Origin of the sequence: Marinobacter persicus (genome assembly GCF_002934325.1) — a bacterium.
Classification (GTDB): Bacteria; Pseudomonadota; Gammaproteobacteria; order Pseudomonadales; family Oleiphilaceae; genus Marinobacter; species Marinobacter persicus_A.
Map to the genome: position 1 here is coordinate 1 of NZ_PTIV01000027.1, position 50,766 is coordinate 50,766.

At 56.7% G+C, this 50,766-nt stretch carries 45 protein-coding genes, 1 tRNA gene and 1 pseudogene; 23 read left to right on the top strand and 24 right to left on the bottom strand.

Going from position 1 to position 50,766, the window contains the following annotated elements; translation table 11 throughout:
* The 4 genes and pseudogenes from BY454_RS13030 to BY454_RS13045 all read left to right on the top strand — a co-directional run.
* Positions 1-641: pseudogene (locus BY454_RS13030) on the top strand (hypothetical protein); the annotation flags it as partial.
* 939 nt (positions 642-1,580) lie between these two features.
* The gene (locus tag BY454_RS13035) at positions 1,581-2,186 is read left to right on the top strand and encodes a hypothetical protein (RefSeq protein ID WP_104417021.1); all 606 of its coding nucleotides are present in this window, start codon (positions 1,581-1,583) and stop codon (positions 2,184-2,186) included.
* A 7-nt stretch (positions 2,187-2,193) separates the two neighbouring features.
* Positions 2,194-4,566 (top strand): site-specific integrase, encoded by a 2,373-nt coding sequence (locus BY454_RS13040; protein ID WP_104417020.1) that lies wholly within the window; start codon positions 2,194-2,196, stop codon positions 4,564-4,566.
* Positions 4,566-7,922 carry a site-specific integrase gene (locus BY454_RS13045; RefSeq protein WP_104417019.1) on the top strand — a complete coding sequence of 1,119 codons (3,357 nt, stop codon included), beginning with the start codon at positions 4,566-4,568 and terminating at the stop codon, positions 7,920-7,922. Before BY454_RS13040 ends, BY454_RS13045 begins: the two co-directional genes overlap by 1 nt.
* A 3-nt stretch (positions 7,923-7,925) precedes the next feature.
* On the opposite strand, the gene BY454_RS13050 is transcribed toward BY454_RS13045, so the two are convergent.
* The 4 genes from BY454_RS13050 to BY454_RS13065 are packed head-to-tail and all read right to left on the bottom strand — an operon-like array spanning position 7,926 to position 9,929.
* Positions 7,926-8,201, bottom strand: coding sequence for a hypothetical protein (locus tag BY454_RS13050; RefSeq protein WP_104417018.1), 276 nt, complete (start codon positions 8,199-8,201; stop codon positions 7,926-7,928).
* Positions 8,194-8,502, bottom strand: a complete 309-nt coding sequence (locus tag BY454_RS13055) for a hypothetical protein (protein WP_104417017.1) — start codon at positions 8,500-8,502, stop codon at positions 8,194-8,196. Before BY454_RS13055 ends, BY454_RS13050 begins: the two co-directional genes overlap by 8 nt.
* The gene (locus tag BY454_RS13060) at positions 8,492-9,700 is read right to left on the bottom strand and encodes an Arm DNA-binding domain-containing protein (RefSeq protein WP_104417016.1); all 1,209 of its coding nucleotides are present in this window, start codon (positions 9,698-9,700) and stop codon (positions 8,492-8,494) included. Before BY454_RS13060 ends, BY454_RS13055 begins: the two co-directional genes overlap by 11 nt.
* Positions 9,693-9,929 carry a hypothetical protein gene (locus BY454_RS13065; protein ID WP_104417015.1) on the bottom strand — a complete coding sequence of 79 codons (237 nt, stop codon included), beginning with the start codon at positions 9,927-9,929 and terminating at the stop codon, positions 9,693-9,695. The genes BY454_RS13060 and BY454_RS13065 overlap by 8 nt, the downstream gene beginning before the upstream one ends.
* A 155-nt stretch (positions 9,930-10,084) precedes the next feature.
* Here BY454_RS13065 and BY454_RS13070 point away from each other — a divergent pair, with 155 nt between their 5' ends.
* Positions 10,085-10,321, top strand: coding sequence for a helix-turn-helix domain-containing protein (locus BY454_RS13070; RefSeq protein WP_104417014.1), 237 nt, complete (start codon positions 10,085-10,087; stop codon positions 10,319-10,321).
* A 467-nt stretch (positions 10,322-10,788) separates the two neighbouring features.
* On the opposite strand, the gene BY454_RS16790 is transcribed toward BY454_RS13070, so the two are convergent.
* Positions 10,789-11,385, bottom strand: coding sequence for a hypothetical protein (locus BY454_RS16790; RefSeq protein ID WP_146082716.1), 597 nt, complete (start codon positions 11,383-11,385; stop codon positions 10,789-10,791).
* A 337-nt stretch (positions 11,386-11,722) separates the two neighbouring features.
* Between BY454_RS16790 and BY454_RS13075 the strand changes: the two genes are divergently transcribed.
* Positions 11,723-12,301 (top strand): recombinase family protein, encoded by a 579-nt coding sequence (locus BY454_RS13075; RefSeq protein ID WP_104417013.1) that lies wholly within the window; start codon positions 11,723-11,725, stop codon positions 12,299-12,301.
* Between the two features lie 514 nt (positions 12,302-12,815).
* On the opposite strand, the gene BY454_RS13080 is transcribed toward BY454_RS13075, so the two are convergent.
* From BY454_RS13080 to BY454_RS13115, 7 genes are all read right to left on the bottom strand, one after another.
* Entirely contained in the window at positions 12,816-13,622 is an 807-nt protein-coding gene (locus BY454_RS13080; RefSeq protein WP_104417012.1) for a M48 family metallopeptidase, read from the bottom strand.
* On the bottom strand, positions 13,619-16,900 hold the full coding sequence (locus BY454_RS13085; RefSeq protein ID WP_104417011.1) for a type I restriction endonuclease subunit R: 3,282 nt from the start codon (positions 16,898-16,900) through the stop codon (positions 13,619-13,621). Before BY454_RS13085 ends, BY454_RS13080 begins: the two co-directional genes overlap by 4 nt.
* Positions 16,897-17,997: a restriction endonuclease subunit S gene (locus BY454_RS13090; RefSeq protein ID WP_104417010.1), complete on the bottom strand. Its 1,101-nt coding sequence runs from the start codon at positions 17,995-17,997 to the stop codon at positions 16,897-16,899. Before BY454_RS13090 ends, BY454_RS13085 begins: the two co-directional genes overlap by 4 nt.
* Positions 17,987-19,501, bottom strand: a complete 1,515-nt coding sequence (locus BY454_RS13095) for a type I restriction-modification system subunit M (RefSeq protein WP_104417009.1) — start codon at positions 19,499-19,501, stop codon at positions 17,987-17,989. Before BY454_RS13095 ends, BY454_RS13090 begins: the two co-directional genes overlap by 11 nt.
* Positions 19,494-20,126 carry a restriction endonuclease subunit S gene (locus tag BY454_RS13100; RefSeq protein WP_104417008.1) on the bottom strand — a complete coding sequence of 211 codons (633 nt, stop codon included), beginning with the start codon at positions 20,124-20,126 and terminating at the stop codon, positions 19,494-19,496. Before BY454_RS13100 ends, BY454_RS13095 begins: the two co-directional genes overlap by 8 nt.
* A gap of 1,018 nt (positions 20,127-21,144) precedes the next feature.
* Positions 21,145-21,221: transfer RNA gene (locus tag BY454_RS13110), tRNA-Arg, on the bottom strand.
* A 198-nt stretch (positions 21,222-21,419) separates the two neighbouring features.
* Entirely contained in the window at positions 21,420-21,959 is a 540-nt protein-coding gene (locus tag BY454_RS13115; RefSeq protein ID WP_104417006.1) for a YaeQ family protein, read from the bottom strand.
* Between the two features lie 69 nt (positions 21,960-22,028).
* Here BY454_RS13115 and BY454_RS13120 point away from each other — a divergent pair, with 69 nt between their 5' ends.
* The 4 genes from BY454_RS13120 to bfr all read left to right on the top strand — a co-directional run bounded on the left by BY454_RS13120 (position 22,029) and on the right by bfr (position 24,058).
* Positions 22,029-22,394: a CidA/LrgA family protein gene (locus tag BY454_RS13120; RefSeq protein ID WP_104417005.1), complete on the top strand. Its 366-nt coding sequence runs from the start codon at positions 22,029-22,031 to the stop codon at positions 22,392-22,394.
* Positions 22,387-23,115, top strand: coding sequence for an LrgB family protein (locus tag BY454_RS13125; RefSeq protein WP_104417004.1), 729 nt, complete (start codon positions 22,387-22,389; stop codon positions 23,113-23,115). Before BY454_RS13120 ends, BY454_RS13125 begins: the two co-directional genes overlap by 8 nt.
* 90 nt (positions 23,116-23,205) lie before the next feature.
* Entirely contained in the window at positions 23,206-23,412 is a 207-nt protein-coding gene (locus BY454_RS13130; protein WP_104417003.1) for a bacterioferritin-associated ferredoxin, read from the top strand.
* 172 nt (positions 23,413-23,584) lie between these two features.
* The gene (gene bfr, locus BY454_RS13135) at positions 23,585-24,058 is read left to right on the top strand and encodes a bacterioferritin (RefSeq protein WP_104417002.1); all 474 of its coding nucleotides are present in this window, start codon (positions 23,585-23,587) and stop codon (positions 24,056-24,058) included.
* Positions 24,059-24,144: 86 nt separating this feature from the next.
* Here the strand turns inward: bfr and BY454_RS13140 are convergent, their stop codons facing one another.
* Positions 24,145-25,119, bottom strand: a complete 975-nt coding sequence (locus tag BY454_RS13140) for a phospholipase A (protein ID WP_104417025.1) — start codon at positions 25,117-25,119, stop codon at positions 24,145-24,147.
* Positions 25,120-25,186: 67 nt separating this feature from the next.
* Positions 25,187-25,492, bottom strand: a complete 306-nt coding sequence (locus BY454_RS13145; RefSeq protein ID WP_104417001.1) for a hypothetical protein — start codon at positions 25,490-25,492, stop codon at positions 25,187-25,189.
* A gap of 197 nt (positions 25,493-25,689) precedes the next feature.
* Between BY454_RS13145 and BY454_RS13150 the strand changes: the two genes are divergently transcribed.
* Positions 25,690-26,106, top strand: a complete 417-nt coding sequence (locus BY454_RS13150; RefSeq protein WP_104417000.1) for a c-type cytochrome — start codon at positions 25,690-25,692, stop codon at positions 26,104-26,106.
* 58 nt (positions 26,107-26,164) lie between these two features.
* Here the strand turns inward: BY454_RS13150 and rep are convergent, their stop codons facing one another.
* Positions 26,165-28,183, bottom strand: a complete 2,019-nt coding sequence (gene rep, locus BY454_RS13155; RefSeq protein ID WP_104416999.1) for a DNA helicase Rep — start codon at positions 28,181-28,183, stop codon at positions 26,165-26,167.
* A 143-nt stretch (positions 28,184-28,326) separates the two neighbouring features.
* Here rep and BY454_RS13160 point away from each other — a divergent pair, with 143 nt between their 5' ends.
* From BY454_RS13160 to gshA, 3 genes are all read left to right on the top strand, one after another.
* Positions 28,327-30,060 carry a putative bifunctional diguanylate cyclase/phosphodiesterase gene (locus BY454_RS13160; RefSeq protein WP_104416998.1) on the top strand — a complete coding sequence of 578 codons (1,734 nt, stop codon included), beginning with the start codon at positions 28,327-28,329 and terminating at the stop codon, positions 30,058-30,060.
* A 53-nt stretch (positions 30,061-30,113) separates the two neighbouring features.
* Positions 30,114-32,447: a Tex family protein gene (locus BY454_RS13165; RefSeq protein ID WP_104416997.1), complete on the top strand. Its 2,334-nt coding sequence runs from the start codon at positions 30,114-30,116 to the stop codon at positions 32,445-32,447.
* Between the two features lie 68 nt (positions 32,448-32,515).
* Positions 32,516-34,072: a glutamate--cysteine ligase gene (gene gshA, locus BY454_RS13170; protein WP_104416996.1), complete on the top strand. Its 1,557-nt coding sequence runs from the start codon at positions 32,516-32,518 to the stop codon at positions 34,070-34,072.
* A gap of 32 nt (positions 34,073-34,104) precedes the next feature.
* Here the strand turns inward: gshA and BY454_RS13175 are convergent, their stop codons facing one another.
* On the bottom strand, positions 34,105-34,554 hold the full coding sequence (locus BY454_RS13175; protein ID WP_258075657.1) for a flagellar basal body-associated FliL family protein: 450 nt from the start codon (positions 34,552-34,554) through the stop codon (positions 34,105-34,107).
* 75 nt (positions 34,555-34,629) lie between these two features.
* Here BY454_RS13175 and BY454_RS13180 point away from each other — a divergent pair, with 75 nt between their 5' ends.
* Both BY454_RS13180 and rsd read left to right on the top strand, forming a co-directional pair.
* Positions 34,630-35,136 carry a disulfide bond formation protein B gene (locus BY454_RS13180; RefSeq protein ID WP_104416994.1) on the top strand — a complete coding sequence of 169 codons (507 nt, stop codon included), beginning with the start codon at positions 34,630-34,632 and terminating at the stop codon, positions 35,134-35,136.
* Between the two features lie 112 nt (positions 35,137-35,248).
* Positions 35,249-35,728, top strand: coding sequence for a sigma D regulator (gene rsd / locus BY454_RS13185; protein ID WP_104416993.1), 480 nt, complete (start codon positions 35,249-35,251; stop codon positions 35,726-35,728).
* Positions 35,729-35,802: 74 nt separating this feature from the next.
* On the opposite strand, the gene BY454_RS13190 is transcribed toward rsd, so the two are convergent.
* The 3 genes from BY454_RS13190 to BY454_RS13200 are packed head-to-tail and all read right to left on the bottom strand — an operon-like array spanning position 35,803 to position 37,444.
* Entirely contained in the window at positions 35,803-36,516 is a 714-nt protein-coding gene (locus BY454_RS13190) for an FKBP-type peptidyl-prolyl cis-trans isomerase (protein ID WP_104416992.1), read from the bottom strand.
* A 20-nt stretch (positions 36,517-36,536) separates the two neighbouring features.
* Positions 36,537-36,920, bottom strand: coding sequence for a DUF4124 domain-containing protein (locus BY454_RS13195; protein ID WP_104416991.1), 384 nt, complete (start codon positions 36,918-36,920; stop codon positions 36,537-36,539).
* Positions 36,917-37,444: a TIGR02444 family protein gene (locus tag BY454_RS13200; protein WP_104416990.1), complete on the bottom strand. Its 528-nt coding sequence runs from the start codon at positions 37,442-37,444 to the stop codon at positions 36,917-36,919. Before BY454_RS13200 ends, BY454_RS13195 begins: the two co-directional genes overlap by 4 nt.
* Before the next feature lie 44 nt (positions 37,445-37,488).
* On the opposite strand from BY454_RS13200, the gene BY454_RS13205 reads away from it, so the two are divergent.
* A complete protein-coding gene (locus tag BY454_RS13205; RefSeq protein WP_104416989.1) occupies positions 37,489-39,435 on the top strand; it encodes an ATP-binding cassette domain-containing protein in 1,947 nt (648 codons plus the stop codon).
* An 18-nt stretch (positions 39,436-39,453) separates the two neighbouring features.
* Here the strand turns inward: BY454_RS13205 and ppx are convergent, their stop codons facing one another.
* Complete coding sequence (ppx, locus tag BY454_RS13210; protein WP_104416988.1) at positions 39,454-40,980, bottom strand: exopolyphosphatase; 1,527 nt, start codon at positions 40,978-40,980, stop codon at positions 39,454-39,456.
* 275 nt (positions 40,981-41,255) lie between these two features.
* Between ppx and trxA the strand changes: the two genes are divergently transcribed.
* The 4 genes from trxA (at position 41,256) to BY454_RS13230 (ending at position 45,466) form a co-directional block, all read left to right on the top strand.
* On the top strand, positions 41,256-41,582 hold the full coding sequence (gene trxA, locus BY454_RS13215; RefSeq protein ID WP_091702921.1) for a thioredoxin TrxA: 327 nt from the start codon (positions 41,256-41,258) through the stop codon (positions 41,580-41,582).
* A 307-nt stretch (positions 41,583-41,889) separates the two neighbouring features.
* Positions 41,890-43,152, top strand: coding sequence for a transcription termination factor Rho (gene rho, locus BY454_RS13220; protein WP_104416987.1), 1,263 nt, complete (start codon positions 41,890-41,892; stop codon positions 43,150-43,152).
* A 6-nt stretch (positions 43,153-43,158) separates the two neighbouring features.
* Positions 43,159-44,646 (top strand): 4-hydroxy-3-polyprenylbenzoate decarboxylase, encoded by a 1,488-nt coding sequence (ubiD, locus tag BY454_RS13225; RefSeq protein WP_104416986.1) that lies wholly within the window; start codon positions 43,159-43,161, stop codon positions 44,644-44,646.
* An 85-nt stretch (positions 44,647-44,731) separates the two neighbouring features.
* Positions 44,732-45,466, top strand: coding sequence for an FAD-binding oxidoreductase (locus BY454_RS13230; protein ID WP_104416985.1), 735 nt, complete (start codon positions 44,732-44,734; stop codon positions 45,464-45,466).
* A 96-nt stretch (positions 45,467-45,562) separates the two neighbouring features.
* On the opposite strand, the gene BY454_RS13235 is transcribed toward BY454_RS13230, so the two are convergent.
* Genes BY454_RS13235 through hemC form a run of 4 tightly spaced genes read right to left on the bottom strand, consistent with a single transcriptional unit; the run spans position 45,563 to position 49,661 of the window.
* Complete coding sequence (locus tag BY454_RS13235) at positions 45,563-46,804, bottom strand: heme biosynthesis HemY N-terminal domain-containing protein (protein WP_104416984.1); 1,242 nt, start codon at positions 46,802-46,804, stop codon at positions 45,563-45,565.
* Entirely contained in the window at positions 46,801-47,916 is a 1,116-nt protein-coding gene (locus BY454_RS13240; RefSeq protein WP_104416983.1) for a uroporphyrinogen-III C-methyltransferase, read from the bottom strand. Before BY454_RS13240 ends, BY454_RS13235 begins: the two co-directional genes overlap by 4 nt.
* Positions 47,903-48,739, bottom strand: a complete 837-nt coding sequence (locus tag BY454_RS13245) for a uroporphyrinogen-III synthase (protein WP_104416982.1) — start codon at positions 48,737-48,739, stop codon at positions 47,903-47,905. Before BY454_RS13245 ends, BY454_RS13240 begins: the two co-directional genes overlap by 14 nt.
* Positions 48,720-49,661, bottom strand: coding sequence for a hydroxymethylbilane synthase (hemC, locus tag BY454_RS13250; protein ID WP_104416981.1), 942 nt, complete (start codon positions 49,659-49,661; stop codon positions 48,720-48,722). The genes BY454_RS13245 and hemC overlap by 20 nt, the downstream gene beginning before the upstream one ends.
* A 189-nt stretch (positions 49,662-49,850) precedes the next feature.
* On the opposite strand from hemC, the gene BY454_RS13255 reads away from it, so the two are divergent.
* Together BY454_RS13255 and BY454_RS13260 are read left to right on the top strand one after the other, a co-directional pair.
* Positions 49,851-50,147: a hypothetical protein gene (locus BY454_RS13255; RefSeq protein ID WP_104416980.1), complete on the top strand. Its 297-nt coding sequence runs from the start codon at positions 49,851-49,853 to the stop codon at positions 50,145-50,147.
* A partial coding sequence (locus BY454_RS13260) for a hypothetical protein (RefSeq protein WP_146082717.1) occupies positions 50,147-50,766 on the top strand: 620 nt, incomplete at its 3' end. The genes BY454_RS13255 and BY454_RS13260, both read left to right, overlap by 1 nt.

A 50,766-nucleotide genomic window follows, 5' to 3' on the forward strand; every position in this document is an offset into this window, starting at 1 on the left:
CCCGCGTCGCTACGCTCCGATGGGTGGCAGCCTTGCTCCGGTCCGGGTGGCAGGCTTCACGTGGAATGGGTGGCAACCTTCAGCGGTTTACGCAGTGGTCATTGGACGATATTCATTACCGAATTGAGCGACAGAAAGAAGCGATCCGAGCCCTGCTCACTATTGCGCCATCTAACCGCCGGACCGGGATCCTTCATAGCCTGAGGATGGATGCCGTCAATCGATTGCAATCGGATCCGGATCTCACTGCTGAAGACCCGGACGATCGCGAACGCTCAATCGAGAATTTTTACGAGAAATGCGATCTGTTCAGTGTGACGGAAGCAGGCCTTCGACTAAAAGCACGACGCAAAAACTGGTTGTTGGTTTGGTGGTCGTGCACATTCGTCCTGAGCGCACAAGTCTTTCTCTCTCCGTTTCCTGTGTTTAACTGGATGAATCATGGTTCCTGGCAAGCCGTCGTCTTACCATTGATTTCCGCGACCTATTTAACGGTCTGGATTGGAATAGTTTGGGACAACCGGCAGGGCAAAAAGCTCAAGCGCGAAGACATTGATCTGATGAAATCTCATCGTCCGGAACTGCCACACATCATTGTGCACGCGGTGGATGAGTTGCTTGAGGAACATTATCAGTCTTGATGACGTCATTGGTTCTCGATGTCTGCGCCAAAAATATCCTCACAGCAGGTGCATTTCCGGACGCTTGGCTAGTTTGGCACGCCAAACCTCTGTTCATGGCAACGTGACTGCCGTCCAAATTTGGACGGATTCAATCACAGAGTACGGTAGTTGTGGACAATCCAGGCCTTCCTCACCTCAGGCCATAGATTTTGAATAGAAGGAGAGGCGCTGCGTTACAAGCCCGGTCAGCTGACCTTCCCCCGCTTACATACTGGTCCCAGCTACCCAGCGTTGACTAATAGATAGCCAAACCTTGCACGCCTCCCAAAGGCTTCACCTCTCTGCTTCCAGTGCAGACGCTTTTTCGTAGGTTTGGCTTCCCTCCTTCTAGTGAATAAGAAGGCATCACTGTTTCATCAGATATTCGATGGCTTTTACAGATTTTTGCCGCAACTCGCTGATCTCAGAACGTGTCATTCGGTATGGCTTCTGCGTAGGTGCCTCCTTGGGCATTTTTACGCGGGCTGATTTGGTGGCTGTGGGCTTCCTGGAGTCTTGCATCAGAATCCCCCTCTATGAGTTGAGTCCTGCATTATTTCATTGGTAATCGATGATTTCCTCCGGTTTATACATGCTGCCTGGTTCACCGACCGTTTGAGCTACAGCTTATGGACGAGCTTGGGGGAGGCGTCTAGACCCGAAATGTTGGCTAAGTAAGTTGGGCTGTTTTCACTAAACGGGAGGGGGCTAAATTTGCGAATAGGCGCAAAGCCTATCGAAAATCGGGTAAAATTTGCGAATTTCGTCGATTTCCACACATCGGGTTTTTCCTGTGGTATTGCTATGTGTCGTTGGGGAGGGCAAAGGTCCGCGCTGTCATCAAGGAATGCTTATGGCTACAGCTATTCCTAAGAGGAATATTTGAGTTGGTGCAGCCGGATTTTGGCGTCCAATCCCATGAGAAAATGGAATGGTGATTTCAGCTACGAGGTAAAAATCATGGATGCGGTGGAAGACCTCCTGGAGAGGCCAAAGCTTAAATTTGTGCGGATTGATCAGATTGACCCAGTAACGATCGACGAGGGGGCTTTGCTCGAAATTTTAACGGCCCCGGTTCCCGCACTGAAACGTGGCGAAGGGTTAACGAAGCTTGCCGTCGAACTGGCTACCTGGCTCAACCCACCTTTGCTTTACCCGCAGAAGGGCGCGAGGCGATACGGGGTGCAGGGAAATTTTCGCTCAGTCGAACTATGCCAAGGCCTTCCGGGTGATATGAAAATTCCTGCGTTGGTCACCAGCCAGCCTACCGGAGGCTTGTCGGTGGCCGATCTTTCAAATTTGACGATTTGTACGAATATCGTCACTCAAGGGCTTGATCTCTCACATTCTCCTCAATCACTTGTACAGCTAATTAAGTTATCGAACCCTGACCTACTGATGGCTCTGTCGCCTTGCTTTCGAAGCCGGACTGCAATGGAGGAGTGGCTGGGCGTTAACCGAAGGCTACAGCTTACGGATCCTAAGTTCGCATCGTCTCCTCTTGGCCAGCAAAGTTTTCTGTGAGGTAGTTATGCCGTCAATTTTTCAGGATTTTGTGGATCTTCCTGTAGCTGAACAGTTCGAACGCCTCGTTATTCCGAGAGAGGACTGGAAAGGTATCAATTATGTGCAACGAGCGCTCGAACGGATTTTGCCCGCGTTTGTTGAACAGGGTTATGAGTTTGTTGCTGCTGAGAATCTGGCCTCCATTTGCCGTGACGGACGAATGGGGGAGTATCTCGAGAAAAAATCTGCCTCGGATGCTGGTGGTTTTCAAACGGTGTACCCGCAGCATGGTGGCCTTTACGCATTGGGTAAAGATGAGTTGTTTGAGCCCCAGAGAATTGCTTTGGCCGTTTTTGTTATGGCCTGCGTTGAGCAGTGGCGACATTCCCTTAAAGATAAAAACGACCCGGCGGCGAGTAAGGATTTTAATAAACGACACGTGGTGGTTTGGCGAGCGATTCGTAAAATCTCGGGGCCAGCGCTGCATTATTTGCCGTCACTGGATCAGCCGGTGGATCGAATTCATGATGATGTAGAAGAGGCTATGCAGGGTTTAGATGAGCGCAAATTGGCAGATCACGGAGCACAGAAGAATTATTTAGGCTACTTGAGGTTGTTCCTCGAATCTTATCTAGGTTGGCGGAAATATGAGCCTCGTTCACAATCTAAGCAGATCGAGAAGGACTCTGCGGAGCAGTGGCTACTAGAGAAAAAAATCCCGGTGGAGAAACGTGACCCGGATTCCGAGATCATCTCAGGGGCCTCGGAAATCAGGCAAATTGAGTTTCGCCGCTCCGTAGAGGCTCTGAGATCGTCGGATCATTTCAAGGACGGAATTGCACCGGAGGAGCTTTCGGATAGTCCCTCGTTTCATCAAGCTGTTACGCCCATCCACACTAAGCGGGGCGGATCTCTCACGCAATCAGTTCGAACCCAGGTCAGTAGGCAGATGCACCGTCGTCGACTGGCCCAGCTACTACCCGAGCGATGGGAGGTGCTGAACGATGATGAGCTGCGCAAGCTCGGAATCCTATTACTCGACGACGGTCGCCATTTTGAGCCCACGACCATCCTGGCTCTGTCATTGATGTTGTTGACAGGCCGGGAGCTGGATGAGGTGCTGAAAGCTAGAGTCGGTAACAATCAGTGCCAGCTGCCGGAAAGGCCGCCATCAAGCGGCGTCTATGTGCTGGCCGAATCCGGCGAATGGCACACAGGTATCAAAAAACCAGACGATCGGCGATTGCGAAAGGGTAAATATAAACCAGCGCTTGAGTTGCATTATCAAAGCATTACCTTGCCGTTTCCACCGGTCATATGGGAGCGGATCAAGGCGCTGGTGAGAAAGCGGGCGAGTTCAGCAAAAAAACAATGCGCCTCGCTTTTTCGGAAAGCGGAAACCGCATCCGTTAGGTCGGAAGTGAAGGCGATTATCGCCGAGATTAATAGCAGAAGGAGAGCACGGCTGACGCAGTTCCGCATTGCGTATCAGCTGACAGAGGAGCTGCATCAGAAAGGTGGTGATTTAATTGAGGCATGCCTGGTTACAAACCGTGAACCGCCATCTGGTCCTTCAGCCGCCATTTATTATCATCATACGTGCCGCCAGAGATTGGTTGAGCGGTATGTTGAAGTTACATCTCGATGGCAGACCTTGTGGTGCCCAAATGAGCCCGTGAAAAACCAGCAGATTACCCTGCCGATTGATGGAAATGTCGGTTCAGACCTGGTGATTCAGGAGAGCCTGGTAAGGCAATCCTTCAAGGGTCTCAGGGAACAAGCCAAATTGGATTATGCCCGACAAGGTCAGGCCGGCGGTTTGAGATCACTGCATAACGCCATAATGAATTACCTGGTGATGATGATTTATTGGATGACCGGTTATCGGGCTGTTCAGGATCCGATCGCCAGGGCCAGTGATTTCAACCTCAAACGCAGAATCCTGTTTATTACAGATAAGACCGGAGAAGGAGCCAGTCATGCACGGATGGTGCCGCTTTGTCAGGTATTAGCGGATCAGCTGTCGATTTATAAGAAACACGCAGCTAACGTGCGTGCCCGCCTAAGCGTGTTAGATCGCGAAAGACAACCGACATTCCTGTTCTACCTCGATGAGGACCTCAATGAGGTGCAGGTTCGTCCGAAAACCATCAGCAACTATTTGTGGGCGTATAGCCTGCCGCTGAACTTCAGCCGCCATTGGCTACGCGGCAGCCTCAGGGAACAAGGAGTGCCCGGGGCTTATGTGAATGCATTTATGGGGCACTGGGGTATTGGTCAAGAGCCCTGGGGTAAACACTCCAGTATCGATCCGTTAGATTATTGCGATGTTGTGGGCAGCGCAATGGACAAGCTGAGCCAGAGGCTGGGGCTTGAGACGATCACGGAGGTGTATTAATGGAACCAAATGCCGCCGTGATTTGGAGTGGTTGGCTGGCGCCCATTCACAAACTACAGGCTAGCCTGGAGCGCTCAGAACAGAAAAAACCGTCTGGAGATCAACGTCGAGCGCTGGATAGAAAGTGGGAAAAACTGGAACAGATAAGAGCGGCGCTCGCTCGACTGGAACAGTGGGATGAAGAACTCTATCGCGGTGTATCACTCTGTGAGCGCTCACACGATGATATCAATGAGCTGGTTACAGTAGTCTGTGCGAACAGTGACGGTTATGTTTACCGCAACGTACACCGCTATTTAATCCAGGGTTTAGAACGGGGCATCAAAGCGCTGGATTGGAAACTGCCTCTGCCAGCACCGTTGTCCGTCAATAGAACGGAGCCGTCCAACCTGACACCGGAGGTCGGTCAACGACTGATCCAGTTTGATCGGCTAGAGGAGGCCTTCTGGGAAAGCCTGAGTGCCCCACGACCTCAGCTAGATCGGCTGGCTATGGAGTTCGATGCCGGACAACTGCTCTATTCATTCGTTGCTCATTCTGGCGTGCTTAATCAAAACCTGATTGAGCGACTTCCTGCGGCCATTCAGGCCGGGGTCAGGATAGAAGAAAATATCGTTTGGCTGGATCTGGATGATGGACGGTTAGGAGAGTCGTCCACTGTTGAAGGGGCACAGAAGCCATTGCTCAAGCGCCGTATTTTCCCGGCACCGGTAACTCAGCTTTTGCTAAGACGATGGCATGAACATTGGAAAAAACAGTGGCCGACGGTCGATAGGGACAGGCCGGACCGATATCCGCATTTCAAGTACCTTCTGAAACCTTATGTTGCGCAGTTGGCGCTTAGGGCTGATCTACCTCCGGCGGTAGCGCAAGATGTTGTCGGTATCGCTCAGGCCGCAGCGGCGTGCGAGCTGCCGATCTCGTTAGTTAATTATTGCCGCAACACCTTGCTCGGTGTGCCGGTCTCTCCCGAAAACTGGTGCCGGGTACTAACAGGGAAGCGGCAGTTGCCGGAGGCTGAACAAGAATCGACAGATGAAGATGTGCTGGGCCAAACACAGTGCATGAATGTTCAGCCAAAAACCGAGTTTTCGGATCAACAGACGTTATTGGAGAGCCTGAGGGCGGGCATCCGAACAACCAAGCGAAAGGCCTGCGTGGGTTGGATAGCGCAATTTATTGAGCAGGAGGATGTTTCTCCCATTCTGAAACTTATGGGGCATTGGGCCCAATACATGATCATCAGTGGTGGGAAGAAGAAAGATAGCCTCTTATTGATGTCCATTTCTGATTATCTCCTTTCAATTAAACCATTGCTTGACCATGCGGAGGTCTTTGTCGACCCATTTGGGCTGGATGCTGATACATGGCAATCGGTCTATGACAATATCGTAAATCAGTCCTACGGTGGTGGGGAGCGATCGTATCGGCTTGGGATGTTCCATGAGTTCCTCGAAACGGTTTACAACGTTCCTCCGGTTGATATCGATGGATCCGGCCGCATCAGCAAGGTTGACGCCAGAATACTCACTCCAGAGGAATACCGGCGTGCTCGCTTGCTTCTACAAAAAAAGGCACAGACAGACCGCTGGGCGCCTTTACAAGAAGTTTTGCTCATCATGGGATATCGCTGTGGTTTGAGGCGTAATGAAGCCTTGAGTCGGCTGTTTGCCGATTTTCCTGGTATCGACGATCCCGTTATCGACGATGTTCGTTTATTGGTTCGACCCAATAAAAACGGCCAGATAAAAAGTGATGCAGGGACACGCTCACTACGATTGCGTCATCTGCTGACAAGCCATGAGCTTGAGTGTTTGGCCCGCTTTTATGCCGAGCGTCGAGAGGTGATTCCCGGACACCCGGAGATGTGGTCCATTTTTTCTGAGCATGGTGCTGGGTCAGGCCCGGTCCAATCTTATTTGGTATTTAAACCCTTGACCCGGTTGTTGCAGGAGATCACTGGCGATCCGGCGTTCAGGTTCCACAATCTGCGGCACAGTTTCGTTAGTTGGACGTTGTTGCGGTTATTGGAAAGCCGCCCAGGAGAACATATGCCGCCACGGTGTTGGACAGGTGCGCTTCACCACGAAGAGCTTCTTGCGACGGACAGACCGTTTTGGAAAACCCTCGGATATCACACGCAAAGTCAGGCGTTATGGGCACTGGCGGCATGGGCTGGACATGCGTCGCCAACAATAACCCTGCAGAAATACGCCCATCTGGTGGATTGGCTGGTTAGATCGCACCTGTGGAATCGAAGAAATCCCGAACTAACGGTACAGGAGCAAGCGGATCTGTTGGGGAAATCCGTTGCAGCTGTAGAGAAACATCGATATCGCAAGAAAGTGGGAGAAAATTACCATCGTGCGAGTGATCTTGCCCAGAGCCTGATTGATCGCTGGCCATCAAAAGGCCAGCGGAAAAATCCGCCATTAAATGATGTTACTGAAGTGAGCATTGAAGGTGCCTTGGCGAGGGATGCAAGCGATCGGCATCAGGTTCGGTATCTCGATGCTTACAAATTGATGTTGGCAACAGAAGCAGATGTTCCTGTTGGTGAGGCTAAGATGGTTCCTCGGGGCTTAAAAGCCGCTGCAGACCTGTGCGAGGTGAGGTACCAAGACGCAATAAGGTGGCACTGCAATGCAGTTTACGTCATGAGCCTGCGAACCCATAAAAAACGTGCAAGGCCTGCATCCTCATTGGCAACGCCTGGGCACTTTGGCTCCAGGATGTCGCGAGAAGACGAATTGGTCTTGAGGCCTTTAAATGAAAAGGATATGTCCAAAGGTCCGGTCGAACTCAGGAGCTTCATCAGCCCTCCTAACACCCCTGACACAAGGTCTTACGCGCATCGATTTTTCTACAGATTACTCGATTGGTATGAAGAGAAACCGGAAGAGGCCTTGGATTGCATCTGGAACCTTTTAAGCAACAGCACGAGAAGTGACTCAAAGCCTCATTATCCAAACACGGAGGGGTGGCGTAGGCACTATCGGTTTCTGTGCGAACTGCAGCTTAAATCCAGATGTACGATTGACGTTCGGGTGAACAAGCAGGTTGACGAAAAAGCGACAATTAAACACTGGGCCGAGGTCTACGGCACAGAACCTCGTTATGTGCGGGTTATTAAGCCGACACGTAAAAAGCGGTATGAGAATCTGGTGATCGATTCGGTTTCGGTCCGGCCACCGGGCAGGCTCAATAAAAAACAAAACCTGCTATGGCGGGTGATGCGCTTTGTGGCGATGACCGTTTACGTCATCAAAGCAGATCCCTCAGAAGAGGCTCGACAACTCTATGAAGAGCAGTTTGGCCTGGCAGTGCCCTGTGATGAGCAATGCCAAGCCGAGTGAGATTCAGGCGGGGTCTATGAATTGAATATGGAGGTGTTTCGCACCTTTGCCCGAGCCCATTTTCAGAGCGGCATGAATTTTTTCGCCGGGTTGTGGGGCCCAGTCCGTTGGTACGCGAAGCTCATGAAGAGCGGCAACCGCGTGGCGGCCTTTGCAGTAGAGAACCAGCCGCCAGACCTTCATCCCCCGAAATCGTTTGGGTAGCAGCTCGACGCTCAGAATAGTGAAAACGTCAGCCCAATAGGCCAGACGGATACCGGCCTTGTGAGTGTCAGTCATGCTTCTCCTCCTCGATGCAGTTCAACGTGGATTCCAGCTGACTGACATACCAGCCCATGCTCTCCCGGGACGGATGCATGCGGTGTGTCAGCATTTGCTGACACACCCAGGTTTCCAAAGCCTCGAGGTTGGAGCGCTCGCCGCCCAACCCCAGATGAATGACGAGCTCTCGTCCCGGCGCAATCTGAAATGCTGCATTCAGCGCACCGGCCATATTGCGGATCATCCGGCGCTCACGAGGGATCAGGTTTGTTACCGGGATAAACGTCATCGGCAGAGTAGGATTCAGCTCAGTGCTCATCGGAGGTCTCCTCTGTGGGCGTCTCAAACTGGGTAATGAGCAGCCGCTCAAAAGCGGACCCATCACGGCGAGTCAGGTTCGGGACATAACGGCTGTAAATGCGGAACAGCATTTCGGTCGTCGTATGCCCCATCTGCCGAGCGATCCATTCTGGGTTTTCGCCGGCAGCGAGCCAGAGCGTTGCGGCGGTGTGGCGGGTTTGATACGGACGACGTTTACGCAACCCGAGGTGTGCCAACAATGGGTACCAGACACGCTTAGTGACGTTGTTGTGAGACAGCGGCGTGCCGGACCGGGTGCAGAACACAAAGTCCATGTTGCCCGTCGCCTTCTGTTGCTCCTTCAGGGCGTCGTAGACCAGTTGAGACATTTCAATGGTGCGGAAGGAGCCGTCGTTCTTGGTGTAACCCAGCTCTCCGTTGACCAGGGACTGGCGGATGAGAATTTGCCTGCGTTTGAAATCGACGTATTGCCATTGGAGACCATCGATTTCGCCGGTACGCATGCCGGTAAAGAAACGGACGGTGTAGTAGTTCTTGAAATCCGGCCGAACGGACTCAAGAATCAGCTTCACCTCATCGATGTCGAAGGGCTCAACGTCGGTACGAGGAACCTTCAGGGATTTGATCCCATGATAGGGTGAGCTAAAATCATACCGGTTGGCTGCCTCTCCCAGGATCATGCGCAAAGGCGTCATGATGCGGTTGATACGACTAGAAGAAAGAGGCTTCTCGCTCCGGGTGGTAACTTTGGCGAGTGATGCCCGGAATTCGAGAATCTCTTTCTTGGTGATGCGGCCAACCTCTTTTTCCCCGAATTCGGGGATCAGGTAGTTTTTCAAAGTTCCCTCCACGGTGGTGAGGTGCGACTTTCGCCACTGAATGCTCATTTCTCCGATCCAGGTATGGGCGAAGCTTTTAAATAGGGGCGTGTGTTCATGGTTCTCTAGCGCGCCTGTTTTCTCCTCCTCTTCCTTTTCCTTCTGAAATTTCGCGGCATTAGCGCTGTTTGGAAAATACTGCGGATAGTCAAAGATGCCGAGAGTGATTTCAGCCTCGATGCGGTCCATTAATGCTTGGAGTTTTTTACGATTTTTAGCTGTGTCCTCCAGAGCGGTCTGCTCACGGCAGCGTTTGTTTCGATACTTGAAGTCCAGAAAAAGTTTTCCGGTTTGCTTTCTGACGCGAATGCTACCCATTGATGATTCCTCCATTGGCCATGGGGATTGCAAAAGCTTCTTGCTCAGAATGAAGTCCCATATCCCGTTCAATGGGCTCCCACAGATACAGGATCTTCCGCCCGCCGAATGGGCGGATGTAGTGGATACCTTCAATGAGGACGTTATCTTTCAATCTTTCCCGGATAGTCCGAACATCGTATTTAATGCGTTCAGCTAGCTCTTGGGTGGTTAAGTAGCTCATAGTCATCACATGATCCTCTTTGGCTTCTTGTGTAGCGTGTAGTCATCATTCTAGTCCGGAGTTTGTCGGTGTCAAGCACTTTTAGTCGATTTTGCGCATCAAAAGATGAGACTGGCAGCCGAAGGTGCTAGACTGTACGGATTCGTAGGAGGGGAGTTCGGATGATCCGGTTTCGTTTAAAAGAGTTGTTGGCCGAGAAAGGCTTTCGGGAAGATCGGCGCGTTACTTTGGATGAGGTTTCGAAGGAGACCGGCATTCACAGGACGACTTTGTCAAAGATAGCTAACCAGCGCGGATACAAGACCAATACCGAGATATTGGATAAGCTTTGTGCGTATTTTGACGTTCCTTTGGAGGGGGTTGCAGAGTACTTGGACGAGGAGGAGGTCAAAGGCTGACGGGTTTGAAAATCGCCGGTAGGCTGAGGTTTTTCTTGCTCCCAGGCGATACAGCTTTTTTGTCCAGAGAGGTGTTGCCTTTGAAAAGTGGTGTTAGCTTTGGCATGACAGTTTTTTTATTTCCTGTCACCGCCGCCGCGGCTGTTGAACATAACGCCCGTTATTGGCAATTGCTCACGTCGATAGAATTGCCGGAAGCTGACCCCATAAGTTGTCCAATAAGCTCGCAAAGCGAACATGCATGATGGGCGAGCAACCCTGAAGTTAACTGGCGCCGGAGTGCAGTGAGGGAACCAAAATCGGTACGCTCTTCGTACCAGGTCGACCGTTTTGTTATGGCCAGTTTATCAGTTCCTATTGTTCCGGGCGCACCAATAGCCAGCTCAATAAGAGATATTAATAGAAGCCGCTGTCACTTTGGAATACGATCCACATCGCTGCGGCCAATGGTAGCGAACAAACTTCATTTATAAAGCCGGGGAATCTGCTCGATTCCAAGCATCCATAAAACCTATGGTGTCAAAAGGGATATCACCATTCCCAAAGTCTACAAAAACATAATGTTTATTTGCAAATCTCCTATAAACGTATTTCATTCCTGCATCAGTATTCAGCAAATATACTTCCCAATTCTTTTTTGGATTAGATGAGTCTGGGCCACACCCAACTAATGAATTAATATTCTGACCATCAACCCTAATAACCCTATTGGCCAGATTACCTTCACTTCCACCAGCAACTGAACAGTTTTTTTGTATCTTGAATGCTATCGAAGCGCCACCACTAGAGCTTGGGTTAACTTGAGCCATATGAGTTGGCGGCATATCATCTTTTCCATATCCTTTTGAATGAATCCACGTTATGGAATATTGTCGATTCGTTTCTTTAAACGGAACAGCCTTAACACCTTTGCCACCATTACGCTCAACACTTTTTACTAATTCAATCATCTTTTCTAGACTTTCTACATCCGACTTTTTTCTTTCTTCAATCTCACTGGCTGAGGCCTGAGCAAAAGATAAAGTCAAAAAAAACAAAAAAGCATTTAAATAAATATTATTCACAGCTTGACCCTATAAATCCAAAACAAAATTTTAATTTGGTTAATTATAACGATAAATTCTTTTTTTTAAAATATCAAGCAACCTTTAAATGAAAAGTTAGTTCTCGGTCACGCTCAACTGTTAAGCTTCCCCCGCTAAAAAGAAAATGCTCCGTAGTCCCTGCAGCTTCATGGTTCATTTTCAGAGGCTTGAGTGCAATTATTTTCTTAACCTTTGCTAAGAAGGAAAACGGTCGTTTGTTGCACGCTCACACTCACCCCTCAAAAATACCCGATTTCGGCTTGTTTAGCGTCCAGCAATCACGTACAACAATCTATGAACAGAAAAGGTACCTTTTATGATCATAGGTTATGCGCGGGTCAGCACAAACGACCAAAATCCGGAGCTCCAGGTCGATGCCTTGGAGAAAGCCGGAGCCGAACAGGTCTTCCAAGAAAAATTTACCGGGACATTGAAAGAACGACCCGAGCTGCCGCAATGCTTACGTATGCTGCGGAAGGGAGATGTTCTGGTTGTCTGGAAGCTGGATCGTCTAGCCCGGTCTCTGAAGGACCTGGTTGAGATTGTCCAAGACCTCCATGATCGAGGCGTCGGGTTTAAATCCCTGACTGAATCCATCGACACCACCAGTTCCGGTGGCCGTCTGGTTTTTCATATCTTTGGGGCCCTAGCTGAGTTCGAGCACGACCTAATTCGAGAGCGGACAATGGCTGGACTTCAAGCAGCCAGGGCTAGAGGCCGGAAAGGAGGGAGAAAACCCTCCATGTCGGATTCCGACGTCAGAAAAGCGGCAGCGATGCTGTCTGACCCGAACATCACCAAAAAAGAAGTAGCTGAACATTTTAGTGTTGCGCGAGGCACGTTGAACGCTTCACTTCAGCGTTTGGAGTCTCGCGTAGGATCGAATCGTGAGTAATCTCAAGCATGTAGGGGCGACAGAACAGCGTGCTTGCTTATCGACACAGTTGTTGAAACCACCTCTGCTTAATCACAGGGGAAAGAGAGAACCCATGATAAGAGAATGAAGTCTCTCGACCTGCTGGGGTTCCAGTTGTCAGGAATGATAATGGAGAACTGTCGAGTTTCAGATTCTTTCTTTAACAGATCCAGAACCCTGACCATTCGTTCAATCGCTGGCGCACCAAAAACTCCATTTGTGCAGACGGTTGGTGAATCAGAATTGTATTGAGTGTTTGGCCAAAGAAGCTCTGCAGTGTGCAAGACACCTGCACAGTAGCTATTTCTCATGTTAGAGGAAGATGGGGCAGAGAAACTGCATTGATCATAAGCTTGGTTCAAAGCGTTCTTGATATGATCTTTGTATTCCACTTGCCCATGCGAAACACCAGGAATTGAAAAAATCGTCAGCAACAATAGAGTGAGCCGAATCATGGATAGTTTCTCACAAGGTTGGTTGGCTATATTGTGATCTATGACTTCTGAGTAGGCCGTAACGCTGGATTGTTTTCTGAGGAACCCAGAAGTTCCTCTGCCTGCCCATCCAATTGTTCTTTAATAGACCGCCACTCCGGCATAAACCGATCCAGCAGTCCGTAGAAACGCGGGCTGTGGTTATGCTCCTGCAGATGACACAGCTCGTGCAGTAGCACGTAATCGATGGCCCGGGTCGGGGCTTTGACCAAATGCGGGTTCAGCAGCACCGCGCCCTCGGGTGAACAACTGCCCCACTGAGTCTGCATTTCCATAATGCGCCAGGGCGGCACGGCCTGTGCCCAGGGTAGGGCATCGACCATGAGTTTGAGCCGTCGCTCGAACACATCCCGGGCCTTGTCCCGGTACCACTGGCTTACCGCTTTCTGGGTCCGCTTTGGACTCAGATCCTTGCCCTGCACGCGCAGCTGCCCGCCGATCAGCTTGCAGGTGACCCGGCGCTGGTCGGGATCGTCGATCACCTTCAGCACGTACCGCCGGCCCAGGTACAGCTGGCTTTCGCCGCTTACCCACTGTCGGGGTTGGACATAGCGGGTGCGCTCTTCGATGTCATCCAGGTGTTTGAGTATCCACCGCGCCCGGCGCTGCACCGCCGCCTTGATGGCCGACAGCCCGGCTCCCTCCGGCGCATCCACTTGAACCTGACCGTTCGGGTGGACATGCGCCTTGATGGAAGCCCGCTTGTGGCCGGACAGGTAACACAGGTGGTACCGGAAGGCCCGGTCCCCATACTGGCACCGGTATTCCTTCGGCTTATCGTCCTGTGTCGGATCGACCGCCGTCATCCCTTCGCCACTCCGTTTCTCAGGATCTGCACAATCTCATCCAGCATGGCCTTGGCCTTATCCAGTCCGATGAGACTGAACAGCTTGGGCAGGAGCGTCTTGCGAACGTCCTGCTCGATGCCCACGGGATTCAGGGAGTTTTCGGCCACGGCCCGGTTTACCACTTTGTCGATCTCAAAGGCTTCCTGAATCAGTTCTTCGCCTTTCTCGGCTTCCAGCTCCGTGAAGTCATCTCCCAACACCAGCTTGAACGCACCGTAGTAGGCCTGAGCGTGCTTGTTACCGTCGAACCGGTCAGTGGGCAAATCCGGCACCTCCCGGTCATCCACCATGGCCTCCAGCTCGCTGAACATCTTGAACTGGGCGTGGTAGTCGAACATGGACTCGGCTTTCTCAATCGCATCCTTGAGCAGCTTTGAGAACACCTCTTTGGCATAGGGATCGTCGCCCAGCTGTTGCTCGATGGTTTTCTTTGTCCGGGTTTTGATTTTGTCGGTTTCGTTTTTGGTCTTCTCGTCCGACCACTCCTCCGGTTTGTCATCCACCGGGTCGATCAACACGGGCTCGTCGCCGGGCGCCACATCCACGCCGGTCACATACCGGTCGATCAGATCCCGGATCTGACCTTCGTATTCGGAGTAGTCGACGGTTTCCTGAGCGTCCATCCGAACGGTCTTGCGCAGGTCAGCAAACCACTTCAGGTCTTCCTTGTACCGGCGAATATCCGCCTCGGAAAACGCCTTGTCCTCGAAGAAGCTCTGGGTGGAAAGGGCGGTCTTCAGGCACATGCCAAACTCGGTCAGCGCTTCATAGAAGTCCTCGCGCAGCGCCTGGTGCCGGTCCACTTCCACGCCGTCCTCGTCCGTCTCGTACTTGGGCATGAACACCTGACGGTAGGGCTCTTGATCCAGCCGGTTCTCGATGTGAGAGAAAAAGCCCCAGAGCCGATCGTGCAGGGCAGGGAGCTTCTTGTATTCGGTGTCCACGTTGGAATACAGCCCATCGATGTCCTCGATGGCAAAGCCGCCCTGAGTCTGGTGCTCATAGTCCTGGTAGTCGCGGATCGCGGTGTCCAGTTCCTTGAGGATGCCCCGGTAATCGATCAGGTAGCCAAAGCGCTTTTGTGGGTGCAGGCGGTTCACCCGGGCGATGGCCTGGATCAGGTTGTGTCCCTTCAATTGCTTGTCGATGTAGAGCACCGCGTTCCGGGGCTCATCGAAGCCGGTCAGGAGCTTGTCCACCACAATCAGAATGTCCGGCGGCCCGTCGGTACCGAAGTGCTCGATGATGGTCTTCTCGTAGTCCTCCGGGTCGCCCGTGACGTTCTTTTTCCACCACTCTTGCACCAACGGCAGGCTGGTCTCATCGACTTCGGTGTGGCCCTCCCGGGTGTCCGGGGCGGAAATCACGATGGCACTGGTCACCCGGCCCAGATCATCCAACGCTTTCTTGTATCGGATCGCACTGAGTTTGCTGTCCGTGGCCAGCTGGCCCTTCAGCTCCAGTCCGGCTTTCTTGAAGTTCTCACTGAAATGCACGCTGATGTCGAAGGCGTTGAGCTTGATGCGGTCCTCGGCGGTGTAGATCTGGCCCTGCTTGGCATACTTGCGCTTGAGGTCGGCTTTCTGGTCGTCCGACAAGGACGCCGTGACCTTCTCGAACCAGGTATCCACAGCCTCCTGGTTCACATTCAACAGCGGCTTGCGCTCCTCATAGAGCAGTGGGGTGATCGTCCCGTCTTCCACGGCCCGCTTCATGGTATAGGCGTGGATGATGGCGCCGAACTTCTCGGCGGTCTCACTTTTTTCCTTGTCCAGAAGCGGGGTGCCGGTGAAGGCAATGAATGACGCATTGGGCAGCGCCAGGCGCATGCGCTGGTGGTTCTCGCCGCCCTGGCTCCGGTGGCCTTCATCAACGATGACGATGATGTTCTCGGAGGGGTTGTAGCACTCCGGCTGTTTGGCGGCCGAGGCGAACTTGTTGATGATCGTGAAGATGATCCGGTCGTTGCCTTGGCCAATGCGTTTGGCCAGATCTTTACCCGAGCGGGTCTTGGCGAGCGAATCGCCACTCTTCTTGCCGGCGATGTCGCCGCCAAAGGCTCCGCCGGTCAGGAAGGTCTTGGACAGCTGTTTCTCCAGATCCACCCGGTCGGTGACCACGATAATCCGGCAGTTCTTCAGCGCGTCGCTGAGCAGCAGAGCCCGACACAGATAGACCATGGTGAAGGATTTGCCGGAGCCGGTGGTGTGCCAGAGCACGCCGCCTTTGCGCTCACCCGAAGGTTTAAAGTCCGAGATCCGCTCCAGCAGCGCCTTGATGCCGAAGGCCTGCGGGTACCGAGCCGCGATTTTGCCGATCTTCTGATCGAACAGGATGAACAGCCGGAGAAATTCCAGAAAGCGGTACCGATCGAGCAGGCCCACCAACAGCCGATCCTGCTCGGTGGGCATCACCGGCTTCGACCAGAGCGTTTCAAAGTAGTCGCGGATCTTGCCGGGTTTGTCCTGAAACAGGGCGTCCTTGTCCGACGCAGACAGCGGCTGGTTCTTGATGCTCTGCACGTACTGGTCGTCGAACTCCTCGTCCTGCCACTTCGACCAGAACTTCATCGGCGTATGCGTGGTGCCGTACCGGCCGTCGTTGCGGCTGATCGCAAACAACAGCTGGGCGAAGGCGTACAGGTAGGGGATCTCATCGTTTTTCTGGTTACGGATGTTCTGGCTGATCCCTTCTTCCACCATGTCCTTGTTGGGGTTGCCGGAGGCCGCTTTCTTGGCCTCGATCACCGCCAGGGGAATGCCGTTTACAAAGCCCACCACATCCGGCCGTCGGGTGTGGGTGCCCTGAGCGGACAAGACTTCCATCTCTTCGGTGACATGGAACTCGTTGTTGTCCGGGTTCTCCCAGTCGATCAGATGGATCGTCGGCGTGGCCTTTTTGCCGCCGATGAACTCGGTCACCGTGATGCCAAGCGTCAGGTCGTCGTACACCGACTGGTTGGCCGCCATAAGGCCCTGGGCCATCGAAGGCGTTGTGACCTGCCGGATCACCTGATCCACGGCTTGATCGGACAGCGGATACCACTCGCCCTTGAACTCGAACTTGCGCCGGCGCAACACGCGCTCCAGCACCGGTTTCATCACCACATCCCGCTGGCTGCCCCTAAGGGCCTGACACTCCGTGGCCGGCAAAAACGTCCAGCCAAGGTTGATCAGGGTGGCCAGGGCCGGGATGTGACTGGAATGCTGCTCATTCCCTTGAGGGGTGGTGTTCATGCGGCCTCCGTTTCCACGTTCACCCGACGCTTGCCGGTCAGGAGTTGTTGCATCAGGGCTTTCTTTTCTTGGATGAGTGATTCAAGTCGACGTTGCAGCGCGGATACATCTTTGTCAGCGGTAGAGAGCACTTCTGCGATCGCAAGTTGCTCATCAATACTTGGCAAAAACACTTTGAAGCTTTGGAGAAGCCCCAGCTTTATATAGGGCATAGCGCCATGCTGCTTTTCTCTATCTATATCACGCATCAGCCAATACAGAATGAACTGGTGTAGATAGGAAACTACAATTTCATTAGAAAAATCGGTGAGAATGTACGTTCTCTGATAGGCCTCAAACTTGCCATTGAAATAATGTGTTTTCCCGATTATTCCATTTCCCGCAATAAGCAGGGCTTCACAGTCATATGAGTAATTATCGCTTCTGGTTGGTTCGCTGGCACATGTGAAGAACGGATACGCACCTTCAGGATTTCCTTCATTTACGTCCTTTTTGCCCGTCCTAATGGCGCACAGTGATTTTAGCTTCTCAGCTCCCCACTCCCCCTCAAACCCCGGCAACCGCTTCTTCCCGGTCAGCAACTGCTGCATCAACCCTTTCTTCCGCTGCTGGCTGTTCTCAAGCAGGCGCTCGGTGGCGGTGATGGCCTGATCCCAGGTGGAGAGGATCTGGGCGATCTTTTTTTGTTCTGGGAGGTTACTTGGTGCGATAAGAGGAATTTGTTCCAAATTCTTAACTGATAAGCCGGGCTGCGCTTGGCCCGTCGCGTACCTATTTAGTTTCAAATCTATGAGTTTGTAATACAGCCAGCCAGTGTCAATCTTTTCGGCCGGCGTCGCTACAACAGCATGCTCCGTCGCATGAAATTTCCCATTTACAAAAGTTATATTTCCACACAACTCGCCTTGCCTGCCGATTAGAGAGTAGCTTCCAGCATGCGTATGTGACCGCGTGTAGCCGCGCAACCCATTCCCGCCGTAACAAGGGTGGAACCCAGACATGGGTTCTTTTGATATTTCATTAGCCGGAACAAATTTCCCAGCTTTCATGCTGCAAGCTTCTGATAGGGGAATTCTGACCCAACCTTCAGGCACCATAACCCAACTCCTTCAGATACCGATCCATCTGCTCGTTCAGCTTCGCAATCTCCGCCTCGATCTCCTTCCGCTCCGCTTGCACCGCCATCAGGTCAATCTCTTCCTCTTCCTCGAAGGTGTCCACGTAACGGGGGATGTTGAGGTTGAAGTCGTTCTCCTGAATTTCCTCCAGGCTGGCCACGTAGGAATACTTGTCCCGGGTGTCGCGCTGTTTGTAGGTGTCGACCACCTTGGCGATGTTTTCCTCGGACAACTGGTTCTGGTTCTTGCCGGCCTGGAACTCTCGGCTGGCGTCGATGAACAGCACGTTGTTGTCGGTCTTATCCTTGCGGAACACCAGTACCGCTGCCGGGATGCCGGTGCCGTAGAACAGTTTCTCGGGCAGGCCGATCACGGCATCCAGTAGGTTCTCTTCGATCAGCTTCTGGCGAATCTTGCCTTCAGCTGAGCCTCGAAACAGGACGCCGTGGGGCACAACCACCGCCATGCGGCCGGTCTTCGGCTTCAGCGTCTCGATCATGTGCAGGATGAACGCATAGTCGCCCTTGGACTTAGGCGGCACACCCCGGCGGAAACGTGCATAAGGATCGCCGTCCGCGCCTTCATGGCCCCACTTCTCAAGTGAGAAGGGAGGGTTGGCCACCACTACATCGAAGTGCTTCAGGCCGCCGTTCTCGTCCAGCAGGAGCGGGTTACGGATGGTGTCGCCCCATTCGAGCTTATGGTTGTCGATGCCATGCAGAAACATGTTCATTTTGGCAAGGGCCCAGGTGCTGCCAATGGCTTCCTGACCAAACAGGGCAAACTTCTTGGAGCCGTCTTCCTTGCGAATCTGGTTGGCGCACTTGAGCAACAGGGACGCGGAACCACACGCTGGGTCGCAGATCTCATCGCCGGCCTGGGGATCAACGATCTCGGCCATCAGTTCGGAGACTTCCGGCGGGGTATAGAACTCGCCGGCTTTCTTGCCGGAGGTGGCTGCGAAATTCTTGATCAGGTACTCGTAGGCGTTACCGATCACATCCAGCTTCCCGATCCGACTCGGACGAAGGTTCAGTTCCGGCCGGGCGAAGTCTTCGAGAATGTGGCGCAGGATTTCGTTCTTCTGCTTTTCGTCGCCCAGCTTGTTGGAGTTGAAAGAGATGTCCTGGAACACATCGGCCAGCTTGACGATGTTCGCCTCTTCAATGGCGTGCAGGGCCTTGTCGATCCGCTCGCCGTTGCCCGGCTCATGGCGCTTGTCGTGCAGGTCGTAGAAGCTCGAACCCCGGGGCAACACGAAGCGCTCGTTCTTCATCAACTCTTCGATTAGCTCCGGCGTATCGCCGTATTCGGCCACGTAATTGTTGTAGTGATCCTGCCAAACGTCCGACAGGTACTTCACGAACAACATGGTCAACACGTAGTCCTTGTAGATGTCGGGGGATATAGTGCCCCGGAAGGTGTCACAGGCGTTCCAGACCGCCTTGTTGATCTGTTCCTGCTTTACTGCGTCGTTACTCATAGTGATTCCCTGTTGTCGTATCCGGACGAAGTATGTGGCGGGCAACCGCATCGGTCATGTGTTGCCGGTTCTCGATTAGCTGTTCCAAGAGTGCTTGTTCCCGCTGCGCGGCTCCGACCACCTTCATCATCAGCTTTTGCTGTTCGAGGGACGGCACCACAACGGGCAGGTCACCCAACTGGGTTTTGGTCACGCTCGGAGCCGCAGATCCCTGTGAACACATGGCGAAGTATCGCTGAGCGTCCACATGGTTCAGTTGCCAGGACAGAAACTCAGGCATCAGATTGAAGGCCTCAGGTTTTAGGCGCAGGTGAAAAAAGTTCGGGGTGCAGACGGTGTGATGGGGCAGCGCCCTGACCACCGCCGCGTCATTCCGGGTACCTCGGGCCATGAACAGGATGTCGCCGGGCCGGAGATATTCCGGTCGTCGCCGTCCGGGGAGGATCACCCGATCAAGAGTTTTACCGTCCTTGTCGTCCAAAGCCTCTCCTGCTACCAGATGGCGAAACTGTACCACGAACGCATTGCCGTCCTTGTCCACCGGCAGCTTTCCACGGAACGGATAGCCAGGGTGGATGGTAGCTACGCTGCGAAGTGTCAGTTGCTGCCTTGACTTTTTCTTCATGCAATATTCCCAATGATGCAAAACTGCTTTACTTAATCTCCAAAATAATGCATCATTGCCAAATATGCAAATTTCCCAAGAGGTCGCATGCACGTCGAATCGTGATGTGACGTCTTGCACCGAACGCGCAAGAGAAATCTTGCCACCCGACCAGTCGGGTTGCTGTCGCCGGATCGACTGGAGCTAAACTTCCAACAGGCAGCAAAGTCTGAACTGTCTCAATCCCGGCTCTACAAGAGACTGAGACAACGCAGAGAGGGTTAAGCCGATGGCGAAAACTACAGTTGCGGGTTCAGCACACCTACATCTTAGGATGTGTGCTTTTGGTGGTTTGTTTACGGCGCTGGCCGTGACATTTACACCGTTGACAGCCTTTGGGCTGACAGTGCTCGCATGTCTAGTTCTGTCCCAGATGTAGGGTGACCTGGTGCGTATTCAGTGAGGCTGGCGCACCAACTTATTTCTGATGATTTTCCTCATAATCACCGCTGCGCATAATCTGCGGTTATGGTAAACCGGGCCCACCAAGATGCAAACAGGAGCATTCGATCCATGGATGCGAACCACACACCAGCGACACCTCCGGCGTCTGATCGGAACACCATTACCGAACAGCCCCCCTTTTTCGACGATGCGGCACTCTTGGAGATCGCCAAGATTCGAACCGAGAGACGCCAGAAAAGAGCTCGGCCCAGTAAGTTTTGGCAGGGCTTAGCTCAGAGATTCGTGAGTTGCTTTAGAGGATAAGTCTTAAAAGCAGTCATTGTGTGTGCCAAGCGGCTTTTGTGCCGAAAACGGGCAATAGTCAGAATTCCGGTCGATAGTTTTTACGCTCGGAAAGGCTGGGCACAATTAGGGCACATCTAGGGCACAAGCTGAAATCTGACTTCAATTCGGCCGTGTGGCTAAAATTGGCAAAGGTCATACCGGTGAAGTGGAATTTAATCACTGATACTGACTGGATTTCGAGGCGTTGAAATTCTTTGAGGTTGGTAACCTATTGAAAATCCGGGGGAAATGGCCCGCCCGTCAGGATTCGAACCTGAGACCTCCGCCTCCGGAGGGCGGCGCTCTATCCAGCTGAGCTACGGGCGGTTTTCAACAAGTTTGGCATGTTTGACCGTTGCCTTCGGTTCCGGATTTTTATCCTGACCCTTGCCTCCGGAGGGCGACGCTCTATCCAGCTGAGCTACGGGCGGATGAAATTGTGCGCCGGCGGCGTCAATTTCGAGTGCGCAATGTTACGTTGGGCGGCGGCGTCTGTCCAGCCCCCGGGGCAAGTTGATTGGCGGGTTACGGCAATTTCTGAACGGGCATCAGGGAAACCACGGCATCGCCGTCGGTGAAGGTCACTTCGCCATCCTGAATATTGACTTGCAGATCCATGGAGCGTTGGGCCATATTGGCCAGTTCGGCTGTGTCTTCAGCGGGCAGGTCGATGACCTCAAGGTTGCTGAACCGGGCCAGTTTGCTGTGGTGCTTGTCCCACCATACCGGCACCGCCCGGCCGCCGTAGGTGTAGAGGACGACCTTATCGGATCGGTTGCAGGCTTTGCGTACCCGATCTTCGTCGGGCAGGCCCAGTTCAATCCAGAGTTCGATATCGTTGGTAAGCGTCTTCGCCCAGAGCTCCGGTTCGTCATCTGTGCTCAGGCCTTTGGTAAACTCCAGGGTGTCGCTGGCGTTCAGGGCAAAGGCGAGCACGCGGATCATCATGCGCTCGTCTGTTTCCGACGGATGGCGGGCGAGGGTCAGTGAATGGTCTGCATAATACTGCCGGTCCATATCGGCGATATGGAGAGTGGCTTTGAATATGGTGGCTTTCAGGGCCATAGAACGTCCTGTTAACAGTGGCTGTAAAGTAATAAGTGTAATGTATTTGGAAGGTAACGGGGCTTAGCCATGGTCTGGTTGTGGGGTTTTTTCGTTCTGGTGCTGTTTTTTCTGTTGGGCGAGGCTATCCGGGTGGTGGCTGGCCTGCCCATCAGTGGCGGTGTCATTGGCATGGTGCTGGTGACCTTGAAACTGATGATCCGTGGCGACATCACCGATAGCCTGGCGGCTGCCAGCCAGGGCCTGATTTCGGTATTGGTGTTGCTGATCACGCCCGGGGTGGTGGGGGTGTTCTTTATCGCCGATCAGTTTTCCGGGCAGTGGTGGATTGTGGCCGTGGCGCTGGTGCTTGGCACTTTGCTCAGTGTGGCGACCACTCTTTGGTTAATGAGCACCGTGGCAAAGGTGGACGAAAAAGGAGCCGGGCATGACTGAGTCCAATGATTGGCTGACACGCCTGATGGATGCGTGGCTATCCGGCCCCATGTTGTCGATCGGCCTGACCCTCGCCGCTTTTATTGCTGCCCAGTGGCTGTTTGCCAAATTCCGGCGTCCGCTCTGGATGCCGCCGGTGTTGATTGCGGCGGTGATCCTGGCAGTGATTGTCTGGGTCTCCGGTATTGGGCTGTCCGAATACCAGCAGGGCGCTCGCTGGCTCACCGTGTTGCTGGGCCCGGCAACGGTGGCGCTGGGCGTGCCCCTGTACCAGCAGATGCACCACATCCGGGCATTGTGGCGCCCGATTCTGTTTACCTTGCCGGTCGCGGCCACCCTGGCCGCCGGTTACGCCCTGGGCATCGCCTGGCTGATGGGGGCTTCGCCGCTGGTACTGGCGTCCCTGGCGCCCAAGTCGGTCACGGCGCCGATTGCGATTGGCATCGCCAACGAATTGGGCGGCTCGGTTTCCCTGACCCTTGGCGGGCTTCTGATCACCGGGGTACTGGCGTCCCTGTTTGTGGAATGGTTGACCCGGTGGCTGAAGATTACCGATGAGCGCATTATCGGTTTTACCCTGGGGCTGAATGGTCATGCCATTGCCACCGCCCGGGCCTTTGAAATCAGCCCCATGGCGGGTGCCTTTTCATCCCTGGGGATGGGGCTCACCGGGGTTTTCACGGCGCTGTTCCTGCCGCTGGCGTTCATGTTGGTGTCCTGACATCAAAAAAATGCACGCCAGGGGTTGCAAAGCGGCCTGCAAATGACAATACTTATCACTAACGTTAATCGGCGTCAGTGAGAAAGCATAATGTACGTTTGCCTCTGCCAGGGTGTGACCGACCGGGAAATTCGTGAAGCCGCAGAAAGTGGTGTCAGTTCCATGCGCCAACTGGGCAAGGAGTTGGGCGTGGGGCGCCAGTGTGGTCGCTGTGCCTGCACCGCCCGCGACATCCTGAAAGAGGCGCGCACACCAGACTATCTGGCACTGGCAAACATGCTGGCCCAGCCGGCCTGAGATTCCCGGCAGCTTGCCCGGTTGCCGCATCGCCGCTCACGCGCTTCCTTGCGCTGATGGGACCCTGTACTCTCCCTCCGGAGAGGAATTCCTTTCCCGGTGGTCATTTTTTATCGTCGCAAAACCGTCTATCCTTGGGTATTAAACCCTCGTTCTGAAAAGGAAACCGGTTATGAAAGGCGACAAGAAAGTTATCCAGTATCTCAACAAAGCACTCGCCAACGAGCTAACGGCGATTAACCAGTATTTCCTGCACGCCCGCATGCTCAAGGACTGGGGCATCACCAAGCTGGCGGACAAGGAATACGAAGAGTCCATCGATGAGATGAAGCACGCCGACCAGTTGATCGAGCGGATTCTGTTCCTCGAGGGCCTGCCCAACCTGCAGGACTTGAACAAGCTGCTGATCGGCGAAAACGTTGAGGAAATGCTCCAGTGTGATCTGAAGCTGGAAATTGCCGGCCGTGAGGATTACGTCGAGGCTATCGAATACTGCGAAAGCATCAAGGATTACGCCACCCGCGAACTGCTGCGCAGCATTCTGGCGAGCGAGGAAGAACACATCGATTTCCTCGAGACCCAGTTGGAGATGATTTCCCAGATGGGTATACAGAATTACATCCAGTTGCAGTCAGGTGCTGAGTAATTCGCCTAATTCGTTAAAGCGCCTGATGTTTTTCTGCGGTAGGGACTGGCTGGGCGGAGATCCGCCCAGCCGTCTGACACCAAAACTCAAAGCCAGTCATTCACCATAACCCCGATCCCCACCCGCTCTATGCGGTGGTTGTAGTCAATCAGGCTCTCCCCGTAACCGTTGTAGTACTGCACAAAGCCCTTCACCGTATCCCCCAGTGGGAAGCTGTAGCCAAGCTCCACCGAGGTGCGATTGTCTTCCGAGCGCAGGTTATTCAATAACTTCAGTGACAGCGTCTGGTCCTCGGACAGCCTGTACACCGCGTGGTAACTGGCATAGCCCAGGTAGCTTTCAATATCCGGATTGTCATCGTTCTCGGTGCTTTCCGGTAATCGGTACCAGGGTTTAATCATGAACAGCCAGCGGTCATAGCTGTATGCAATGCTGCCCTTGATGCGGTTCCAGCTCCGGGACCAGGGCTCGGATTGGCCATTGGACTGGTGGTTGAAACCCAGCGTGACACCGCTGAGCGTGCCGGGGCCAACTTTCCATCCCAGCCGGTGTCGGAAAAATATTTCGGGTTCGTAGTTGGTTTCCCGGAAAGGAGCGGATTCATTCCGGTTGTAGACCTGCCAGAACGATTTCTGGGTGTAGCCGAACCAGAGTGTGGTGCGGTCATCGAGCAAACCGGTTAGCAGCGGAATCTTGAAGCTCAGCTGGTATTTGGCTTCCTCGTTCTCCAGGGCGTAGTCGTACTCGATCGCGCCCAGTTGCGGGCTTTCGGGAGTGCGGTTGGGATCACGGACCCAGCTTACCGGCAGGATGTAGTTGGGCCGGTGGGTGACAAAGGCGTTGGTGAACGAAAAGATCGCGCGCTCTGCCGACAGGTTGTTCTCGATCAGTTGGTCCGTATTGACGGGCTCAGACTCCGAGGTCGGGGCGCGTTCGACCTTGGGTTCTGGCGGCGTGAGGGCGTCGTAGCAATCCAGGCGGCGGGTATCGTCCTTGATTAGCGCGCAGTTTGCCAGGGCTTCCCGGTTGGGCGTTTCGGCGCTGGCGATTGGCGTGACCATGGCCAGAAGGAGCCCGCTGACCAGGCAGAGGATAGGCGTTTGTCGGGTGAATGGCACAGGTATCTCCTTAACCGGCATCCAGGCTTAGCCAGGTGTTGATGATTCCGTAGGTCCACACCCCCAGCAGGGTAAGGGTGAGAAGGGCGAAAACAATGCGATGTCGGGTCTGGCGCTCTGGCGCGGCGGCGGCTACCCAGCGCAGGTACATCAAGCCGATAAAGCTGAGGAACACCCCGAGGCTGGCAATGGCGGGAACCAGGAGCCAGGCCGAGTTCAGGGGGTCACCCGCTTCCTGGCGGTTGCCAAACCAGGCCATTGAGCCAAGCAGCAGGGCCAGGCTCGAAAACTCGATGATCAACAAAGGCTTGCGCATAAGGTTTTCTCACGGTGCGGCGTTAAAATGCCATGGTAACCGGAAAGGGCATTGGTACGCTCGCAAGCTACGAAACTGTCATTAATCTGGTTGAAATCAATTTCTCTTTTTGGGCTTTGGTTTTTTTGCGCGGTTTCAGCCGGTATAATGCGGCGTCCCAAAGATTATAACGCTCAGATGCGAGGTGCATTGTGAAGATGAAGAGAGTCCTGGCTGTTGTTCTGCTTGGTTTTGGCCTGGCTGCTGGCGGCACAGCGCTGGCAAGTGTTGAAGACGAAATCCGTAAGCGTATCGAGCCCGTAGGCGAAGTCTGCCTTGAGGGCGAAGATTGTGGCTCTGCCGCTCCGGCGCCTGCAGCAGCCAGCTCTGGCCCTCGTTCTGGCCAGGCGGTTTATGACGCTGCCTGTTCAGCTTGCCACGCAAGTGGCGTGGCTGGCGCTCCGGTTGTTGGCAACGCCGATGCCTGGGGGCCTCGTATCGACAAGGGCATGGACACGCTGAAGAACCACGCACTGAATGGTTTTAACGCCATGCCGGCCCGTGGCGCCTGTTCCGACTGTTCCGATGAAGAAATCTTTAACGCCATCGAGTACATGGTTGAGCAAGCCCAGTAAGCTTCCCGCTCGTGGTAAAAGCCCCGCCTTTGAGCGGGGCTTTTTGTTTCAGGGCAAGCTAAACGCCCAGATCCCCCAGCAGGGCGCTGAGAGTGGCCTTTCCCTTCTTCTGGTTGGCCTCCTGGTCCAGGTCGCCCAGCCCTTCCCACTTCAGGTCTTCTTCCGGTAATTCATCCAGGAACCGGCTGGGGATGGTTTCCAGCTTTTCCCCATACTGTTTGCGCGAGGCGGCGTAGGTCAGCGACAGGGTCTCTTTCGCCCGGGTGATGCCTACGTACATTAGTCGCCGCTCTTCCTCGATGTTGCCCTCTTCGATGCTGCTGCGATGGGGCAGGATCTCTTCTTCCAGGCCCATGATGAACACGTGGGGGAATTCGAGGCCCTTGGAGGCGTGCAGGGTCAGTAGTTGGACCTTGTCGCTGTCGTCCTCTTCCTCCTTCTGCTCCATCATGTCCCGCAGGATCAGGCGAGTGATGGCGTCCTCAATGCCCATTTCATCCGCCGTGCCCTTGTCTTTGTCCAGCATGCGCTGGATGGACTCCACCAGGTACCAGATGTTTTCCATCCGCCGCTCGGCCTGTTTTGGCGTGCCGGAATGCTGATGCAGCCACTCCTCGTATTCGATGTCGGTAAACATCTGCTTGATCACGGGAATGGGGTCCTGGGAGAACAGCCGTTCGCAGGTGGCGTCCACCCAGTGGGCGAAGCGGCGCAGCTTGTCCAGGCCCTTCTCGGTAACGTGGGTTTCCGCGCCCAGATCGCCCAGGGCTTTGAACAGGCTGACATCCCGGGATCGGGCGTAGTGGCTCAGTTGCTCCAGGGTGCGCGGGCCTATTTCCCGGCGGGGTACGTTGACCACCCGCAGGAACGCGGCGTTGTCGTCCGGGTTCACCATCAGGCGCAGGTATGACATGGCATCCTTGATCTCGTTCTTGGAGAAGAACGACTGGCCGCCGGAAATCCGGTAGGGAATCTGGTAGGCCTGCAGCTTCATTTCCAGCAGGCGGGCCTGGTGGTTACCCCGGTAGAGCACGGCGAAGTCCCGGAAATCGAGGCCGTTCTTCAGTTTCTGGTCAATGATCTCGGTGGCAATCCGGTCAGCCTCGGCGTCCTCGTTGCGGCAGCGGATGATGCGGATTTCCTCGCCGATGGTGTGGTCGCTCCACAGTGCCTTTTCGAACACGTGGGGGTTGTTGGCAATCACCGTGTTGGCGCTGCGCAGGATGCGGCTGGTGGAACGGTAGTTCTGCTCCAGCTTGACGATCTTCAGGCTGGGGAAGTCTTCTTTCAGTTGGGCCAGGTTTTCCGGCCGGGCGCCGCGCCAGGCGTAGATAGACTGGTCGTCGTCGCCCACCACGGTGAACGCGGCCCGCTCGGCCACCAGCAGTTTCACCAGCTCGTATTGGCAGATGTTGGTGTCCTGGTACTCATCCACCAGCATGTAGCGAATCTTCCGGCGCCACTTGGCCAGGATGTCCGGGCAGTCCCGGAATAATTGGACCGGCAGCAGGATCAGGTCGTCGAAATCCACCGCGTTGTAGGCTTTCAGGTATTCGCTGTAATGCTTGTAGATGATGGCGATGCGCTGTTCCCGCTCGTCCGCCGCCTTGCTGTAGGCTTCGGCGGGGCCGCGCATGGCGTTTTTCCAGGAAGAAATGGTCATCTGCACGTCATTCAGCTCGTCGCCGGCATCGGCACTGGCTTCCCGCAGCATCAGGTCCTGCAGCAGCGCCTTGGCGTCTTCAGCGTCGAAGATGGAAAAGCCGGGGTGGTAGCCCAGGTGCGCATGCTCCTCGCGGATCATGTTCAGGCCCAGGTTGTGAAAGGTGGAGACGATCAGTCCCCGGGTCTTGCCCTTATCGACGATCTTGCCCACCCGTTCCTTCATTTCCCGGGCGGCCTTGTTGGTAAAGGTGACGGCGGCAATGTGCCGGCCGGGTATGCCCTTCTGTTCGATCAGGTAGGCAATTTTCCGGGTAATCACACTGGTTTTGCCACTGCCGGCGCCGGCCAATACCAACAGGGGGCCATCGGCGTAACGAACCGCTTCGTGTTGTCTCGGGTTGAGCTTGTTCACACTAATTTGACCAAACCGGGTATCGGGGAAGGAAAGTTTCGAACATCTATTCTACACCAGGGTGGTGTGCTGTACCTTGTTACGGTATCGACTATGCTTGATAACCAAATGCTGCCGTTGACCGATATCACGGATATTGTCTGATGCCCCAGTCTCTGGACGCTGGAACTGACCAAGTGCGCCTTTTGGTGCTGACCCCTGAGTATGCCGATTTTCTCTGGCTGGTGGCCATGTTGTCGGACGATCCGGACATCAGCCCGGATGCGGTCTGGTGCCCAGACATTGTGGATTGCGATGACCTGGTGCGCAATGCCAGTTTCGATGTGGTGGTCTGGGATTGCGCCTTCCAGGACAGCTCGGAAGGCGCCTTCCTGCGATACCTGAGTGCGGTCAGCGACGACAGGCCGATTCTTGCGCTAGGCTCTGACAGCTGTGGGGACAAGGCCAGTACGATCATAGGCTACGGTGCCGCCGATTACCTAAGCCGGCAAACCCTGGACCGCTGGAGTTTCTGCCGGGCCATCAAGCACCTGTGGTACCGGGAGCAGTTGGCCGACTCTGCCCATAGCCAGTTGGGCCGGGAAGTGGCCAGTGGCTTTATCAACCGGGACCTGTTCTTTGACCGTCTGCGCCAGGCGATCCTCCGGGCCGAGCGCGCGGAAACCCGCCTGGCCGTGTTGCACCTCAATATTGACGATTTCCGTAGCATCAACGAATCCTTTGGTTACCAGCAGGGCGACCAGCTGATGCTGGCTCTGGCCGATCGTCTGCGCGAACGACTCCGCCGGGCCGACTCGTTGATGCGCATTGCCGGTGACGAGCTGGCCATCATCATTGAAAAGCTCGAAGACTCGCTGGATATCACCCGCATTCTTCGCAAATTGGTGGCGGCCCTCGACGAGCCCTTTACCCTGGGCGGTCAGAAAGTGCTGGTCAGCATCAGTATTGGGGTGGCGACCTACCCCGAGGCGGGGGAAAACACGGAGAACATTCTGCGCCGGGCCAATAGGGCCATGTTTGCGGCCAAGCAGGACCCGGGCACCAGCTACCGTTTCTATGATCGTCAGTTGCACGTGACTGCCGGCCACCAGTTGCGTGTGGAAGCGGATTTGCGCAATGCCCTGCGAGGTGGCGAGCTGGAACTGTACTACCAGCCCAGGATTGACCTGGCCACCGAAGAGGTGCGGGGCGTGGAATGCCTGCTGCGTTGGAATCACCCCGAGCGGGGCCTGGTGATGCCGGACAGTTTCATCCCGGCCGCCGAGCGCAGCGGCCTGATTGTGCCCATTGGCTACTGGGTCATCGAGGAAGCCTGTAAACGTTTGCAGGAATGCCAGGAGCTGGGCCTGCCGGCGTTGGTCTTTGCCGTGAACCTGTCCTTCCGACAGTTCCACGACCGCAAGATGACCGAAACCATCTTCCGCATCATCTTCAACAGCAACATCGACACCAGTCTGCTCGAGCTGGAGCTGACCGAAAGCGCCATGATGCATGACCCGGACTACGCCCAGCGTTGCCTGCGGGAATTGAATCAGTTGGGCGTCAGCTTTGCCCTGGACGATTTCGGTACCGGCTTTTCATCCCTCAGCAACCTGCAACACCTGCCCATTTCCCTGGTCAAAATCGACAAATCCTTTGTCCAGGACCTGGGTGAATCGGCCGATGCCGAGCACATCATTCGGGCCATCATCAGCCTGGCCCACAGCCTGCGCATCAGCGTGGTGGCCGAAGGGGTGGAAACCGAAGGCCAGCTGGAATTCCTGCGCCATCAGCATTGCGATGAAATCCAGGGTTACTATTACGCCCGCCCCATGCCCTGGCAGGATCTGGTGCAATTCATCGACCGCCAGAATCAGTTCGCTTGCTTGCAGAACTGAGGCGCTGTACCTTTCTCCGTTAATCTGAATCCAGAGTGACTGACTGAGGTTGCATGAACAGTATTTCCAGCCGTATTGCCGACGAACTGGGTGTGCGCGAACAGCAGGTTAACGCCACCATTGCCCTGCTCGATGAGGGCGCCACCGTTCCTTTTATTGCCCGTTACCGGAAAGAAGTGACCGGCTCGCTGGATGACAGCCAGCTGCGTAACCTGGAAGAACGGGTCCGTTACCTGCGTGAGCTGGAAGACCGGCGCAGCACCATCCTAAACAGCATTGAGGAACAGGGAAAACTGACCGATGAGCTGCGTTCAGCCATCGAAGCGGCGGACACCAAGAACCGCCTGGAAGACCTGTACCTGCCCTACAAACCCAAGCGCCGCACCAAGGCCCAGATTGCCCGGGAAGCAGGCCTGGAGCCACTGGCCGACGCGCTCTTCGATAACCCCACTCTCGACCCGGAAGCCACCGCTGCTGATTACCTGAACAGCGAAGCGGGCATTGAGGATACCAAGGCGGCCCTGGACGGCGCCCGTTACATTCTCATGGAGCGCTTTGCCGAAGACGCGGAGTTGCTGGGCACCCTGCGCGATTTCATCTGGCAGCAGGCCAACCTGAAAGTCTCCGTGGTGGCGGGCAAGGAAACCGAAGGCGCCAAGTTCCGGGATTACTTTGATCACGTCGAACCCCTGAAAAAGGTGCCCTCGCACCGTGCCCTGGCGATCCTCCGCGGGCGTAACGAAGGCATTCTGGCGTATTCGCTGGTGGTGGGCGACGAGGACGAAAACCCGCGCCAGCCGCACCCGGCCGAACAGCGCATCGCCGCACGCTGGAACATTCAGGATCAGGGCCGCGCCGCCGACAAGTGGCTGTCGGATGTGGTGCGCTGGACCTGGCGGGTCAAACTGGCCACCCAGATTGAGACCGATTTGATGGCGCAGGTGCGCGAGGCGGCCGAGGGCGAGGCCATTAACGTGTTCGCTGCCAACCTCAAGGATCTGTTGTTGCTGGCCCCGGCCGGGCCTCGTCCCACCTTGGGCCTGGACCCGGGGCTGCGCACCGGTGTGAAGGTGGCGGTGATTGACGGCACCGGCGGGGTGTCCGATCACGGCGCCATTTACCCCCACGCGCCGAAAAACCAGTGGGACCAGTCCATCGAACAACTGGCAGCCTGGTGCCGGAAGTACAAAATTGAACTGGTGGCCATTGGTAACGGCACCGCCTCCCGGGAAACCGAGAAACTGGTGGCTGACCTGTGCAAGCGCTACCCGGAACTGAAGCTGGCCCGGATCATCGTCAGCGAATCCGGCGCCTCGGTGTATTCCGCCTCCGAGTTTGCTTCCCGCGAGCTGCCGGACCTGGACGTAACCATCCGTGGTGCCGTGTCCATCGCCCGGCGCCTGCAGGACCCGTTGGCGGAACTGGTGAAGATCGAGCCCAAATCCATCGGCGTGGGCCAGTACCAGCACGACGTGTCCCAGGTACAGCTGTCCCGCAGCCTGGACGCCGTGGTGGAAGACTGTGTAAACGGCGTGGGTGTGGACCTGAATACCGCCTCGGTACCGTTGTTGACCCGCGTGTCTGGTCTGAATGCCAGCATCGCCCGTAATATCGTCGACTTTCGCAGTCAGAACGGCATGTTCACCAACCGCAAACAGTTGCTGAAGGTGGCACGCCTGGGTGATCGCACCTTTGAACAGGCGGCCGGCTTCCTGCGTATCGCCAGCGGTGAGAATCCGCTGGACCGTTCCTCTGTGCACCCGGAGGCCTACGGCGTGGTCGAAGCCATCGCCGAGAAAAACGGTCGTGACGTGGCCTCGATTGTGGGGGATGCCTCGTTCCTGCGCAGCCTGAACCCGCAGGACTACGTGACTGAACAGTTCGGGCTGCCCACGGTGAAGGACATCATTGCCGAGCTGGAGAAACCGGGCCGCGATCCGCGTCCCGAATTCCGCTTCGCCCATTTCGAGGACGGGGTGGAGACCCTGAACGACCTGAAGCCGGGCATGATCCTCGAAGGGTCAGTGACCAATGTCACCAATTTCGGTGCCTTTGTCGATATCGGCGTGCATCAGGACGGGCTGGTGCATATCTCGGCGCTGTCCCACACCTTCGTGAAGGACCCCCGGGAAGTGGTCAAGGCCGGTGATATTGTCAAAGTGAAGGTCATGGATGTGGACATTCCCCGCAAGCGCATTGGTCTGTCCATGCGCATGGACGATGAGCCGGGTGCTGAGGCGCAGGCCAAACCGTCCCGTGACCGCAAGCCCTCTGGCGGCCGTCGTGCTCCGGCCCGTTCCCAGGGTGGGCAGGGTCAGAAAGCACCCCAGGGGGCGATGGCCGGTGCACTGGCCGAAGCCATGGCGTCCGCCCGCAAGGGGCGTTAACCTGATTCCAGATTCAACCCGTGCCTGCCGTGAGTGATTCCCGGCAGGCACGCCGACAGGAGTTCAACATGGCACAATCCCGCCACGCTCTGTTTCAGCAGTTGGCCGCAACTGACTGGGACGGTTTTCTCAAAGGGGTTGAAAAAGAAGGCCTGCGGGTAGATGGCAAGGGCTTTATTGCCCAGACCGCCCATCCCAGGGCATTGGGCTCAACGCTGACCCACCCGCGTATTACCACCGACTATTCAGAAGCCCTGCTGGAGCTGATCACACCGGTGTGCACCAGCACCGATGCCATGCTCGAGTCCCTGCGTGATATTCACCGCTTTGTGCAGCAGAACCTGAACAACGAGGTGCTGTGGGCCGCCAGCATGCCCAGCGAAATCGATGGCGATGAAAGCATCCGCATTGCCGAATACGGTAGCTCCAACAGCGGCATGCTTAAGCATGTGTATCGCCAGGGTCTGGCGGTGCGTTATGGCCGGATCATGCAGAGCATCGCCGGTGCCCATTACAACCTGTCGCTGCCGGACAGTTTCTGGCAGAAGTGGCAGGAACTGACGGGCAGCACCGACACGCTGAAGGATTTCAAATCCGACCAGTATTTCTGGCTGATTCGCAATTTCCGCCGCCGCAGCTGGCTGCTGATGCTGCTGTTTGGTGCCTCTCCGGCACTGGACAGCAGCTTTGTGGCAGGCGTAAAGCACAATCTGTCCCGTTTCGATGAGCGCACCTGGTACGGCGAACATGCCACCTCCCTGCGTATGGGAGACCTGGGCTACCACAACAACGCCCAGGCTTCGCTGGATATCTGTTTCAACGAACTGGAATCCTACAGCCGCACCCTGGAGCGGGCGATCCATACCAACTGGCCCGCTTACGAGGCTATCGGCACCCGCCGGGGCGATCAGTTCATCCAATTGAACACCAATGTGCTACAGATCGAGAACGAGTACTACAGCGCGGTGCGTCCCAAGCGCACCACCGAATCCGGCGAGAAGCCGATTCAGGCCCTGGATGAGCGTGGCGTGGAGTATGTCGAAGTCCGCTGCCTGGATCTGGACCCCTTCTCACCGGTGGGCGTGAATCGAGAGCAGATCGATTTCCTGGATCTGTTCCTGCTGGATTGCCTGTTGTCCGATTCACCCCGCATCAGTGATGACGAGTGTGAACGGTTGGATGACAACTACAACGATGTGAATGCCACCGGGCGCTGGCGGGAGTTGACCCTGTGCCGGGCCGGGGAGCGGGTGCCCGTCGGGCAGGCGGCTCACGAGCTGTTCGATCAACTGCAGCCGCTGGCGGAGTTGCTGGACGGCTGGGCAGGCAACGATACCTATCGTTCGGCGCTTGCGGCCCAGCGGGACAAGCTGCAGGGGGCGGACTGGTCGGTGCCGTCAGCGACAGTGTTGGAGGCGATGAGTGCGTCCGGACTGGGCCACCGGGACTGGGTGCAGTCAGTGTCTGAGCAGCACCAGCAAACGCTGATCAATGAGCCATTGTCCGCACAAAAACTGGCGGATTATGAGGCCATGGCCCGTGAATCCCTGGCCCAGCAGGAGGCGATGGAAGCGGCGGATACTCAGTCCTTCGACGAATTCCTGGACGCCTACCTGAAGGCCTGATTGGCAAGCCTTCGGGCTTGCCTCGCTTTCGATCAGCGCTGAACCACAAATTCCGTGAAGAAGACGCCTGCGACTTCTTCACCGGTCTGCTGTTCCTCAAGCACCTGATTGATGCGGCGGGTTGCCTCCTCCACCAGGGCCTGTCGACCTTCCGGCGAGCTGACATAGGCCGGATCCGTCTGCTCACCAAACAGCATCACCAGTTCATGGCGCAGTCGGGGCATGTGAGCTTCCACCGCAGGGCGGGTGGTCGCTTTTGAGGCGCGAATGGTTACTGCGGCTTTGAGGTAGCTGATCTTGTTTCCTGGCTGGCCGATGTGTGTGACGAACGCCGGTTCCATGGCGATGTAGTCAGTGACGCGCTCTTCGGTTTCCTCTTCGCTGTCGGCCGCATCCTCTTCGTCCTGGGCGCTTGCGGGCCACGCAAGCACCGAGCACAAAAGGAAAATCAGGGTCAGAAGGCCGGGTCTGTGAATGGTCATAGGATTGCGGTTCTTCATAGGTTAGGATTGGTTCTTTAATTTGTGTAGCTTACATGATGATTCCGGGGTGGCGTTTTGACAAGCAGATGGATATTCGGGCTCGTTTTTCTGGTTTGCACAGCGTTGCTTGCCACGGCCTTTTACATGGAACACGTCATGGGGCTGGAGCCCTGTCCATTGTGTTGGCTTCAGCGTTTTGGATTCATGGGTGCCGCCCTGGTCAGTCTCGTTGCCTTTCTTCACGGGCCTAAGGACGTCGGTAACCGGGTGTATGGGTTCTTTCTGATTGTTGCCGCCGGCGCGGGCCTGGGTGTCGCGGGGCGTCAGCTCTGGCTGCAAAGCCTGCCGGCCGATCAGGCCCCGGCCTGCGGGCCCTCCGTGGACTACATGCTGGATGTATTGCCCTGGTTCGAGGTGCTGACCACGGCCCTGAAAGGCACGGGCGACTGTGCAGAGGTGGTCTGGCGGTTCCTGGGGCTTTCGATACCCGGCTGGACGGCGATTTTCTTTGTTCTGCTGATCGTCGTTGGTCTGGTCACCATGTTCCGTCGTTACCGGCCGAGGAGCTGGTTGCTGCGCTGAAACAGTTGCGGCTTTGGGCAGGCATGGGGTAAGTTGATGCTTGCTAATAACAACCATATCGCAGTCGAGGGACCGGGTCGCGGTGGTCCGAGATTGAAAGGAGACGGGTGTCATGTTGGAGAATTGCAGGAATGCCAAGGAGCGTTGGGGCGGAGTCAGTGACCTGATTGATCGCTGGCTCAAGGAACGCCAGGAGTTGCTGGTTCACTATTGCGGCCTGTCCGGAGAAGCCGACCGGGAAGACCTGGAGGCGTTGCAGCCAAAGTTTGTACGTCTTTGCGAGGTGTTGGTGGATTATGTCTCAGTCGGCCACTTTGAGATCTATGAGCAGCTGATCCAGGAAGCACGGGAATTTGACGACGGCGGGGTGGAGCTGGCGTCCCGGGTGTATCCGGAAATCGAGAAGACCACCGAAGTGGCGTTGAACTTTAACGATCAGATTGATGACCAGCCACTGACCTCTGCGCTCGTGGAAGAGCGGTTCCGGGCGTTATCGAAATTGGGTGAGGTGTTGGAGAACCGGTTTGAATTGGAAGATGTGTTGATTGATCAGTTACACAACGCCCATGCGAGCAAAGTTGAGTCCGCCTGAAACCCCTAGCTGATAGCTTGCAGACATAAAAAAAAGCCCGGCAATCCGGGCTTTTTTGTGTTCGGGCGGTGGGGTTACTCGTCGCCCGGGTTTACTGCTAGCAGTTCCACGTCGAAGATCAGCGTCTCATTGGGACCAATGGCCTGGTTGCCACCGGCACCGTATGCCAGGTCCGCCGGAATGTAGAGCTTGTAGCGGGCGCCTTCACTCATCAGCTGCAGACCTTCGGTCCATCCCGGAATGACCTGGTTCAGGCCGAAAGTGACTGGCTGGCCACGTTCCCGGGAGCTGTCAAAGACTTCGCCGTTCAGTAGTTTACCGGTGTAATGTACACGGACTTCGTCCTCGGCGGTTGGGCTTTGGCCCTCACCTTCTTCAATAACTTCGTATTGCAGGCCAGACTCGGTGGTTTTTACCCCTTCACGTTTTGCGTTCTTTGCCAGAAAGGCTTCGCCGGCTTCCTGGTTCTTGCGAGCCATTTCATCCAGCTCTTGCTGCTGCTTCTTCTGCATTTCCTGTTGGTAAGCGATCAGCGCTTCACGGATTTCATCGCGGCTCAGACGCTTGGTCTTGTCGTCGCCGGTATGACCGTGCTCGATGCCTTGCAGGAACTGCTCCATCTGCAGGTCGGGCAGGTCGTTGGTCATGCGCTCACCCATAACCAGGCCCATGCCATAGCTGACTTTCTGTGCCGTGGTCTCCAGGGGCGGGTTTTCCGGCTCTTGCTGGGCTGTGGTGCAGCCAGCCACAAGGCCGGTGATCGCGATTGCGAGGAAAGTTTTCTTCATTGCTGCATCCTTTATCGGGTTCATGATTCGTTTTTTACGGGCTGGTCATCCAGTGAGAAGGGCGCGCGATAGGGGGCCTGCCAATCCGTTTCCGGGTTGCCCGGCAGATCCTGTCGCCGGCTGGCGTCGCGGCCCTCGATGGCCAGCGCGTTCCATTGGCCTTCCGCCGGTGGGGTGTCAGCATAGTGCCAGTTGCCCTCGGTGTCCTGCCACTTAAAGACGATTTCCGGGCCGTCGGTGGAAATCGGTGCCGGAATAAGCCGCTCGAAGGCCGGAATCTCCGAGTCTATGCCACCAAATGTGGGGGCAGACACCTGTTCAGGGTCTCCAAGCCCAAAAAAAATCAGGACCAGAAGAAGTCCAAGTGCCGGGAAGGCCAGGCGGATCAGCCATTTCATCATCATGATGAGTGTGCTCCGCTGGCCAGGTGGTCGGCCAGATTGGTGAGGATGGCCCGGACTGGCGGAGTGAGATCCTTCCCGGGGGCGGCTGCCAGCAGGTTATTCTGGAGAAGCTCTTGGTGATCGCCCCCGGTGTCGGTTTCCGGGGCGCTTTGGCTGAGGGTTGTCCAGGCCAGGGCTAACTCCGTTTTCTCTGCTTCCAGCTCCGCTTTGGCCAGCATCTCCCGCAACGGCCCGTGCTGGCTGGAATGCTTGGGAATCGATTTTCTGGCGGAGCGAATACGACCGGTTACACGGCCGCGCCACTCTGTTACCTTAGCAGCCTCAACGCCGGCGAACCGCTGTTTTTTTTGCGCCAGCCAGCCGGCACACAGAATACGGGTGACGCTCCAGCCCCGGGCCTGTAGTTCCAGGCAGGCTTCCACCATCGCCGGATTTTGCCAGCAAGTCAGCGCGTATTGCCACAGCGGGTTATCGGTTGTCAGGGCTTCCGATAAGTCTAGTGGCTCTGGCTCCAGATGGGGCATGGCTGGACGCGTCCCTGGCGGCTTTTCAGTGATAAAAGAAATCTATGTTAACGATAACCGATCTCAGTTTACAACGAGGTGGCGTCTGGTTGCTAGAAGGCGTCAATCTTACCGTCCAGCCCGGGCAGCGGGTTGCTATTGTTGGCGCGAACGGTGCCGGTAAATCCAGCCTGTTCCAGTTATTGCTGGGGCAACTGGCACCGGAGCAGGGCAATGTGTCCCTGCCCGGCGGCTGTCGCATTGCCCATATGGCCCAGGAGTTTACGGCCTCTGGTCGCTCGGCCCGCGATTTTGTGCTGGACGGGGATTTCGAACTGAGGCGTATGGAGCAGGCCCTGGCCGAGGCCGAAGCTCGCGGTGATGATCATGAAGCGGCCCGGATCCATGGCGAGCTGGATGTGCACGAAGCCTGGTCCGCGCCCCGGCGTGCGGAGATGTTGCTGCGTGGGCTTGGCTTTGCTGACAGTGATTGCGATCGTCCGGTCTCGGCCTTTTCCGGTGGCTGGCGGATTCGTCTGAATCTGGCCCAGGCGCTCATGCGCCCCTCGGACCTGTTGTTGCTGGACGAACCCACCAACCACCTGGATCTGGATGCCTGCCTGTGGCTGGAGAACTGGCTGCGCCGCTACCCGGGCACGCTACTGTTCATTTCCCACGACCGGGATTTCATGGACCGCGTTGCCACCCACCTTGTGCACTTTGATAACCGGAAGCTGGAACTCTACACCGGTAACTATTCAGCGTTTGAAACCCAGCGCAGCGAACGGCTGGCCCTGCAGCAGGCCAACTACGAGCGCCAGCAGGCTCGCGTTGCCGAGATCCAGCGCTTTATTGACCGCTTCAAGGCCAAGGCCACCAAGGCCCGCCAGGCTCAGAGCCGGGTCAAGGCGCTGGAGCGGATGGAGAAAATCGCGCCGGCCCACGTCGACTCGCCTTTCAGCTTCGAGTTCCCCGTTGCCGACAAGGTCTCCAACCCGTTGCTGTCGATTCGCCACGGCGTGGCGGGCCATGGCGACATTCCCGTGTTGCACGACATCAACGTAACGCTGTTGCCCGGCACCCGCGTGGGCTTGCTGGGCCCCAACGGCGCCGGTAAATCCACGTTCATGGATGCACTGCGGGGTGCCGGCACCCTTTTGTCCGGCGATCGCACCTGCGGAGAGCACCTGGCGATTGGCTACTTTGCCCAGGATCAGCTCGAAGCGCTGGATCTGGACGCCAGCCCGTTCCTGCACCTGCAGCGCCTGGCTCCGAAAGCGTCAGAGCAGAGCATTCGTAACTTTCTCGGCGGCTTTAACTTTCATGGGGATGAGGCGCTTTCCCCCATCCGCTCGTTCTCCGGGGGGGAGAAGGCCCGGGTGGCGCTGGCCGTGATTACCTGGCAGAAACCGAACCTGTTGCTGCTGGATGAGCCCACCAACCACCTGGATCTGGAAATGCGCCAGGCCCTGACCATGGCGTTGCAGAATTTCGAGGGTGCCATCGTGGTGGTCTCGCACGACCGTCACCTGCTGCGCAACACCGTGGACGATTTCTGGCTGGTTTGTGATGGCACGGTCGATGAGTACGACGGTGACCTGGAAGATTACGAACGTTGGCTGGCCGATCGTCGGAAAGACGAGGAGGCACCGCCCCGGCGGGAGGTGGCGGGGGAATCCCCGGAAGCTTCCACCGACAACGCATCAGCGACCCTGACCGCCGACGAGCGCAAGGCCCGCAAGCGCGAGGAAGCGGAGCTGCGTAAAAAACTGAGCCCCTTCCGTAAGCGCCAGGCCAGTCTGGAAGCGGAGATGGAGAAACTGCAGGCCAAACTGGGTGAGGTGGAGCAGGCCCTGGCCGATCCTGGCATCTATGATGACAGCAACAAAGAGCGCCTTAAAACGCTGCTGGGGCAGCAGGCGGAGCTCAAGCGACAACAGGAAATCGTTGAAGGTGACTGGCTGGAGGTCAGTGAAACCGTGGAGGAAATGGAAGCAGCGCTGCTGGGGTAAAACCAGCAGCGCACCGGATTACCGGGTCCGGACTTCCAGGGTGAAGTCCTGGCGGCTCAGGTATTCCTGCTCGTTCTGCAGGTCGGCCAGGGTCAGCGGACGCTGGCTGAGCCAGTCTTTCGGAAGTTCGACAATCAGCCGGTTTTGGCGGCCATCCAGCGCCATCTCGGGTGGCGGCTCATGGTTGCGAGGGTGTTGCAGCAACACCGCGAGGCGTACCAGCACACACAGGTGGCGCAGGCGGGAGCGGTCTTCGGGTTCAATGTCCTGAAACACGGCGGGTGAGAACTTGCGCCGGTGACCGCGAACCAGTGTCGCCAGGTCTTTCTGGAACTGCTGGCTGAAACCCGGCAGGTCAGAGTAGCGCAACAGATAGCCGCCGTGTTTGTGGTATTGGCTGTGGGAGATGGTCAAGCCGATTTCGTGCAGCCGGCAGGCCCAGCGCAGCAGGTCTTCGTCGTTGGCGGTGCGCAGGTCCCAGTGATCCGCCATCTGGTCCCAGGCGGCAATGGCGGTTTCCTCCACCGCCGCGCCGTGTACCTGGTCCACGTGATAGCGCTCCTGGAGAGCGGCGATGGTGCGCTCGCGCACATCTTCGTGCTGGATACGCCCGACAATGTCATACAAAAGCCCCTCACGCAGGGCGCCATCGGCAAAGGTCATGGTCTTGATATCCAATGATCGAAAGGCGGCCAGCAGGATGGCAAACCCGGCCGGGAAAATACTCTGGCGCTCGGTACGCACACCCAGATCGGCCAGCTTCTCGGCCTTGCCCAGACTGATTAACCGCTTGCGCAGCTCTTCCATGGCCTCGCGGGTGATGGTGCCGTCGGTGATTTTCAGGGTGGCCAGTACGTTGGCAATGGCCTTGATCGACCCTGAGGAACCAACGGAACTCTGCCAGCCAATGGCCCGGTAATGCTGGCGAATGTTAAGCAACTCCTGCTCGGCGTGGGTCACGGCCTTTTCCATTTGCCGCTTGGTGATCTTGCCGTCGGGAAAGTAGCGGTTGCGGAAAGACACGCAACCCATGTGCAAGCTTTCCATTTCCTGCGGCTCAAAGCGCTGGCCGATGATGAACTCGGTGCTGCCGCCGCCAATGTCGATGACCAGTCGCCGGCCTTTGTCATCTGATAAGGTATGCGAGACGCCCAGATAGACCAGGCGGGCTTCCTCCCGGCCGGCAATTACTGCCACCGGATAGCCCAGCACTTCTTCGGCACGGGCGATGAATTCCTGCTTGTTGCGGGCCACTCGCAGCGCATTGGTGCCGACAATCTGTACCGCCTCGGAGGGCATGCCCTGCAACCGCTGGGCGAACCGGCCCAGGCATTCCAGTGCCCGTTGCTGGGCCTCTTCGGTCAGACAGTTGTTCTCGTCCAGCCCCGCGCCCAGCTGGACCTTTTCACCCATCTTCTCGATGGTCCGGATCTCGCCGTGGACCAGGCGGGCAACCACCATGTGGAAACTGTTGGAGCCCATGTCGATGGCCGCCAGAAGGTCGGGGGTGGGAGCAGTGTTCTCGGCATTCGTTGTGGCCGTCACGATGGTTGGCATCCTGTGTGGCGTGAACTTGGCGGTACTATAAGGGAACTTTGCGGGGGCTGTCAGCAAGTGGCTACGGTCATTACTGATGCGGATCAAACAGGAAGTCCGTACAAGTCACTTCACATCCTGATCGGCAATCGCGTAAAGTAGTTGCCTGATGTAAATCGGGCGGTGGTTACTTTGGTGTGCCATCACAATCGCCCGCTACAGTCCACAGCGACTCCGGCATGGCTGAACAACAGGCCCCGGAGCGCCTGAATCAGGAAAAGGTAATGAGCGGAAATATCGTTAATGTCACCGACGCTTCCTTTGAACAGGATGTGCTGAAATCCGACGTCCCGGTACTGGTAGATTATTGGGCCGAGTGGTGTGGTCCGTGCAAAATGATCGCGCCGGTTCTGGAAGAAATCGCCGACGAATACGAAGGCAAGCTCAAGATCTGCAAACTCAACATTGACGAAAACGAGCAGACGCCTCCCAAGTTCAATATCCGTGGTATTCCCACGTTGATGCTGTTCAAGAACGGCAACGTGGACGCCACCAAGGTGGGTGCCCTGTCCAAGTCACAGCTGGCCGCCTTCCTCGACAGCAACCTCTGATTCATCAGGTTGCCCAAAACCGCCCCCAGGCCCGGCCTGCGGGCGGTTTTTTATTGCCGGCATGCTTCACTGCTCATTTTCGTGCCCAAACCTTGACATTCGCCTGCAAGGTGGCTGATCATGCCTCTGCCCGGCGGACGTTTGTTCCCATTCTCTGGCTTCAGCATACTTTCCGGCATCCATCATCACCGGTTGCTCTACTCAGCCAGCATTCAGTTTTAGCGTTTTATCAGTTCAATTCGTTCAGGGGCGCCCCTGTCATTCCACAAGACGTTTATTACTTCCATTCCTGAAAATCCAACAAACTATGAATCTTACTGAACTCAAGCAGAAATCTGTGCCCGAATTGCTCGATATCGCGCAAGAAATGGGCCTCGATAACCTCGCCCGTTCGCGCAAACAGGATGTCATCTTTACCATCCTGAAAAAGCACGCCAAAAGTGGCGAAGACATCTACGGCGATGGTGTACTGGAGATTCTGCAGGATGGCTTCGGCTTCCTTCGTTCCGCCGACGCCTCCTACCTGGCCGGTCCTGATGACATTTACGTCTCCCCCAGCCAGATCCGCCGTTTCAACCTGCGCACCGGCGATACGGTTGCTGGCAAGATTCGCCCGCCCAAAGACGGCGAGCGTTATTTTGCCCTGTTGAAGGTTAATGAAATTAACTTCGACAAACCGGACAACGCCCGCAACAAGATCCTGTTCGAGAACCTGACCCCGCTGTTCCCGGACGAGCGCCTGACCCTGGAAGCCGGTAACGGCAGCACCGAAGACCTGTCTTCCCGGGTCCTGGATCTGGTCGCGCCGATTGGTAAAGGCCAGCGTGGCCTGATCGTGTCCCCGCCCAAGGCCGGTAAAACCCTGCTGATGCAGAGCATCGCCCAGTCGATCACACGGAACAATCCGGAGTGCCACGTGATGGTACTGCTGATCGACGAGCGTCCGGAAGAAGTGACCGAGATGCAGCGCACCGTGCGTGGTGAAGTGGTTGCTTCCACCTTCGACGAGCCGCCGGCCCGTCACGTTCAGGTGGCCGAGATGGTCATCGAGAAGGCCAAGCGTCTGGTTGAGCACAAGAAAGACGTGGTGATCCTGTTGGACTCCATCACCCGTCTGGCCCGTGCCTACAACACCGTGATTCCGTCCTCGGGCAAGGTGCTGACCGGTGGTGTGGACGCCCATGCCCTGGAAAAGCCGAAGCGTTTCTTTGGTGCGGCACGTAACGTGGAAGAAGGCGGCAGCCTGACCATCCTGGCTACCGCGCTGGTGAATACCGGCTCCAAGATGGACGAGGTGATCTACGAGGAGTTCAAGGGCACCGGTAACATGGAAGTGCATCTGGACCGCAAGATCGCCGAGAAGCGTGTGTATCCGGCGATCAACATCCGCAGCTCCGGCACCCGCCGCGAGGACCTGCTGATGTCCGAGGCGGATCTGCAGCGCATGTGGATTCTGCGCAAGCTTCTGCACTCCATGGAAGACGACACCGGGTCTCTGGAGTTCCTGCTGGACAAGCTCAAGGATACCAAGACCAACGAAGAATTCTTCCTGTCCATGAAGCGCCGTTGATCGTTGATGAAATACAGCGACCTGAGAGACTTCATCGCCCAGCTCGAGAAGCTGGGCGAGCTCAAGCGCATCAGCGTTGAAGTCGACCCCCACCTGGAAATGACCGAGATCTGCGACCGCACGCTACGGTCGGGCGGTCCGGCTCTGCTGTTCGAAAATCCCAAAGGCTATGACATGCCGGTACTGGCCAATCTGTTTGGCACCCCCCGGCGGGTGGCCATGGGGATGGGGCAGGAGGATGTCAGCGCCCTGCGGGAAATTGGCAAGCTGCTGGCCTTTTTGAAGGAACCCGATCCCCCCAAGGGCTTCAAGGACGCCATCGAAAAGCTGCCCGTGTTCCGGCAGGTCATGCGCATGAGCCCGAAAGTGCTGCGCTCGGCGCCGTGCCAGCAGGTGGTTATCGAGAAAGACGATGTGGATCTGTACCAGATTCCCGTCCAGCACTGCTGGCCTGGCGATGCCGGCCCGCTGGTGACCTGGCCACTGGTGATTACCCGTGGCCCGGAAAAAGAGCGCCAGAACCTGGGTATTTATCGTCAACAGGTGATTGGTCGTAACCGGCTGATCATGCGTTGGCTCAGCCACCGTGGCGGCGCCCTGGACTACCAGGAATTCCGCAAGGCCAATCCCGACAAGCCCTACCCGGTGGCCGTGGCCCTGGGTGCGGACCCGGCGACCATTCTGGGTGCCGTGACCCCGGTGCCTGATTCGCTGTCCGAATACGCCTTTGCCGGCCTGCTTCGCGGCAGTCGCACCGAGTTGGTGCAGGCGGGGTTGAGCGATTTGCAGGTGCCGGCCAGTGCCGAGATCGTGCTGGAAGGCTTTATCTATCCGGGCGACACCGCCCCGGAAGGCCCGTTTGGCGACCACACTGGCTATTACAACGAGGTGGATGAGTTTCCGGTGTTTACGGTGGAGCGGATCACCCGCCGCCGGGATGCCATCTATCACAGCACCTACACCGGTCGTCCGCCCGATGAGCCGGCCATTCTGGGTGTGGCCCTCAACGAAGTGTTTATTCCGATTCTGCAGAAGCAGTTCCCGGAGATTGTCGATTTTTACCTGCCGCCGGAAGGCTGTTCCTACCGATTGGCCGTAGTGACCATGAAGAAGCAGTATCCCGGTCATGCCAAGCGGGTGATGATGGGCGTGTGGTCGTTCCTGCGCCAGTTCATGTACACCAAGTTTGTGATTGTGGTGGACGATGACGTGAACGCCCGCAGCTGGGAAGATGTCATCTGGGCCATGACCACGCGCATGGACCCGTCCCGGGACACGGTTTTGGTGGACAACACGCCCATCGACTACCTCGACTTCGCCTCCCCGGTGTCCGGCCTGGGCTCGAAAATGGGCCTGGATGCCACCAACAAATGGCCCGGCGAAACCGACCGGGAGTGGGGCACCGCGATCACCATGACCGACGAGGTGAAACAGCGGGTCGATGACATCTGGGACAGCCTGGGTATTGAAATTCCCGTCTCCCGCCCCGAGTGATACAGCATTAAATTTCGATCGGTGAACACCTGGGTGCTTGTGTGCCCTGGTGTTTGCCGGCTTTTAACTGGAGATTCCCGCCGTTATGGCTTCAGGAAACAACCAACCCCGCGAGCATCAGGCCCGGGTCGTCGATGTACGTTCAATCAGCCACGATGTCTATCAGGTGGAACTGGAGCTGCCTGATCGGGAACAGGTGTCTTTTTATGCCGGTCAGTACCTGTCGGTGAACCTGCCGGACGCCGATCCCTGCTACTTCTCCATTGCCAGCAGCCCCTCGGCGGAGCGCATTGAGCTGCAGATCCAGGCATCGCCGAAATGGGTCTCTGCCCAGAAGGTGATTGACGCCCTGACCTCCGGGGAAGATGTCACCGTCAGTCTGCCCAACGGCAAAGCCTGTCTGGCGAGCCTGCCGGAAAAACCGCTGTTACTGGTGGCCGCCGGTACCGGCTTTGCCCAGATGAAGAGCCTGGTGGAGTACCTGCGGGAAAACGGTTTCTCACAGCCGGTTAAACTGTTCTGGGGCGTGCGCCGTCACGAGGACATGTACCTGCGCTCGCTGGCCCAGCAGTGGCATGACGACTGGTCAGCTCTGACCTTTGTGCCGGTGGTCAAGGACGATGAGGACAACGATTGGGAAGGTCACCATGAGCCCCTGGTGCGGGCGGTGCTTGCCTCTGGCATGGACTGGCAGAACGTGGAAGTGCACGCCAGTGGTTCGCCCACGATGGTTTACACCCTGATGGACGCACTGCTGGAGCATGGTTTGCCGGAGCAGGCGTTCTTTTCCGATGTGCTGGAGTACGCGCCTCGCACTTAAATCTTATTCAGGACTAGACAGCCATACGAATAAAAAAAGGCCGGATGCCTGTTTTCAGCATCCGGCCTTTTTGGTGGGCGTTGGGAAAGCCGGGATTCATGCCTTGGGCATGGGCAGTTCCGGCAGGCCGTTATCGGCTTCCAGCCCCTGCATCATCAGCTTCAGGCTCGCTTCCTCGTGGCCCATGCTGGCGTTCAGGCGGCTTAGCTCGGCCAGGGTTTCCCGGCTTCGGCGCAGTTTCAGGCTGGTGTGGAAGTACTCCCGCGCCTTGCCCCAGAGCTCGTTGCGCAGGCTCAGGCGGCCCAGTGCCAGCAGCAGTTCCGGGTTATTCGGCCGGTCCTTGAGCCACTGCTCCGCGACCAGCAATTGCTCGCCGATGTCCTGCCCCTTGATGCGCCCGTACAGGTTCACCAGTTCATCGCTCCAGTTGTCCTGCAGGATCTTGCGGATCAGGGTCTCGGCCTGGGCCTCATCGCCGAGGCGAGCCAGCAGACGTGCGTAATCGCGCACAATGTTGTCGTCGCGGCGCAGGGATTTGGGCAGCTCATCCCAGACCCGGGTCAGCGGAGCCAGGGACGCGTCCGGGTCCTGCTGGCGTTGACGCTCGCAGTCCTCGGCGGCCTGTTCCAGCAGGTTATGCCAGGTCTGGCGTTCCAGGTCGCTGAGCTCGGCTTCGGTGAGTACGCTGCGTTTGCGCAGTTCGGGAATCAGCTTGGCCAGCTCCCGCCAGTCCTCCAGGCGTAGGTAGGCGTTTTTGAGCAGTTTCAGCACAAACGGATGGTGGGGGGATTCCTTGCGCAGGCGCAGCAGCGTGGCCAGTGCCTGCTCCAGGCGATTGCCCGCGAGTTGCAGCTGGGCCTGGGTCAGGCCCACTGCCATGCTGGAGCCTGGGGTGCTCTCAAAGGCCTTGCGCAATAACTCGTCGGCGCCTTGGTGGTCGTCGGTTTCAAAGGCTGCCTGGGCTGCTGCCAGGTAGTTGATCAACGGCGTATCGGCGTTGTCGGCTGAGCGGGTTAGCAGCTTGCGCGCCCGTTTCCACTCGCCTTCGGCCAGTGACAGCAGGCCTTCGGTGGTTCGCCGGCGGGCGCGTCGCTCGTTGCTCCGGGATATCCAGTCCGCGACCATGCCGGTGCTTTGGCGCACGCGCCGGAGGGTGTTGTACAGGAAAACGCTCAGACCCATCAGTACCAACACTAGCCCAAGGCCAACCCAGAAGTTGGTTTCAATCAGGTAGTTGCCCAGGCTGACCCGGATGTAGCCCAAGTCGTAAGCCAGGCCCAGGGAAAGTCCAGTGCCGACGAGCAATGCTATCAGGATGATCAGCAGCAGGCGGATCATGATTGGTCGCCTCCGTTGCTCTCGCCGTTACCGTCATTGCTACCGGTGTTGGCGGTGCGCCCCGCCAGTCGTTCTTTCAACAGTTCCAGAGACTTGCTGATATCCGGCAGTTCCGGGTCCACGTTGCGGTCGGCCAGCTCACTGAGGGTCTGGCTGAGGCCCCGAATGGCCGGAGCAGTGTTGTCGTACCAGTTGTTCACGGTGTTGCGGGCCTTGGTCAGGGCCCGTTCGTACAGGGCCTGATTGCCGCGCAATACGGCCAGCTCCGCTTCTTCCAGCATCAATTGCAGGTTCAGGCGCGCCCAGGCGCTTTGGTCCGGCGAGAGCAGGGGTTTGACTGGTTCATCCATGCGACGGACCACGACCACCTGCTTCAGTGTATCCAGGAACCGGTTCCAGCCCCGGGTGAACATGTTGCCATCCCCTGCCGGATCGGTTTCGCTGTCGGCCAGGCTAAGGGGCGGCGCCCGGTCGTGGATCAGTGCCTGGTCGGTGAGATCGTGAACGGAGCCAATGGCGGCTTCGAGTTTCAGATACAGGCCGGTGCGATCCACCCCTTCGATACCCTTCAGGGCTTGGATTTCCCGGGCCAGTTGCTGGCGCACGGCGTAGACGCCAACATCGTCCGATTCGGCCAGGACCTCATCGGCGGATTGCAATGCCGACAGCGCGCCACGGATGTCTTTTTCAATCAGCAGCCGCTGGTTGGCAATGCGCAGCAGATATTCCGCTTCGGCCAGCAACCAGTCGGTGCGGGTGCGGTTGCCGGCTTCCAGCAGTTCCCGGGCGTTGTGGTCAATCTGGCGCTGCTGGGTGGCGATCAGCTCGCGCTGTTCGGCCAGGCGGTTCTCCAGCGCCTGCAGGCGATTGCTTTGCTGGTTGCCCCGATCCCCGTACAGGTCTTCGAGTTGGGCGGTATCGGCCTGCAGGTCAGCAATTGTCTGCAGGGTGGCCTTGTGGGTTTGCCACTGTTGCCAGTTCCAGGCCGCCAGGGCGATGGCGAGAAGTAATGCCAGTGCGGCTACCAGCCAGACCGGCCAGAGCCGTCGGGTGTCTGTGGCGGTTTGTTGGACGGGGGCGGGCAGATTCTTGGGTTCGTCAGTCACGGGCATCCTTACTTGGTTTTCCGGTGTTACCGGCTTCCGGGGCAAGCCGGGAAGCCACGCTGATGACCAGGTCCGGGTCGGCCAGGCCGCCGGGCACAAACGGGTTCAGGAATCCGGCTTCGCGGGCCTGGTCTGCCACCCGTTGGGCAGGAACCACCAGAAGCGTCTGATACAGGGCTTGCAGGTGGTCCGGGCTGGTTGTCATCAGATTGTTCAGGGTTTCACCGGAAAGCGCAACGATCACTTCCGGCTGGAACCCGTTAAAAATTTCGTCAATCGTTTCTGAAGGATAGTACGGTCGGAAGCGTCGGTACAGTGGCAACACCGTTACCCGGGCTCCGCGCTGCTCCAGGGTTTCCCGAATGACTTCCCGCCCGTGTTCGCCCCGGGCCAACAGTACTTTTTCGTTTGCCAGGTTTTGCAGGGAGGGCAGGGACAACAGCGCTTCACTGGTCCAGCCTTCGGCCGGCCGGCGTGGGCGCAGGCCGTGGCGGGAAAGTTCGGCGGCGGTGCCGGCACCTACGCCGTACCAGTGGATGCCCACGGGTAACTGTGGCCACCAGTGGTCGGCTTCTTCCAGTAGCCGGCGGGCGGCATAGGGGCTGACGGCAATTACATGGGTAAAATTGTCCAGCTCTTGCAGGATGCTGCGCTGGTCCGGGGTTTCCGGCAGCGGTTCCCGGGCCATCAGCGGCAATATCCGCACCGTGGCGCCGGCCTCTTCAAATACCCGGGCCAGGCGTGAGCCTTCCGGTTCAGGGCGGCAGATCAGCACCCGCCGCCCCCGCAGCTCAGCGTGGCTGTTGGTTTCAGGTGGGCGTGTGACCATAGATTTCCGCCAGTACCTTGTCGGCACCCATGTTCAGCAGTTCTTCGCCCAATTCCCGGCCCAGGCGTTCGCCTTCGGCTCGATGTACCCGGCCTTCCACGCGGAAGATCTTCGAGCCATCCACGGCGCCGACCAGGCCGCGCAGCCAGAGCATGTCGTCGTCTTCCAGCAGGGCGTAGGCGGCAATGGGCACCTGGCAGCCACCCTCAAGGCGGCGGTTCAGGGCACGCTCGGCTTTCACGCGATCGGCCGAATCCTTGTGGTTCAGCGGGGCGATCAGTTCCAGTAGTTCGGTGTCGTCGGTGCGGCACTCGATGCCCAGGGCGCCCTGGCCAACTGCCGGCAGCGAGACCTCGGCGGGCACGCAATAGCGGATGCGGTCGTGGAATTCCAGGCGCTTTAGGCCGGAGCTGGCCAGGACAATGGCGTCGTATTCGCCGGCGTCCAGCTTGGCCAGGCGGGTGTTGACGTTGCCGCGCAGGACTTTAACCACCAGGTCCGGGCGGTTGGCGCGCAGCTGGGCTTCCCGGCGCAGGCTGGCGGTGCCGACGACGGAGCCTTCGGGCAATTCGTCAATGCTGTTGTAGTGGTTGCTGACGAAGGCGTCGGTCGGGTCTTCGCGCTCGCAGATGGCCACCAGGCCCAGGCCTTCGGGAAATTCCATGGGCACGTCTTTCATGGAGTGCACGGCCAGGTCGGCCCGGCCATCGAGCATGGCTTCTTCGAGTTCCTTCACGAACAGGCCCTTGCCGCCGATCTTGGCCAGGGGCACGTCAAGAATCTTGTCGCCCTGGGTCTTGATCTTGACCAGCTCCACGGCGACGTTGTCGTGCAGCCGTTCGAGCTCGGATTTGATGAATTCTGCCTGCCACAACGCCAGGGCGCTGCTGCGGGTTGCAATGCGAAGGGTTCGTGTTGACATAGCACTCACTGTCGTTGGGAAAATGTGTTCCAAGGTTACCTTGTGACTGGGAAAAAGTCCCGCTTGGAGGTGGATCTATCTCTATTTTGAAATCTTGAAGTCGGCAATGATGTGGGATAGCCTCCCGATTATTAACAGGCGGCCAAGGCAGGCCGCCGGAGATAACAATCTCACGGATGGAAACTGCTCATGGATGAGTCAGATAAGCTCCCTCGTGCCTTCTCGGCTGTTTTAAATACTTCCCTATTCCAGTCCCAGCGCCTGCTGAGTCTGTCGGTCAGCGCGCCGCTGACGCCTCACCGGCTGGTGGGTGAGCAGCGGGTCACCGAACCGTTCCACTACACTCCCGATTGCTTTTCTCAGCAGGGCGATATTGAGCTTAAGCGTCTGACCGCCAACCGCCTTGAAGCCTTTGTATCCGATGCCAAACGCCAGTTGCTGGCATCCCCTGATCCTCTGGATGACACCGCAGGAGGGGAAGCCTGATGACCATGCAAGCCCATGGAGAGACCACCACCAAACTGCGAGCCAGAGGGCAGGATGTGTTTATTGAACCTGCCGACCAACTCTTTTACATGGTAGGGCATGACACGCTGCTGGCCGTCCCAAAACATCAGATGCTCGCCATGCTCACGGAAATGCGGTTACTTGAGGCCGTGGTCGAGGCGCAACAGAACGCCATCGCGCACCTGAAAACCCTTCAGGATAGTTACATTCAGGTGAAGCAGGCGAACTACTTCAAGCCAGAAGGACGGGGCTTGATTGAACAGTCCGAGCGCCCCGAGGTTCTGGAAAGAAAAATCCGGGTCGCCCAGGGTGAGCTGGACAGTGCCAATGAAAAACTGCGAGGCGTGCTGGCGCCCGTCAGCGGAGCCCAAGACCCCACGAACCCGATCGTGGAGCTCATCCCCATTCAGCGCCGTGGCAGTCACGCCAGTCCCAATGGCTTTCGCATGGCCTACGCCCGGTTAACGTCGATTCCCGCCGAATGTTGCCGATACTCCTCCAAGCTTGAAAGCACGGCTCCGGTGGGCGACGACAACCTGCTCACAGACGGAGCGGTGGATTGGAATAAGCTAAAACAACAAATCACGGATATCGCGAA

Excerpts from the sequence above, each read along its gene's own strand:
- BY454_RS13175 (WP_258075657.1), bottom strand. The coding sequence starts at position 34,554 with ATGACCATTCACAGACCCGGCCTTCTGACCCTGATTTTCCTTTTGTGC.
- ubiD (WP_104416986.1), top strand. The coding sequence starts at position 43,159 with ATGAAATACAGCGACCTGAGAGACTTCATCGCCCAGCTCGAGAAGCTG.
- BY454_RS13040 (WP_104417020.1), top strand. The coding sequence starts at position 2,194 with ATGCCGTCAATTTTTCAGGATTTTGTGGATCTTCCTGTAGCTGAACAG.
- hemC (WP_104416981.1), bottom strand. The coding sequence starts at position 49,661 with ATGTCAACACGAACCCTTCGCATTGCAACCCGCAGCAGCGCCCTGGCG.
- BY454_RS13205 (WP_104416989.1), top strand. The coding sequence starts at position 37,489 with ATGTTAACGATAACCGATCTCAGTTTACAACGAGGTGGCGTCTGGTTG.
- BY454_RS13100 (WP_104417008.1), bottom strand. The coding sequence starts at position 20,126 with ATGAAGAAAAAGTCAAGGCAGCAACTGACACTTCGCAGCGTAGCTACC.
- BY454_RS13075 (WP_104417013.1), top strand. The coding sequence starts at position 11,723 with ATGATCATAGGTTATGCGCGGGTCAGCACAAACGACCAAAATCCGGAG.
- BY454_RS13115 (WP_104417006.1), bottom strand. The coding sequence starts at position 21,959 with ATGGCCCTGAAAGCCACCATATTCAAAGCCACTCTCCATATCGCCGAT.
- BY454_RS13240 (WP_104416983.1), bottom strand. The coding sequence starts at position 47,916 with ATGCCCGTGACTGACGAACCCAAGAATCTGCCCGCCCCCGTCCAACAA.
- rho (WP_104416987.1), top strand. The coding sequence starts at position 41,890 with ATGAATCTTACTGAACTCAAGCAGAAATCTGTGCCCGAATTGCTCGAT.
- BY454_RS13050 (WP_104417018.1), bottom strand. The coding sequence starts at position 8,201 with ATGACTGACACTCACAAGGCCGGTATCCGTCTGGCCTATTGGGCTGAC.
- BY454_RS13140 (WP_104417025.1), bottom strand. The coding sequence starts at position 25,119 with ATGGTCACGCCAATCGCCAGCGCCGAAACGCCCAACCGGGAAGCCCTG.
- BY454_RS13150 (WP_104417000.1), top strand. The coding sequence starts at position 25,690 with ATGAAGAGAGTCCTGGCTGTTGTTCTGCTTGGTTTTGGCCTGGCTGCT.
- BY454_RS13195 (WP_104416991.1), bottom strand. The coding sequence starts at position 36,920 with ATGATGATGAAATGGCTGATCCGCCTGGCCTTCCCGGCACTTGGACTT.
- BY454_RS13125 (WP_104417004.1), top strand. The coding sequence starts at position 22,387 with ATGACTGAGTCCAATGATTGGCTGACACGCCTGATGGATGCGTGGCTA.
- BY454_RS13255 (WP_104416980.1), top strand. The coding sequence starts at position 49,851 with ATGGATGAGTCAGATAAGCTCCCTCGTGCCTTCTCGGCTGTTTTAAAT.
- BY454_RS13145 (WP_104417001.1), bottom strand. The coding sequence starts at position 25,492 with ATGCGCAAGCCTTTGTTGATCATCGAGTTTTCGAGCCTGGCCCTGCTG.
- rsd (WP_104416993.1), top strand. The coding sequence starts at position 35,249 with ATGTTGGAGAATTGCAGGAATGCCAAGGAGCGTTGGGGCGGAGTCAGT.
- BY454_RS13090 (WP_104417010.1), bottom strand. The coding sequence starts at position 17,997 with ATGGTGCCTGAAGGTTGGGTCAGAATTCCCCTATCAGAAGCTTGCAGC.
- BY454_RS13085 (WP_104417011.1), bottom strand. The coding sequence starts at position 16,900 with ATGAACACCACCCCTCAAGGGAATGAGCAGCATTCCAGTCACATCCCG.
- BY454_RS13230 (WP_104416985.1), top strand. The coding sequence starts at position 44,732 with ATGGCTTCAGGAAACAACCAACCCCGCGAGCATCAGGCCCGGGTCGTC.
- BY454_RS13045 (WP_104417019.1), top strand. The coding sequence starts at position 4,566 with ATGGAACCAAATGCCGCCGTGATTTGGAGTGGTTGGCTGGCGCCCATT.
- BY454_RS13235 (WP_104416984.1), bottom strand. The coding sequence starts at position 46,804 with ATGATCCGCCTGCTGCTGATCATCCTGATAGCATTGCTCGTCGGCACT.
- bfr (WP_104417002.1), top strand. The coding sequence starts at position 23,585 with ATGAAAGGCGACAAGAAAGTTATCCAGTATCTCAACAAAGCACTCGCC.
- BY454_RS13190 (WP_104416992.1), bottom strand. The coding sequence starts at position 36,516 with ATGAAGAAAACTTTCCTCGCAATCGCGATCACCGGCCTTGTGGCTGGC.
- BY454_RS13060 (WP_104417016.1), bottom strand. The coding sequence starts at position 9,700 with ATGGGTAGCATTCGCGTCAGAAAGCAAACCGGAAAACTTTTTCTGGAC.
- BY454_RS13160 (WP_104416998.1), top strand. The coding sequence starts at position 28,327 with ATGCCCCAGTCTCTGGACGCTGGAACTGACCAAGTGCGCCTTTTGGTG.
- BY454_RS13095 (WP_104417009.1), bottom strand. The coding sequence starts at position 19,501 with ATGAGTAACGACGCAGTAAAGCAGGAACAGATCAACAAGGCGGTCTGG.
- BY454_RS13035 (WP_104417021.1), top strand. The coding sequence starts at position 1,581 with ATGAGAAAATGGAATGGTGATTTCAGCTACGAGGTAAAAATCATGGAT.
- BY454_RS13200 (WP_104416990.1), bottom strand. The coding sequence starts at position 37,444 with ATGCCCCATCTGGAGCCAGAGCCACTAGACTTATCGGAAGCCCTGACA.
- BY454_RS13130 (WP_104417003.1), top strand. The coding sequence starts at position 23,206 with ATGTACGTTTGCCTCTGCCAGGGTGTGACCGACCGGGAAATTCGTGAA.
- trxA (WP_091702921.1), top strand. The coding sequence starts at position 41,256 with ATGAGCGGAAATATCGTTAATGTCACCGACGCTTCCTTTGAACAGGAT.
- gshA (WP_104416996.1), top strand. The coding sequence starts at position 32,516 with ATGGCACAATCCCGCCACGCTCTGTTTCAGCAGTTGGCCGCAACTGAC.
- BY454_RS13245 (WP_104416982.1), bottom strand. The coding sequence starts at position 48,739 with ATGGTCACACGCCCACCTGAAACCAACAGCCACGCTGAGCTGCGGGGG.
- BY454_RS13070 (WP_104417014.1), top strand. The coding sequence starts at position 10,085 with ATGATCCGGTTTCGTTTAAAAGAGTTGTTGGCCGAGAAAGGCTTTCGG.
- BY454_RS13080 (WP_104417012.1), bottom strand. The coding sequence starts at position 13,622 with ATGACGGCGGTCGATCCGACACAGGACGATAAGCCGAAGGAATACCGG.
- BY454_RS13120 (WP_104417005.1), top strand. The coding sequence starts at position 22,029 with ATGGTCTGGTTGTGGGGTTTTTTCGTTCTGGTGCTGTTTTTTCTGTTG.
- BY454_RS13065 (WP_104417015.1), bottom strand. The coding sequence starts at position 9,929 with ATGACTATGAGCTACTTAACCACCCAAGAGCTAGCTGAACGCATTAAA.
- BY454_RS13055 (WP_104417017.1), bottom strand. The coding sequence starts at position 8,502 with ATGAGCACTGAGCTGAATCCTACTCTGCCGATGACGTTTATCCCGGTA.
- BY454_RS13165 (WP_104416997.1), top strand. The coding sequence starts at position 30,114 with ATGAACAGTATTTCCAGCCGTATTGCCGACGAACTGGGTGTGCGCGAA.